58 protein-coding genes and 1 other annotated feature are annotated in these 57,671 nt (G+C 30.4%); of the genes, 7 read left to right on the forward strand and 51 right to left on the reverse strand.

The features are described from left to right. Positions 1-153: IS3 family transposase (locus IO99_RS11310; protein ID WP_035133477.1), on the forward strand; the 153-nt coding region annotated here is incomplete at its 5' end. Positions 154-266: 113 nt separating this feature from the next. On the opposite strand, the gene IO99_RS11315 is transcribed toward IO99_RS11310, so the two are convergent. From IO99_RS11315 to IO99_RS11325, 3 genes are all read right to left on the reverse strand, one after another. After that, a complete protein-coding gene (locus tag IO99_RS11315) occupies positions 267-1,097 on the reverse strand; it encodes a formamidopyrimidine-DNA glycosylase (protein WP_035133480.1) in 831 nt (276 codons plus the stop codon). Between the two features lie 151 nt (positions 1,098-1,248). After that, positions 1,249-2,271, reverse strand: coding sequence for a recombinase RecA (gene recA, locus IO99_RS11320; RefSeq protein WP_035133481.1), 1,023 nt, complete (start codon positions 2,269-2,271; stop codon positions 1,249-1,251). Positions 2,272-2,382: 111 nt separating this feature from the next. Further along, positions 2,383-2,886: a CarD family transcriptional regulator gene (locus IO99_RS11325; protein ID WP_035133482.1), complete on the reverse strand. Its 504-nt coding sequence runs from the start codon at positions 2,884-2,886 to the stop codon at positions 2,383-2,385. A 154-nt stretch (positions 2,887-3,040) separates the two neighbouring features. Here IO99_RS11325 and IO99_RS11330 point away from each other — a divergent pair, with 154 nt between their 5' ends. Next, entirely contained in the window at positions 3,041-3,469 is a 429-nt protein-coding gene (locus tag IO99_RS11330; protein WP_035133483.1) for a MarR family winged helix-turn-helix transcriptional regulator, read from the forward strand. Positions 3,470-3,566: 97 nt separating this feature from the next. Here IO99_RS11330 and IO99_RS11335 read toward each other — a convergent pair whose 3' ends face one another. The 13 genes from IO99_RS11335 to abc-f form a co-directional block, all read right to left on the reverse strand. Then, positions 3,567-3,917, reverse strand: coding sequence for a hypothetical protein (locus IO99_RS11335; RefSeq protein WP_035133484.1), 351 nt, complete (start codon positions 3,915-3,917; stop codon positions 3,567-3,569). 284 nt (positions 3,918-4,201) lie between these two features. Further along, positions 4,202-4,789 (reverse strand): HDIG domain-containing metalloprotein, encoded by a 588-nt coding sequence (locus IO99_RS11340; protein ID WP_035133485.1) that lies wholly within the window; start codon positions 4,787-4,789, stop codon positions 4,202-4,204. An 82-nt stretch (positions 4,790-4,871) separates the two neighbouring features. Continuing rightward, positions 4,872-6,539 carry a GH3 auxin-responsive promoter family protein gene (locus IO99_RS11345; protein ID WP_035133722.1) on the reverse strand — a complete coding sequence of 556 codons (1,668 nt, stop codon included), beginning with the start codon at positions 6,537-6,539 and terminating at the stop codon, positions 4,872-4,874. Between the two features lie 132 nt (positions 6,540-6,671). Next, positions 6,672-8,429, reverse strand: a complete 1,758-nt coding sequence (gene argS, locus IO99_RS11350; RefSeq protein WP_035133486.1) for an arginine--tRNA ligase — start codon at positions 8,427-8,429, stop codon at positions 6,672-6,674. 177 nt (positions 8,430-8,606) lie between these two features. Further along, positions 8,607-8,948 (reverse strand): hydrogenase maturation nickel metallochaperone HypA/HybF, encoded by a 342-nt coding sequence (locus tag IO99_RS11355; RefSeq protein ID WP_035133487.1) that lies wholly within the window; start codon positions 8,946-8,948, stop codon positions 8,607-8,609. 95 nt (positions 8,949-9,043) lie between these two features. Further along, on the reverse strand, positions 9,044-11,734 hold the full coding sequence (locus IO99_RS11360; protein ID WP_035133489.1) for an FAD-dependent oxidoreductase: 2,691 nt from the start codon (positions 11,732-11,734) through the stop codon (positions 9,044-9,046). Between the two features lie 32 nt (positions 11,735-11,766). Next, positions 11,767-12,438 (reverse strand): hydrogenase nickel incorporation protein HypB, encoded by a 672-nt coding sequence (hypB, locus tag IO99_RS11365; protein ID WP_035133491.1) that lies wholly within the window; start codon positions 12,436-12,438, stop codon positions 11,767-11,769. Positions 12,439-12,723: 285 nt separating this feature from the next. After that, on the reverse strand, positions 12,724-13,449 hold the full coding sequence (locus IO99_RS11370) for an MBL fold metallo-hydrolase (RefSeq protein ID WP_035133493.1): 726 nt from the start codon (positions 13,447-13,449) through the stop codon (positions 12,724-12,726). Positions 13,450-13,712: 263 nt separating this feature from the next. Beyond that, positions 13,713-14,048 carry a hypothetical protein gene (locus tag IO99_RS11375; RefSeq protein WP_035133495.1) on the reverse strand — a complete coding sequence of 112 codons (336 nt, stop codon included), beginning with the start codon at positions 14,046-14,048 and terminating at the stop codon, positions 13,713-13,715. A gap of 11 nt (positions 14,049-14,059) precedes the next feature. Next, complete coding sequence (locus IO99_RS11380) at positions 14,060-14,443, reverse strand: 4-fold beta flower protein (protein WP_035133497.1); 384 nt, start codon at positions 14,441-14,443, stop codon at positions 14,060-14,062. Continuing rightward, positions 14,433-14,792: a hypothetical protein gene (locus IO99_RS11385; protein WP_035133499.1), complete on the reverse strand. Its 360-nt coding sequence runs from the start codon at positions 14,790-14,792 to the stop codon at positions 14,433-14,435. The genes IO99_RS11380 and IO99_RS11385 overlap by 11 nt, the downstream gene beginning before the upstream one ends. A 242-nt stretch (positions 14,793-15,034) precedes the next feature. Beyond that, positions 15,035-16,942, reverse strand: coding sequence for a threonine--tRNA ligase (gene thrS, locus IO99_RS11390; protein ID WP_035133501.1), 1,908 nt, complete (start codon positions 16,940-16,942; stop codon positions 15,035-15,037). A 65-nt stretch (positions 16,943-17,007) separates the two neighbouring features. After that, positions 17,008-17,238, reverse strand: a binding site (T-box leader). 87 nt (positions 17,239-17,325) lie between these two features. Beyond that, positions 17,326-18,978: a ribosomal protection-like ABC-F family protein gene (abc-f, locus tag IO99_RS11395; protein ID WP_035133503.1), complete on the reverse strand. Its 1,653-nt coding sequence runs from the start codon at positions 18,976-18,978 to the stop codon at positions 17,326-17,328. 520 nt (positions 18,979-19,498) lie between these two features. Here abc-f and IO99_RS11400 point away from each other — a divergent pair. After that, the gene (locus IO99_RS11400; RefSeq protein ID WP_035133505.1) at positions 19,499-20,155 is read left to right on the forward strand and encodes an HAD family hydrolase; all 657 of its coding nucleotides are present in this window, start codon (positions 19,499-19,501) and stop codon (positions 20,153-20,155) included. Between the two features lie 273 nt (positions 20,156-20,428). Here IO99_RS11400 and IO99_RS11405 read toward each other — a convergent pair whose 3' ends face one another. After that, on the reverse strand, positions 20,429-21,151 hold the full coding sequence (locus IO99_RS11405) for a DUF434 domain-containing protein (protein ID WP_035133507.1): 723 nt from the start codon (positions 21,149-21,151) through the stop codon (positions 20,429-20,431). Positions 21,152-21,353: 202 nt separating this feature from the next. Here IO99_RS11405 and IO99_RS11410 point away from each other — a divergent pair, with 202 nt between their 5' ends. Continuing rightward, positions 21,354-22,466 (forward strand): DEAD/DEAH box helicase, encoded by a 1,113-nt coding sequence (locus tag IO99_RS11410; protein WP_035133510.1) that lies wholly within the window; start codon positions 21,354-21,356, stop codon positions 22,464-22,466. Positions 22,467-22,804: 338 nt separating this feature from the next. Here the strand turns inward: IO99_RS11410 and IO99_RS11415 are convergent, their stop codons facing one another. From IO99_RS11415 to IO99_RS19070, 8 genes are all read right to left on the reverse strand, one after another. Beyond that, entirely contained in the window at positions 22,805-23,149 is a 345-nt protein-coding gene (locus IO99_RS11415) for a DUF1801 domain-containing protein (RefSeq protein ID WP_035133512.1), read from the reverse strand. Between the two features lie 54 nt (positions 23,150-23,203). Continuing rightward, positions 23,204-23,731 (reverse strand): GNAT family N-acetyltransferase, encoded by a 528-nt coding sequence (locus IO99_RS11420; RefSeq protein WP_035133514.1) that lies wholly within the window; start codon positions 23,729-23,731, stop codon positions 23,204-23,206. 36 nt (positions 23,732-23,767) lie between these two features. Next, positions 23,768-24,331 carry a GNAT family N-acetyltransferase gene (locus tag IO99_RS11425; RefSeq protein ID WP_051824066.1) on the reverse strand — a complete coding sequence of 188 codons (564 nt, stop codon included), beginning with the start codon at positions 24,329-24,331 and terminating at the stop codon, positions 23,768-23,770. A gap of 33 nt (positions 24,332-24,364) precedes the next feature. Beyond that, positions 24,365-24,832: an HIT family protein gene (locus IO99_RS11430; RefSeq protein WP_035133516.1), complete on the reverse strand. Its 468-nt coding sequence runs from the start codon at positions 24,830-24,832 to the stop codon at positions 24,365-24,367. Between the two features lie 67 nt (positions 24,833-24,899). After that, the gene (locus IO99_RS11435) at positions 24,900-25,733 is read right to left on the reverse strand and encodes a GNAT family N-acetyltransferase (RefSeq protein ID WP_035133518.1); all 834 of its coding nucleotides are present in this window, start codon (positions 25,731-25,733) and stop codon (positions 24,900-24,902) included. Positions 25,734-26,059: 326 nt separating this feature from the next. Continuing rightward, positions 26,060-27,304, reverse strand: coding sequence for an SEC-C metal-binding domain-containing protein (locus IO99_RS11440; protein ID WP_035133520.1), 1,245 nt, complete (start codon positions 27,302-27,304; stop codon positions 26,060-26,062). Positions 27,305-27,459: 155 nt separating this feature from the next. Further along, on the reverse strand, positions 27,460-27,936 hold the full coding sequence (locus IO99_RS11445) for an NUDIX hydrolase (RefSeq protein ID WP_035133521.1): 477 nt from the start codon (positions 27,934-27,936) through the stop codon (positions 27,460-27,462). Between the two features lie 20 nt (positions 27,937-27,956). Beyond that, positions 27,957-28,130, reverse strand: coding sequence for a hypothetical protein (locus IO99_RS19070; protein WP_156964341.1), 174 nt, complete (start codon positions 28,128-28,130; stop codon positions 27,957-27,959). A 459-nt stretch (positions 28,131-28,589) separates the two neighbouring features. On the opposite strand from IO99_RS19070, the gene IO99_RS11450 reads away from it, so the two are divergent. Further along, positions 28,590-28,943 carry a hypothetical protein gene (locus tag IO99_RS11450; RefSeq protein ID WP_035133524.1) on the forward strand — a complete coding sequence of 118 codons (354 nt, stop codon included), beginning with the start codon at positions 28,590-28,592 and terminating at the stop codon, positions 28,941-28,943. A gap of 121 nt (positions 28,944-29,064) precedes the next feature. Here the strand turns inward: IO99_RS11450 and IO99_RS19075 are convergent, their stop codons facing one another. Further along, positions 29,065-29,217, reverse strand: coding sequence for a hypothetical protein (locus IO99_RS19075; protein ID WP_156964342.1), 153 nt, complete (start codon positions 29,215-29,217; stop codon positions 29,065-29,067). A 125-nt stretch (positions 29,218-29,342) separates the two neighbouring features. Between IO99_RS19075 and IO99_RS11455 the strand changes: the two genes are divergently transcribed. Continuing rightward, complete coding sequence (locus IO99_RS11455) at positions 29,343-29,810, forward strand: VOC family protein (protein WP_035133526.1); 468 nt, start codon at positions 29,343-29,345, stop codon at positions 29,808-29,810. Positions 29,811-29,993: 183 nt separating this feature from the next. Here the strand turns inward: IO99_RS11455 and IO99_RS11460 are convergent, their stop codons facing one another. From IO99_RS11460 to IO99_RS18440, 3 genes are all read right to left on the reverse strand, one after another. Then, positions 29,994-30,632 (reverse strand): NADPH-dependent FMN reductase family protein, encoded by a 639-nt coding sequence (locus IO99_RS11460; RefSeq protein ID WP_035133528.1) that lies wholly within the window; start codon positions 30,630-30,632, stop codon positions 29,994-29,996. Continuing rightward, entirely contained in the window at positions 30,629-31,132 is a 504-nt protein-coding gene (locus IO99_RS11465; protein ID WP_035133530.1) for a flavodoxin family protein, read from the reverse strand. The genes IO99_RS11460 and IO99_RS11465 overlap by 4 nt, the downstream gene beginning before the upstream one ends. A 102-nt stretch (positions 31,133-31,234) precedes the next feature. Then, positions 31,235-32,056, reverse strand: a complete 822-nt coding sequence (locus IO99_RS18440) for a GNAT family N-acetyltransferase (RefSeq protein ID WP_051824067.1) — start codon at positions 32,054-32,056, stop codon at positions 31,235-31,237. Positions 32,057-32,775: 719 nt separating this feature from the next. Here IO99_RS18440 and IO99_RS11475 point away from each other — a divergent pair. After that, positions 32,776-34,932, forward strand: coding sequence for a C25 family cysteine peptidase (locus IO99_RS11475; protein ID WP_051824068.1), 2,157 nt, complete (start codon positions 32,776-32,778; stop codon positions 34,930-34,932). A 121-nt stretch (positions 34,933-35,053) separates the two neighbouring features. Here IO99_RS11475 and IO99_RS11480 read toward each other — a convergent pair whose 3' ends face one another. The 22 genes from IO99_RS11480 to IO99_RS11585 form a co-directional block, all read right to left on the reverse strand. Continuing rightward, positions 35,054-35,404, reverse strand: a complete 351-nt coding sequence (locus tag IO99_RS11480; RefSeq protein WP_035133532.1) for a hypothetical protein — start codon at positions 35,402-35,404, stop codon at positions 35,054-35,056. Between the two features lie 159 nt (positions 35,405-35,563). Further along, positions 35,564-36,307, reverse strand: coding sequence for an NAD(P)H-dependent oxidoreductase (locus IO99_RS11485; protein ID WP_035133534.1), 744 nt, complete (start codon positions 36,305-36,307; stop codon positions 35,564-35,566). 152 nt (positions 36,308-36,459) lie between these two features. Continuing rightward, positions 36,460-36,870 (reverse strand): hypothetical protein, encoded by a 411-nt coding sequence (locus IO99_RS11490; RefSeq protein ID WP_035133536.1) that lies wholly within the window; start codon positions 36,868-36,870, stop codon positions 36,460-36,462. 117 nt (positions 36,871-36,987) lie between these two features. Further along, the gene (locus IO99_RS11495) at positions 36,988-38,427 is read right to left on the reverse strand and encodes a HAMP domain-containing sensor histidine kinase (protein WP_035133538.1); all 1,440 of its coding nucleotides are present in this window, start codon (positions 38,425-38,427) and stop codon (positions 36,988-36,990) included. Beyond that, a complete protein-coding gene (locus IO99_RS11500) occupies positions 38,427-39,083 on the reverse strand; it encodes a response regulator transcription factor (RefSeq protein ID WP_035133540.1) in 657 nt (218 codons plus the stop codon). Before IO99_RS11500 ends, IO99_RS11495 begins: the two co-directional genes overlap by 1 nt. 117 nt (positions 39,084-39,200) lie before the next feature. After that, positions 39,201-41,066, reverse strand: a complete 1,866-nt coding sequence (gene htpG / locus IO99_RS11505; protein WP_035133542.1) for a molecular chaperone HtpG — start codon at positions 41,064-41,066, stop codon at positions 39,201-39,203. Between the two features lie 117 nt (positions 41,067-41,183). Then, positions 41,184-41,606, reverse strand: a complete 423-nt coding sequence (locus IO99_RS11510; RefSeq protein ID WP_035133544.1) for a hypothetical protein — start codon at positions 41,604-41,606, stop codon at positions 41,184-41,186. Between the two features lie 229 nt (positions 41,607-41,835). Continuing rightward, positions 41,836-42,084, reverse strand: coding sequence for a (2Fe-2S) ferredoxin domain-containing protein (locus tag IO99_RS11515; RefSeq protein WP_035133546.1), 249 nt, complete (start codon positions 42,082-42,084; stop codon positions 41,836-41,838). A 5-nt stretch (positions 42,085-42,089) separates the two neighbouring features. Beyond that, the gene (locus IO99_RS11520) at positions 42,090-43,778 is read right to left on the reverse strand and encodes a [FeFe] hydrogenase, group A (RefSeq protein ID WP_035133548.1); all 1,689 of its coding nucleotides are present in this window, start codon (positions 43,776-43,778) and stop codon (positions 42,090-42,092) included. Positions 43,779-43,782: 4 nt separating this feature from the next. Beyond that, positions 43,783-45,657 carry an NADH-quinone oxidoreductase subunit NuoF gene (gene nuoF, locus IO99_RS11525; protein WP_035133550.1) on the reverse strand — a complete coding sequence of 625 codons (1,875 nt, stop codon included), beginning with the start codon at positions 45,655-45,657 and terminating at the stop codon, positions 43,783-43,785. A gap of 1 nt (position 45,658) precedes the next feature. Continuing rightward, on the reverse strand, positions 45,659-46,135 hold the full coding sequence (locus IO99_RS11530) for an NADH-quinone oxidoreductase subunit NuoE family protein (protein WP_035133552.1): 477 nt from the start codon (positions 46,133-46,135) through the stop codon (positions 45,659-45,661). Positions 46,136-46,449: 314 nt separating this feature from the next. Then, positions 46,450-47,829 carry a triphosphoribosyl-dephospho-CoA synthase CitG gene (gene citG / locus IO99_RS18730; protein ID WP_084178159.1) on the reverse strand — a complete coding sequence of 460 codons (1,380 nt, stop codon included), beginning with the start codon at positions 47,827-47,829 and terminating at the stop codon, positions 46,450-46,452. Positions 47,830-47,952: 123 nt separating this feature from the next. After that, positions 47,953-48,990 (reverse strand): [citrate (pro-3S)-lyase] ligase, encoded by a 1,038-nt coding sequence (gene citC, locus IO99_RS11540; RefSeq protein WP_035133555.1) that lies wholly within the window; start codon positions 48,988-48,990, stop codon positions 47,953-47,955. Positions 48,991-49,029: 39 nt separating this feature from the next. Further along, on the reverse strand, positions 49,030-49,233 hold the full coding sequence (locus IO99_RS11545; RefSeq protein ID WP_035133557.1) for a hypothetical protein: 204 nt from the start codon (positions 49,231-49,233) through the stop codon (positions 49,030-49,032). Positions 49,234-49,344: 111 nt separating this feature from the next. Continuing rightward, on the reverse strand, positions 49,345-50,691 hold the full coding sequence (gene citS / locus IO99_RS11550; RefSeq protein WP_035133559.1) for a citrate/sodium symporter CitS: 1,347 nt from the start codon (positions 50,689-50,691) through the stop codon (positions 49,345-49,347). A gap of 118 nt (positions 50,692-50,809) precedes the next feature. Continuing rightward, positions 50,810-52,360: a citrate lyase subunit alpha gene (citF, locus tag IO99_RS11555; protein WP_035133561.1), complete on the reverse strand. Its 1,551-nt coding sequence runs from the start codon at positions 52,358-52,360 to the stop codon at positions 50,810-50,812. Next, entirely contained in the window at positions 52,353-53,261 is a 909-nt protein-coding gene (locus IO99_RS11560) for an aldolase/citrate lyase family protein (RefSeq protein WP_035133563.1), read from the reverse strand. Before IO99_RS11560 ends, citF begins: the two co-directional genes overlap by 8 nt. 12 nt (positions 53,262-53,273) lie before the next feature. Continuing rightward, the gene (gene citD, locus IO99_RS11565; protein WP_035133566.1) at positions 53,274-53,558 is read right to left on the reverse strand and encodes a citrate lyase acyl carrier protein; all 285 of its coding nucleotides are present in this window, start codon (positions 53,556-53,558) and stop codon (positions 53,274-53,276) included. Between the two features lie 241 nt (positions 53,559-53,799). Continuing rightward, positions 53,800-54,471, reverse strand: coding sequence for a GntR family transcriptional regulator (locus IO99_RS11570; RefSeq protein ID WP_035133567.1), 672 nt, complete (start codon positions 54,469-54,471; stop codon positions 53,800-53,802). Between the two features lie 222 nt (positions 54,472-54,693). Beyond that, positions 54,694-55,497: a polysaccharide deacetylase family protein gene (locus IO99_RS11575; RefSeq protein ID WP_035133569.1), complete on the reverse strand. Its 804-nt coding sequence runs from the start codon at positions 55,495-55,497 to the stop codon at positions 54,694-54,696. 150 nt (positions 55,498-55,647) lie between these two features. After that, a complete protein-coding gene (locus tag IO99_RS11580; protein WP_035133572.1) occupies positions 55,648-56,418 on the reverse strand; it encodes a copper homeostasis protein CutC in 771 nt (256 codons plus the stop codon). Between the two features lie 111 nt (positions 56,419-56,529). Further along, the gene (locus IO99_RS11585; RefSeq protein ID WP_035133574.1) at positions 56,530-57,525 is read right to left on the reverse strand and encodes an asparaginase; all 996 of its coding nucleotides are present in this window, start codon (positions 57,523-57,525) and stop codon (positions 56,530-56,532) included. Positions 57,526-57,671: the final 146 nt, after the last annotated feature.

A 57,671-nucleotide genomic window follows, 5' to 3' on the forward strand; every position in this document is an offset into this window, starting at 1 on the left:
TTAAAAGATGAAACAAATCTAAAAAATTGTGAAACCTTTGAAGATCTATTATGTGAAATTGAGGATTACATAGATTATCATAATAAGTATAGATGCCAATGGAACTTAAAAAAGATGACTCCTGTTCAATACAGAAATCATCTTTTATCTTAGGGTCTTTTTATAAAATGTCCTTGACTTAGGGTACATTTTATTTTTATACTAGCCTTTATATACTTTTTCTATATCTAACTATAAAAGTACATTATTAATTTTACCCTTTTGAGTTAAAGTAATTGGCACTTCTCACAGTAATAAATACTGCCACCTAAATAATTTTCTTTTTTTATAATTTCACCACAAGAAACACAAGAAGAGCCTACACTATTTTTGCTCATCATAGTTTTATATCCACCATTGTTTCCATGCAGGTCCTTTTCTGTATCTCTTCCACCAAGTTCTGTCATTTTAGAAAGAACAGTTTTAATGGAACTATATAAAACTTCCTTATTCTCATCTTTTAATGTATTAATTTTTCGTTTTGGATGAATTTTAGCCTGCCATAATATATCCTGCAACACTCCATTTCCAAGGCCAGGTATTCGCTGTTCTGTAGCAAGAAATGCTTTTATACTTAGCTTCTGTAAATCCTGTGAAGATATCAGTTTATCAAAATAAGTTTCATTAAATTCATAAGAAAGTGGAGATGGTTTTTCCTTTGTAACCTGATAATAATTATTGGAAAACCCTTCTTTGGTATTAAAACACCATATTCCTCCATACATCTGAACCGATGCACTAACTTCAGATGAATCATTAAACACTAACAGAAGTTGATGTTTTGCCGGACGTTTTTCACTACTGTCACGATATCTAAACCCTACCCCATCACCAATTAATATTGATGTACTATCAGCACTAATTTCAACCATACCTCCGTAGGCAGTTGCCATATTAATAGTCTTTCCTACAAGTATTTCATGGTATTTTTGTGGATCTCCATGATACCATGCAAACTTATGTGGATTATGAGCAGCAACAACATTCACAATCTTCTTTCCACTAATTGTATTGTTAATCTGACCTGCAAGTGTTAAAGCTTCAGGTATCTCAATCATTGTTATCCCTCCAATTATTTAAAACATAGTTTATCTAAATTTAACTTTTCTAATTTTTTCTTATTATTCCATTATATACTTAGCGTAAAAAAAATAAAAGAAAGAGAATCTCCATAATATGATGATTCTCTTTCTTTAATATTTAAAACATTTATTCATTTTCCTTAGTCTGTTTTACTAATTTAAGATTATATTTTTCTCTTATTATATTTTCTATTTCAAGAGCTATTTCAGGATTTTCTTTTAGATATAACTTAGAATTTTCTCTTCCTTGACCAAGTCTAGTATCTTTATAAGAAAACCAAGCTCCACTTTTTTCAACTATATCTTCCTTAACTGCTATATCAATAAGTGCACCTTCCTTTGAAATTCCTTCATTGTACATTATATCGAATTCAGCTAGCTTAAAAGGCGGAGCAACCTTGTTTTTGGTTACTTTTATCCTTGTTCTACTTCCAAGAATATCTTCCCCTACTTTTATAATATCTATTTTCCTTATATCAAGCCTAACTGATGAATAAAACTTCAGCGCTCTTCCACCTGTTGTTGTTTCAGGATTACCAAACATAATACCTATTTTTTCTCTTAGTTGGTTTATAAATATAACAACACATTTAGATTTATTAATTGATCCAGTTAGTTTTCTTAAGGCTTGTGACATTAACCTTGCCTGCAATCCTATATGAGAATCCCCCATGTCACCTTCTATTTCAGCTCTTGGAACGAGGGCAGCAACAGAGTCAACCACAAGGACATCTAAAGCATTTGATCTTACAAGTGCTTCAGCTATTTCCAGGCCTTGTTCTCCAGTATCAGGTTGAGATATAATCAAATCATCAGTATTAACACCCAGTTTTTTTGCATAGGATGGATCCAAAGCATGTTCCGCATCGATATAAGCCGCAGCACCACCACTTTTTTGAGCTTCTGCCACTATATGTAGTGCTACTGTTGTTTTACCAGAAGATTCTGGTCCATATATCTCCACTATTCTACCCTTTGGAACTCCTCCAACGCCAAGGGCTATATCTAAAGCAAGACATCCTGTTGGGATAGCTTCTATATTCATTGTTGAGGTTCCTCCAAGCTTCATTACAGAACCTTTTCCAAATTGTTTTTCTATATGGTTCATAACTGTTTCTATAGCCATACTTCTATCATTACTTATATTCATTTTTATCAACTACCCTTTCAAAAGCCATTATAGCTTAAATTATGTCTCACCTTTTTAACTTCTACTGAGTAAAACAGCCCTCTTTAACATACACTTCTATTATGAGCATATTTAGTAGTCATTTTCATTAATTAATCTAGCAACTTTTCTATTTATTACTTCAAAAGTTGTGTTTAATTTGAATGCCAATTCTGTAAACAATATACTTTGAACATAAGATAAAAGTTTGATATCTTGCTGATGAAATTTCCTTCCTTCTGCTTCAATTTTAAGCTTTTTTCTCATTAAAGTACTTATTACCTTAGAGATTTCTTTACGATCTCCATTCTTTACAACCTTAGAATATACTTGATTTCTTTCAGTGTTAGCTTCTATCCACTCTACACCTGGCTCCCTAAAGGATTCTAAAAGTTCTTCTGCCTCTTCTTTGTTTACAAGCTGTAACATGGCTACCTTATCACTCTCAACTGGGACACTTATACTTAATGAACTATCGTCCACTGGGTGCAATTTATAGTAATTTCTTTTTTTACCCCCTATTATTTGTTCAAATATGTCATCTACACGGCAAATTCCATGGGCCGAATAAATTATTAATTCTCCAATATTAAACATTTCAATTTCTCCCTTGTTGTACTTTGTCAACTAAGTTGACTAATTTCATTGTACATTAAATTTAACAAATTGTCAATTAAATTGACAATTCTTAATGAATTATGTATATTATTTGTATATTATTTTAGTAAAGATAACGATTGGAGTGAAGCCATTGAATTCTGAATTACAAAACTTACATTTAATTGATTTAATAAGTGAGCGTCACGTTCTACTTCGTAGAATATGTGAAAAATCATGGAATGATAGTAGTGATATACATATTTCAAACTCTGAATGGTATATCATGGCAAGAATATATAATAAAAAGACAACTCTATCTTACGTTACAAAACATGTTGATATCTCTAGACAGGCAACTCATAAATTTGTAAAAAATCTTGAAGCAAAGGGCTTAATTGAAATTACAAATTCAACAAACAATAATAGGGATAAATGTTTGCAGTTGACTCCCTTAGGTGAAGAATGTTATGAGATAAATTTATCTCAAAAGGCAGCCATAGAGCAAACACTATGTGAGAAAATTGGAACTGATAAGGTAGAAATACTTAAAGATATGTTAAAACTAGAATGGGACATATAGCTAATAAAATAGCCTTATGTCTCTGCTAATGTGTTTTTATTATATCTTTAGAATCATAAGGCTATGCAATGACTCTATATTTATCAAAAACTACTGATTATTTTACATCTTTTGCTTTTGCAAGTTTTGCTGCTCTCTTTTCTGCAAGTAATATTTTTTTCTCTTCCTTTGCAGCTTTTTCAAGTATTTCTTTTTCCTGTTTTTCTTCATTTCTTTTCTCTTCTAGTTCAGCTTTTGACTGCTCTTGCTTTATATGCAATTTTTCTAATATACTATTCTGAACTTCCTCATTTGCTGCTTCTAGAAACATTTTAAATGCTTCTGGATATGCGAAGGCTTTTACTCCAAGGTCATCTTGAAATTTCACTAATATCTTATCGCCCTCTACCCCCGTTATAACTCCTGATCCGAATTTAATATGATTAACTTGCTCATTTTTTATATTCATTCTTGACCGTCTCCTCTCTAATTTCAAACTAGTGTTTTAATAATTTTCACTTTCAGCCATTCTTCTTTCATGCTATTTTTCTTTTATAATATCATTACTTATAGCATAAACCAACGACTCATAGCTTTGTAAGAAACCTTATTATAAAAAAACTCAAAACCACCTTCAGATGGTCTTGAGTTTTCATACACACTGACAATATAATAATATCATTTTTACTTTTACTTGTCAAATTGACTTACCCATATGGTTACATAAGTATAAAAATTATCCAATATAATCTACTAATTGTTATATAATCCCATTTCCTTATTGATGAAATCCTCACAAGAACGCATAGCTAGAATTGTTTCTTCAAATAATTTCTCTAACTCCCAGCCAAGGATTTCTGCTCCTTGTCTGATTACATCCCTTGAACATCCTGCAGCGAATTTCTTGTCTTTGAACTTTTTCTTAAGACTTGAAAGTTCCATATCCATAACACTCTTAGATGGACGCATTCTTGCAGCTGCACCAATCAAACCAGTAAGTTCATCTACCGCAAATAATACTTTTTCCATCTCATGTTCTGGTTTCGGTTGTTCTTCTGCACAAAGTCCATATCCATGGCTAGCTACTGCTCTTATTAATCTTTCATCAAGACCACGTTGTCTCATTATTTCTTGAGTTTTGCTACAATGTTGTTCTGGATATATTTCAAAATCTAAATCATGAAGCAATCCAACTCTAGACCAAAACTCTGCTTCATCTCCATATCCAAGTTTCTTTGCAAAGTAATTCATAACACCTTCTACTGTTAATGCATGCTGAATATGAAATCCTTCTTTATTGTATTCGGTAAGTAGTTCCAACGCTTCCTCTCTTGTTATCATCATAATATCCTCCTATAAAAACTTTATTAATAATATTATATTTTAAGAATATTACAAATACAAATAATATTAAAGAAGTATATCATATCTTATTTCTATTAATAATATTTAATATACTCCTATTATTTGAAATAACCCTTGGAATTTTAATTTGATTTTTTGATATTCCCTTCTTATATAAAGATTCCTTAATTGTATTGAAGGTATTTGGTTGTAAAAGTATTACTTTTACCATAGATAAATTCTTGTTATTTCTAGCTCTATCATAGGCTAAGTTAGAACTTCTAATCTCCTTATCCAAGGTTTCCTCTAATAATTTAATCTTATAATTATATATACTATTTTTAAATTCAAAGTAAAATGCATATCTTCCAGGTGTAACCGAGTTATCAGGCATTGTAGTATAATCTACTAAGTTTAAATTTAATTTTTTTATTGTACTTTTTATAGAATTAGTTAAATGTTCTTCATTAGTTTTTTCAGATACCATATTCAACACTTGATTCTTCCTATATAAAAACTCCACTTCAGGACAATTATTATAAAATCCAACTACCTGAATAACATCACCCATTCTATATCTATAGAGACCTGCATAATTAGTAATAACTATTTCATACTTTGTCCCTATTTCTAGCTCTTCTAAACAAAGGGTGTGCTGACTATCTTCTTTCCCTTCCTTTTGTGGAATAAATTCATAAAAGGCAGTGTCAGGGATAATTACATATCTTATCTTATTTCCATAAGGATTAATTCCAATCATAGCTTCAGTAGCAGCATAGGCTGGTGAATAAATTGGCAATGAATCAGTATAATAATTTACTTTTTCATCATATATAGAAAAGTTTGCTCCAGTTACTGTGGCAATATATGATAAATTAGGCCATACTCTTCTACTTATACCCTTCAATCCTTTTTCAAATTCATACTCTAATTTATCAGCTCTACTAGCATCAGGAGAAAGAAGTGAATTTAACTTTTTTCTAGTGTTTTCATCAATATTCAAATTATTTCTTATACACCCTCTCCTTATATCTCTAACTAAATCTTGATGTTTACTTTCTAATATTCTAAATAAATCCAATATATTAGATATAAAAACTCCACTAATATATAAAAGATTAGTTTCTTTTAAGGCAAATAACAGATGAAGATAAAGGGAGGATTCCTTATCTTTTATTTTCATAACTTCTATTGGTGAAGTATATAAGTATGGTAATATAAACCTTATACCATTCATCCCTCCAGAAGTAGCAGAACATATTGGTACTCCTCCTTGGGTATAAGTTGTCATTACTATATCAGCTATCATTAAGCCTCTTCCATAATTCCAATTTTCTCTAAAGTTATCATAAGAAAATTTATTGGTAAGTAAGGCCATATATTTTGAAGCAAGTTTTCTACTTGTTTTAGTAGATGGAATTAACTTTTGCTTTCCTGTGGTTCCTGATGTATGACCAAAGTATTCCACACCTTCACTTATTAAAATATTCTTTTCTCCATCTGACATTCGTCTTATATAGTTTTCGTAATAATCATATTGGGTTAATGGAACATGTTCTTTAAAATCATCTATGGAGTTGATATCTCGAAAATTAAACTTAATTCCGATTTCACTTTTGCAATTTTCTCTTAATATTTTGAATAACACTTCTTCATTGACTTTTTTGCAATTTCTAGTTTCTTTATCAAACTTCTTTTTAACTAATCCCCCACCTTCAATGGTGATTTTGTACAAGGCTTTGCTTATAAAGCTCGTGATAACACACTTCCTAAGTATTTGTATATATCTAATGTATGAAAAAATATAAAATGATGTTACACCTTGATGGAGACGAATTGCTTTAAATCCCATCCATGACTAAAAAAGGACTGCAGTATATTACATTTTTTCAACACTTTCCATGCCTAATAAATCTAAGCATTGTTCTAATACATCTTTAACCAAAGTAATAAGAACTAACCAAGAAATTTTTTTATTTTCATCTTCTTCATATAATATTCTTGTATCATTATAGAATTTATTAAAGTTATTTGATAATTCATAAACGTATTCACATATCTTATGTGGTGCACGTTCTCTAAAGCTCAGCTCAATTACTTCATTAAATTTAATTAATTGTAACATTAGGTTTCTTTCTGTATCACTTTGTGGTTCTAATACATTTTCCGTTAACTCAGATGTGTTAGCTTTATTTAAAATAGATTTAATTCTTACTATTGTATATAAAATATATGGTCCTGTATTTCCCTCAAAGGAAGCAAATCTATCTATATCAAATATATAATCCTTTGAAGCTTGATTTGATAAATCACCATATTTTAAAGCTGCTAAACCTACCTTTGATGAGATTTCTTCAACATCTCCTGCTGATATATTTTTATTACCTTTAAGCTTTTCTTTACCCGCTTCTTTAATTAAATTTATTAAATCTGCAAGCCTCATTACTCCACCTTCACGAGTTTTAAATGGTTTTCCATCTTTTCCATTCATTGTTCCAAAGCCTATAAAATCTAATTCTACATTCTCACCTGCAATTCCAGATTTTTTAGCTGCTCTAAAGAATTGCTCATAGTGAAGTCCTTGTCTTTTATCAGCTAAGTATATTATTTCATCAGCCTTATAGTTTCTAACTCTCTCTACAACTGTAGCCAAATCAGTTGTTCCATATAATGATGCTCCATCTGATTTCAGTAATAGTAATGGTGGAAGTGCACTCTTATCCTCTTCCTTACTTACATCAATAACTAAAGCACCTTCACTTTCATAACAATACCTATTATCCTTTAAATATTTTATCATGTCTGGGATAAACTTTTGTGCATCGCTTTCACCATTCCATAATTCAAAGTCAACATTTAATGCACCATAATTTTTCTTTAAATCATTAACAGAAACATTTAATATGTGTTTCCATAATGCTAGATATCCTTCTCTACCTTGTTGAAGCTCAAGGGTAGCTTGTTTTGCTGCATTCATAACTTTTTCATCATTTTTAGCAAGGCTACTAGCATAAGGATATATTTCTTCTAATTCATCTATTGTGAATGGGGCTTCTTTTGGATACTCTCCAGTAAAACCTTCATTAAAATAAGGTAAATTTGGATTACGTCTTTCAACTTCAGAGATAACCATCCCCATTTGAAGACCCCAATCACCTAAGTGAACATCTCCAATTACATCATGGCCTATAAACTTAGCAATTCTTTTTATACTTTCTCCAATTATTGCTGATCTCAAATGACCTATATGTAAGGGCTTTGCAACATTTGCTCCACCATAATCTACAAATATTTTTTTAACTTTTGTAGCAGATGAAGTTCCAAACTTTTCATCATTATTCATCTTATTTACATAGTCAATTATTAATTTATCATTAACCGTTATATTAATAAACCCAGGTCCTGCAATTTCTAATTTAGAGAAAAATTTATTTTCCTTTAACTTTTCAACAATTTCTTGAGCTATGACACTGGGTGCCTTTTTGTATCTCTTAGCATTAGCTAAAGCACCATTGCATTGATACTGACATAAATCTGGTCTATTAGATACAGTTACCTTTCCTGATTCTTTATCATATCCAAGCTCTTCAAAAGTACTTTTTACTACATCACTTATTTCATCAATAAATATCTTCACACCATACCTCCTATTTTCTTGCTAAATATAAATCTATGCATCATAAACATTTAAAACATTTTCATTTATAATAAATTGTGGTATCCTCATTAAATATTAATCGCTTGTCCATATTATGCCCCTAGTAAAATTTTTTATACGTATTTCTATCTCACCTTTTATCTTTTAAGTCTTACTTTAACAAGCAACTATTTCCTTTATCATAAACTCTTTTCCACATAATAACTCCCATTCTTCACTTGTACAGCTTGGACACTTACTACTATTCTCAATGATATTAAAAACTTTTCTACATTTTTTACAGATTGCATTACCTGGTAATATTTCAATCTTTAATTTTGTGTCCTGTAATCTTGTACCATCTACTGCTACCGGATAACAAGATTCAATATATTTAGGAATCATTGAAGAGAGTTCTCCAATTTGTAAAACTATTGTATCTATTTTCTTTAATCCATTCTTTTCTGCGAAATTTTCAACAGTTTTAACCACTTCAATTACTACACCTAATTCATGCATTAAAATCACCCTTCTTATCTAGGTAAAAAGGTAGAGGGTAACTATATGTTCCCTCACCTTTTCTCCTGTAATATGTCAATTATTTTGTTTTATTTTTAAGAATCTTTTGTGAATAACTTTTTAATCTTTCTAGCTGTGATTACACCTTTACGCTTAATTATACTTTTAACAATTATTGGTTTAAGCTTTTCAAGTGGTACACTTTGCGCATCATATTTTCTAAAAAGTGTAATAGCATCAAACTTACATCTGGTTGTACATGCACCACAGCCTATACATTGATATTCATCTGTAATTGTAGCACCACAGCCAAGGCAACGTTCTGTTTCCTTCATCACTTGCTCTTCAGTAAATGTAGGGCGTAAATCCTTAAAGGTTTCTTTTGATTTCTTTCCATCTACATGGTCTACTTTCTGCCTTGGTATGCGATCATATCCTTGTAATGTTAAGTTTTCTTTATCAAGTGCAGAGTACTGTCTTCTGTCTCTTCCAAGAACTAAGCTCTGTCCAGGTTGAACATAGCGATGAATTGAAATTGCACCTTCTTTACCCAAAGCAATTGCATCAATAGCAAACTTAGGACCTGTTAATACATCCCCACCAGCAAATACATCTGGCTCCCCTGTCTGTAGAGTGAAGGAATCTGCTTTCACTGTCTTGTTTGGATTCAATTTTATTTTGCTGTCTTCTAGCAATCTACCCCAATCCATTCCTTGACCTACTGAAATTAGAACATGATTTGCCCTCACAATCTTAGTGATCTCTTCATCAAATACAGGACTAAATTTTCCACTATCATCAAAAACTGAAAGACATTTTTTAAATTCTATGCCTATAACTTTCCCATTTTCTTCGAGAATTCGCTTTGGACCCCAAGAGTTATTGACTTCAATACTTTCTGATAATGCTTCTTCAATTTCTTCTTCAAGAGCTGGCATTTCCTCTCGACTTTCAAGACAGAACATGTTAACCTTTGAAGCTCCAACTCTTGTAGCTGTTCTTGCAACATCAATAGCAACGTTACCGCCACCAATTACAACCACGTCTCCTTCAAGGTTTACCTCATTACCCAAGTTTACATTACGTAAGAAATCAACCCCTGTAATAACCCCTTCTGAATCTTCACCCTGGATACCAAGTTTTCTGCCTAACTGGGCACCGATTGCAAGATAGAATGCTTCATATCCTTGACCTCTTAAGTATTTAAGACTTATGTCTTTACCTACTTCAATACCAGTTTTAAATTCTACTCCTAGTTCTCTTAAAATATCTATTTCTGCATTTATAACTTCTTTTTCTAATCTATAAGAAGGAATACCAAGGGTAAGCATACCACCAAGTACCTTTTGCTTTTCAAACACCGTTACCTTATAGCCATCAAGAGCTAAATAAAAAGCACAAGAGAGACCTGAAGGACCAGCGCCTATAACAGCAATTTTATTACCATATTCATGTCTTAATTTTGGTACATAACGAGTATCCATTTTTAAATCTTGTTCAGCAATAAATTTTTTGATTTCATCTATAGCGACTGGTTCATCAATATCTCCTCTAGTACAAGCAGATTCGCATTTTCTTGGACAAATACGCCCGCATACAGCCGGAAACGGATTTTCATTCTTAATAAGTTCAAGCGCTTCTTTGTATCTTCCTTGAGATGCTAGCTTAACATAACCTTGAACAGAAATATGTGCTGGACATTGTGTTTTACAAGGACTTGTACCTGTATCAACAACATTTTTCTTGTTGATACGATGATCAACATTCCATTTATCTGGACCCCACTCTGTATTGTGGGCAAAGTCAACTCTCTTCTTCTCAACAATTGGTGTTTTAGCACATAATTTTTGACCTAATTTCAATGCATTAACTGGACAAACTTGAACACACTCTCCACAACCAACACATTTGTCTTTATCAACTCTTGATACATAATTTGAACGCACCATATCATTATTTAAGAACATTCCTGCAATTCTCGTAGCGTAACATGAACAGCCGCAACAGTTACAAATGGCATGAGTTTTTCCTGGACCATCTGCATTTGGCATTTGGTGCATTAAACCATTTTCTTCGGCTCTTTTAATGATTTCAAAAGCTTCTTCGCGGGTAATTGCTCTGCCTCTTCCTGTTCGGATATAGTATTCAGCAGCATGACCAAGCTGAATACACATATCTTCCTTCAAGTGGCCGCAACCTTCTCCCATAGCTTCTCTTGATGTACGACAAGAACAATCCGAAACGGAGAAAACAGTATTTTCATTGAGATATTTAGAAACTTCCTCATAGGATGCTCTTTTTGTTTCACCTTGAATTGATGTTTCTATAGGAATAACACGCATAGGACCTGTTCCAACTGGAAAAATGCCTGCTGTTATAGGTGCTTTTTTTCTTCCATAGGCCTCAAAAGCCTCGGCAATTTGCTTATAATTCTCAACACTTTCCTTATGCGGGTGGTTAACTATCATTTCCATGTGTCCTGGAACCCAAATCTCAAACCAATACTTATCAATGCCATCTTCTTTACCAACGAAGCAAACACCAGCAAGGGCTAGTTCCCATAGAATTCTCTTTGTTTCCTCTAAAGATTTTCCACATAAAGCAGCAACTTCTTCTGCGCTCTTTGGTTTACGGAATTCAACGCAAAGTCCTACTTCTGCCATTTCTTCTGTAACAACTGGCTCCAAAATTTTATATTCTGGATCTTTAGGCTTTATCTCATTTTTTGAACCAGGTTTTATCTTACTTATATGGTTGGCAAGCTCTAATACTTTTACTTTTACCACGCATATTCCCCCAATAACTTTTTAATATAATCCTATTTTCCATTCCAATCTTTTACTTCATTACGTATCCAGTTAACCCAGTCATCAATTCCCTCACCAGTTCTAGCAGAGATTGGGATAACCTTGATATTGGAATTCAATTTTTTCACACGCTCTTTCACTGCTTCTAAATCAAAGTCAAAATAATCTATTGCATCTATCTTGTTAATTAATAAAACATCAACAATGGAAAACATTAAAGGATATTTTAAGGGCTTGTCATCTCCCTCTGGTATACTTAATATCATGGCATTTTTTGATGCACCAGTGTCAAATTCTGCTGGACATACTAAGTTTCCTACATTTTCTAATATTACAAAATCAACATCTTCTGTTCCCAATCCATTTAGTCCTTGTTTGGTCATATCTGCATCCAGATGGCACATGCCACCGGTATGCAATTGTATTACCTTTGCACCAGTCTTTGAAACAGTATTAGCATCCACATCTGAGTCAATATCAGCTTCTAAGACCCCCATACTCATTTCATCTTTTAAAGCTTCAATTGTTCTTAAAACAGTTGTTGTTTTCCCTGAACCTGGTGATGACATTAAATTTAACAAAAAAGTCTTATCTTTTTTTAAATCTTCTCTAAGTAGTTCTGCTTGTTTATCATTGTTTTCGAAAACATTTTGCTTAATCTCGATAACTTTATACATATCCATACTATTTTACACCCCCCATTTAATTTTTCTTTTTTACATTAAAACATAAAAAATATTACTTACAATAAAATTGTATCATGTAATCCATATTAATGAAATATATTCCCATATATGCTTTAATATGATATATCTTACTATATACTATCTGTTACTTTCTCTTTGATTATTTAAAAATTTTGTAGCATGATTGCTACCAAGACTTTGAACAATATATTCAATTTCAACTCACTACTTAAACTAACAAAAAATCGCACCTACTTATGGTACGATTCCTCTCTTTATGTCTCAACTTAACGTTTTTAATTCTTCCATTAAATATGAAATTGCCTCTTCCTTTGTTTCAGGTTTATCATGTCCCAGAACATAAGTATTAAAATCAATTTCTTTAATTAGCTCAATAAAACACCCTAACTTATCCTTATCATATTGGCCATTATTATCATAGTGATCTTCACAATCTGCATCGCCAATAAACATCACTTTTTCTTCGGGTACATAAATCAATACCGAATCTTCTGAATGAGGTGCTTCAATTTCAGTTATCTCGCAATAAATACCACCCAAATCAATTTTTAAACTTCCGCTAAATTCTATATCTGCAGAAGCTACTTTTATATCTTGTCTGTTTGAATACTCCAATTTAATACATTTGTCACACATTTCAATATCTTTACCTGTTTCAAGTCTACTTTTCATATCATCATCAGACCATTGCCATGTTGCAACTTCTTTCAATTTATTATTTGTCAAATGTCCAGCAATTGTCTTTCCTACTACTGAATGCATGCCAAATGTATGATCCCAATGCCAATGGGTAATCACTGTATAATCTGGTAATTTCAAACCTGCATTATTTAATTCACAATAAAATTTTTCTACATGTTTAGATGAATTACCTGCATCGATAGCCAATGAATATTTATCTCCTTTGATATATCCAATAACTGGTCTATCAGTTTCTTCTTCTGCAGGTAAGTAATAAATTCTATTAGATATTTTTTTTAATTCCATAAACTAATTTCCTCTTCTTTCTTACTTATTCAAAAGTATTTTATATTTAGTTAGGTATAATAGCAGTTGAGGCATATCTACGTGTAATTAATATAAATAAACTTTAATTATCTTATTTGAAATTTATGATATACATACTTACATTTTATAGCATAATATCCACACGAACAATATTATTTATATGTTTATTTTCTTATCTCCTAAGCTTAAAACATACCTCAATATTTTATGTTCTATAAATAACAGCAGGTATAGTCTTATTATCAGTTGTCAATCACATCATCAAAGCTTGGAATAAGTAATTTATCGAAAGTGCATGTAAGAACCGTTGTGGTAGCTTTTTTTATCTTTAGTTCAATTTCATCAATTCCTCTGGCTCTAATAAATATAATAAGAACATCATCTTTATTTGTAGTTCTTACAGTAATATACCCTCTGTCACTTAAATAATAAAGAGCTGCAATTATCTCACACTTATTTCTACCTGAGATTTTGTATTCTTGTCTTGTAATATCTGCATAATTGCAAATACAAAACAATTTTTCATATAATTCAAGTAAAATTTGAACTCTAATTAAATCTTTTTCTATCTGAACCATAATTTAAACACCTACCTTTGGTTAAGCCACTGATTGAAGGTTAGTTTGGACCATTCACCTGCTGGCTCAGGAACATATCCAGGATTTAATGGAACCTCATGAATAATTGGTCCAATTGGCATAATTGGAGGCCCAATATTAATTGGCCCTTCTACGAAACCAAGACTCCCCACCACAGGTCCACTAGTACTCCAAGCCACAATCCTCCCATCTCTATCTAAAAGATTGGTACCTCTTAATTCGCCAATCCATACTCTAGTCTTCGTTGCCCAAATATAATTGTAATAAGCATATGCTACCCATTTTAAATCTTTATCAAATACATTACTATGTTCTACTAACCACCCAACAAAATTAGCCTTTTTATCATATAATGGATCCATCTTAAGACTCATTAACTGTACCTCCAGTCTTTTCTTTTTTATCAATAACAGGTATTAGCAAATCCTCAAATATGTTTGAAGCTACTAATTTACCAGTTTCAATAAGATAATTTTCCACTTCTTCCATGCCACGCCCTAAAACATAAGCAGAAACTGTTTTGTCTCTTGCTATGTTAAAAAAAATCCATCTTCTATAGAATAAGAAATAAAGAGCTGCAATTATTTCAATTCTACAATCATTTGGAATCTCATAATTAATTCTATTGCATACTTCATAGCCATAGGTAAAGAAGTCCCTATATAATTGAAATAGTAAGCTATATCTAAGCAATCTACGTTCTTCAAGTATTAATAAATCCATAAAACACCTCATACAATTTATATTTCTTTGAAGCGGATTTATATATAATATGCATCATATATAATTTATTGCACTAAATCCAACATGTAATTATTAATACATCATAAATCAATAATTATCCATAAATTTACTTTGCCTATAATTACTTTAACCGAATCTTTACTATCAAGCCTATTTTATTTTTGCTAAAAACACAAAATAACATCCATTTTCAGGATGTTATTTTATATATTTACCTTATTTTATAATTCTTTATTCCTTATTTCATTACTGATTCTTTCTATTAAAAATTCTAATTTAAAAGTTCCTTCATCTCCATTTTTTCTACTACGTAGTGAAATTGTATTTTCTTTTTCTTCCTTTTCTCCTACAACAATAATATAAGGTATTCTTTCATTTCTAGCTTCTCTTATTTTATAGCCTATCTTTTCATCTCTATAGTCCATTTCAACTCTTATTCCATTTTCACTTAGCTTCTTTTTAATACTCTCTGAATACTCATTGAATTTATTTGATATAGGCAGTACCTTTACTTGAACCGGAGCAAGCCATGTTGGAAACTTTCCTGCAAAGTGTTCAATTAATATACCTAAAAATCTTTCTATACTTCCATATATTACTCTATGAATAACTATTGGTCTACGTTTCTCATTATCACTTCCAATATACTCTAATTCAAACCTTTGAGGTAATTGAAAATCTAATTGAATTGTTCCACATTGCCATGTTCTTCCTATACTATCCTCAAGATGAAAATCTATCTTAGGACCATAAAATGCTCCATCACCTTCATTTATTTTATAGTCTAAACTTAATTCATCTAAAGCCCCTTTTAAGGAGTCTTCTGCTAATTCCCAGTCTTCATCACTTCCCATGGAATTATCTGGTCTTGTAGAAAGCTCAAGATTATACTTAAATCCAAATTTCGAATAAACTTTATCAATGAGCTCTATTACCCCTTTAATTTCTGATTTTATTTGATTTGGTAACATAAATATATGAGCATCATCCTGTGTAAAAGCTCTTACTCTCATAAGTCCATGTAATGCTCCTGAAAGTTCATGTCTATGAACTCTACCAAGTTCACCTACTCTCATTGGAAAATCTCTATAGGAATGAGCTTCAGATTTATATACTAACATTCCTCCTGGACAATTCATTGGCTTTAATGCAAATTCCTCATCATCAATAATTGAAGTATACATATTCTCTTTATAATGATCCCAGTGCCCAGAAACTTCCCATAATCTTTTATTAAGCATTATTGGAGTCTCGATCTCAACATAACCTGCTTCTGCATGCAAAGTCCTCCAAAAATCAATTAAAGTGTTTTTAAGAACTACTCCTTTAGGTAAGAAAAATGGAAATCCTACGCCTTCATCAACAAAGTTAAATAATTTTAGTTCTTTGCCTAATTTTCTGTGATCCCTTTTTTTAGCCTCCTCTACATTATGCAAATGAGTTTCAAGTAATGTATTATTTGCAAAGGCAACACCATATATTCTCTGTAGCATCTTATTTTTTTCATTGCCTCTCCAATATGCTCCAGCTACACTTGTTAGTTTAAAAGCTTTTACATACTTTGTAGATGGTATATGAGGTCCTCTACAAAGATCAATAAACTCTCCCTGCTTATATAGGGAAATTTTCTCTCCTTCTGGTAAGTCTCTTATAAGTTCAACTTTATAAGTTTCCCCTTTTTCCTCCATTAGCTTAATTGCGTCTTCTGTAGAAACATCTATTCTCTCAAATTTTAAATTTTCTTTAATTATGTTATTCATTTCTATTTCAATCTTATCTATATCTTCAGCAGATAAGGGACTTTCAATATCAAAATCATAATAATAACCATTTTTTATGGAAGGTCCTATAGCAAGTTTCGAATTAATATTAATTCTTTTTACTGCTTGAGCCATAATATGTGCAGTTGAATGTCTAATTACCTCAACAGCATTTTCATCATCATAGGTTAAAATATTTACCTGGTCATTATCTTTTAATTTACAACTTAAATCAACCAAGGTTCCATTTACTTCACCTACTATTGCTGATTTAGCTAAATTTTTACTAATTGAACTTGCAAGATCATAAACATTAGAATCATCACAAATTTCTTTTATTGAACCATCTTTAAGTTTTATACTTATCACACTTATCCCCTCCTTAACAAAATTTATTGAATTAGTTATTATACGACAAAAAAGCATCCGTCCCACCTTGGGACGAATGCATAACATCCATGGTTCCACCCAAATTGAATTAAAATAACTCAATTCATCTCAAATTTTATAACGGTATTTACCGATGGCATTTTACTAATATTAGCTAATCAGCCATAACTCTAGGGTTAGTTTTCTTATAGTCATATTTAGGAATGCTTACAGTCGGTGACACTCCCTCTCTATAAATTGTACTCTATAATACTCGTCCCTTTCATTGTTCATTTTATTTTTAATTTTAAAGAGCTCTGTGCACTTCCTCTTATTGAAAACAATACTATCACTTTTGCAATATGTTGTAAAGAGTTTTCTTACTATTTTGATAAATTTGTTTTTAATTCCTTTAACCTTAGTAACAATTCATTATATTCTTCATCCAGTGCTACTACATCATCCTTTTTTGATGGCATGGATAACCTTCCAATAACTTCTGAAAGACGATTTTGCAATATGAAAATTTCATTTTCAATTTCTTCTTTATCATTATACTTATATTTATTTTTGCTTTCTAAATACTCATTATAATTACCTTTAAACATCTTAATTTTATGATTTTCTATAGTCATTATATTGTCTGCAATAGATTCTACAAATCTTCTATCGTGGGATACAAACAATAAAGTGCTATAATAATCTTTAAGTACATTTTCTACAACCTCAAGAGAGTTTATATCCATATAATTAGTGGGCTCATCTAATATAAGAAGATTTATATTTTGTAATAGCATTTTTGCAAAGGATACTTTAACTCGTTCTCCTCCACTTAATACACTTACTTTTTTATAAATATCTTCTCTTTTAAATAATAATCTTGCTAGTAGTATCCTAGCGAAAGTTTCATCATGTATACTACTTTCCATTACATTTTCTATAATAGTATAATTTTCTTTTAAAATGTCTATAGCTTGACTAAAGTACCCTATATTTGCTCCTTTAGCAATTCTAATGGATTTATCATTGTCCATTATCATCTTTATTAAAGTACTTTTTCCACATCCATTAGGACCAATGAGTGCTACCTTTGAGGTGTTATATATGCTAAATTCAGCATTATCTAGTATCATCTTCTTGTCAAATGCCTTAGTTATATTTTTACCCTCTATAACTATTTTACTATGGAGCTTATTTGAATCCTCAATGTCTAGCTTTATGGTAACTTGTTCTTTAGGTTTTTCTTTAACTTCAAGGTGTTCTATTCTCTTTTCAATATTTTTAACCGCTCTTTCAATGTTCGCCTTGGCCTTTTGTCCTCCCATCTTGTGAAGCCTAGCCTCGGAATTTCCCATTCGTTTAGGAGCCGTTTTTATACTTTCTACCTTTTGTTTTGCATCACTAATTACACTTTTGAGTCGCTTCTTTTCCTTTATATACTCCTCATATTCAAACTCATCTCTTTCTCTCTCCTTGACTTTCTGAGCAGCATAATCACTATAATTACCGTTATAAATTTTTATTCTGCCATACTCTATTTCTAAAATCTTATTGCATAATCCATCTAAGAAGTTTCTATCATGAGATATAAGGACTAATGCTCCCTTATATTTTTTAAAACTTTTTTCCATAAGCTCAATGCCATCTATATCCATATTGCTAGTAGGCTCATCTGCAAATATCAACATACTATTCTGGCTTAGGGCGTGAGCAAGTTTAAATCTAGTCTTTTCTCCTCCACTCATGCTCTCATTCCAAATACTTTCTACATTAAATCTAGAAGCCATTTCATTGGTTATTGATGTACTTTCTGGTCCTTCTAACTGTGATATATATGAGTATGTTCCATATAACTTAACATTGCCTTCATCTGACTGCAATCTTTGGCACAATATATTAATTAATGTAGTTTTACCTACTCCATTTATACCTACAATACCTATTATATCCTGAGAATAAACTTTTAAACTTTCTATATCCAAGATGGATCTATCACCAAAACTTTTTTTAATATTACTACATTCAACTAATAACATAAAATCCCCTCCTTAATAACCTGGAGAGGATAGCATCGCAACTAATAATAATCTTTAACATACACTGAATAAACCCTTAAAATATATACAAAAATATTAGTATATATTAGGATTAAAAGCATCATTAAGATTAAAAAACATTATATTGACAAAATATCAACAGTTACAAAAATACTATCCACTCACAAAATCAAATAAAATGCATAACAACAAAGCCTTTCTTTAGGCCTCATTCTAATTTTGATTTCTCATAAATAAAAGTGAATTATATTCTCATGTCTGCAAATACCTTGCCTTTCTTAAAATTGAGTTTTAAACTACTCAATGATAATTATATAAATAACTCATGTGTATGTCAATTTATTTAACTCCAAACCTATCTCTACAATCTATATGAAAATATCTCCAAAATATATTTATATTCATGTATAATATATATTAGTTAATATATATTTGTATTTATAGTACTAACAAATTAAAAATTAAATCTCAAAACATAAAAATATAAAAGGAGTCAGCTATGTTAAAATATAAATGTTTAGTCCTTGATCATGACGATACCGTTGTTAGAAGTACACCTGAAATACATTTTCCAGTGTTCAAAAATACATTGTCTAAACTTCGTCCAAATACAGAAATAACTCTCGATGAATTTATGATGTACTGCTTTGATCCTGGCTTTAATTCTTTATGCTTTGATATTCTGAAGTTTACATCTGAGGAAATGGAATATCAACTTACTACATGGAATGAGTATGTACAATATAACATACCAGCCTTCTATACTGGATTCGAAAGAATTATTCAAAGACAAAAAGAAGAAGGTGGACTAGTTTGCGTTGTCTCTCATTCTTACAGTGAAAATATAAATCGTGATTATTTAGAGAATTGTAGTCTCGCTCCAGACATGATTTTCGGATGGGAACGCTGTGAAGAAGAGCGTAAGCCTAATCCATATCCTCTTCAGGAAATTATGCGTAAATATAACCTTAAACCTAACGAACTTATAATGATTGATGATTTGAAGCCAGGCTTTGATATGGCAAAAAGATGTAATGTAGATTTTGCTAGTGCTGGATGGTCACACACAAATAGCTTAATTATAGAATTTATGAAAAAAAACTGTGATTATTATTTTAATAAGGTTGAGGAACTTGAAAAGTTTTTATTTGAATAACATTAATCCAAAAGTCAATGAATAGATATCTCTTTCCAGAAGGTGTACATGGAACTTTTTTTCAATAATGTATTATAATAAAATAATAAATATCTCTGCCAAATAACTATGGCAGAAGTATTTATTTTGCTACTATCTAAGTAGAATTTTACTCACTCCCTCAACAGCTTTTTATGCGTCTTTTTACTACGTTTGGTTCCAAAATTGCTTGCCTTCTTTTACCTGTTGATTTATACAAAACAGTAATGTTTTTACTTATGCGTTCATACATCCTTACAAAAAATAAAATTTACTAAAATCCACACAATTAACCCCTAACTTCTTATCCTCAATAATATTATTATTCATATTTATCCAACTCTTACATTTATCAATGATAATTGCATCACTAGATACTACATTTTCTTTTGTTTCTAATATACTATCCACATTGTTAATAATCTCTACATCCACTTTAAATTGTAAATTTTCTAGTAATTCTAAGATTCTCATTTTCAGTCTCCCTGAATTTGAAACTGGTTTATCTAAATAGAATATAGCTTTATTAACTTTATATTGTCCTAATCTTTCACCTAGTAGTTTAATTGCTATATCTGTTTTATCTATAACTGAATATGTACCCCGAAGTCCTGCTAAATCTCTTATTGTACCATCCATTGACTTTATAATTAGTGAATTAGAAAGTGCAACTTCTAGAGTTATTATTGTATTAAAGCCATCTATGTTTATTGTTTTCCCAGATAAAGAATCAGTAACTTCTTTAGATTTTCTATTTGTAACATCTTCACTTTTAGAAATTCCCCTCACTAATGCAAGCCTCTGCCTTTCAGATAAAAGATAGTGATTTCCTATAAAAGTTGATGCTCCCTTTATGTTATATCCCCTATTTAATAGAAACAAAAGCTCTTCTCCTGCCTTTTGTAATTTACATCTGTATTCATCTCCAAATTCCTTTTCATCCCTTGGGACATATCCTCTTCTAGTAGTTTTACTCAATATCTTCACCTTACTTTCAACAGTAATATATTTCGTGTTATTACCTTGCAATGGCCTTTTCTACTACCTTTCTTTTTCACCATTCATTATGCTCCACATTATAAGGATTATTCATCTCATTTGTATGGAATCTATTAAATTGATAAATACTTTAATATGTGTTACTATTAGGCGTTGAATAAAGGATGAAAGGTATGAGTAAATGAATTTTAAAGAATTAGGAATTAGTACAAATATAATAGATATATTAAATAAGTCTGGGATAAAAGATCCAACTGATATTCAAAGAGAAAGTATTCCATATATTAAAGATGGAAAAGACCTTATAGCTGAAGCTCAAACTGGCACAGGTAAAACTTTAGCATTTCTATTGCCCATTTTTGAAAATATTAATCCGAACCTTGATGCTACACAAGTGTTAATACTGACTCCAACCCGTGAGTTAGCCATTCAAATTACTAACGAGGCCTCTAAATTAGCTGAGAGCGTAAACATAAATATTTTAGCTGCTTATGGTGGAAAAGATATAGGTTCCCAATTAAATAAGCTTAAGGGAAGCATTCACTTAATAATAGCTACCCCTGGAAGACTTCTTGACCATCTTGAGAGAAAATCAATCAATTTATCTAAGCTTAAAACCTTTGTTCTTGATGAGGCAGATCAAATGCTACTTATGGGTTTTAAAAATGAAGTAGAAAATATAATTAAGCATACCCCTAAAAACCATCAAACATTATGTTTTTCTGCTACTATGGATTCTTCTGTTAAAAAACTTGCTTATAGATATATGAAAGATCCTATTGTGGTGTCTGTAAAAAAAGAAAGCATAACTCTTTCTACTATAAATCAAGAAATCGTTGAAACTACCGATCGATTAAAGCAAGATTCCCTCTTCAAAGCTCTTGAAGAAGATAACCCATTTATGGCAATAATCTTCTGCAGAACTAAAAGAAGAGCCGATGCTCTTGAAATGGCTATGGGTAAAAGAAAATTTAATTGCGAGAAAATTCATAGCGATGTTCCTCAAAATAAAAGAGAAAGAATCATGAAGTCCTTTAGAAATGCGGATATTCAATATCTAATTGCAACGGATGTAGCTGCAAGAGGTATTGATATTTCTGGTATTACTCACATATATAACTATGACATTCCAGAATCTCCAGAAAGCTATATTCATAGAATTGGTAGAACAGCTAGAGCTGGTGAAAGTGGCTATACTTGCTGTTTTATGGATCCCAAAGATACCTATTTACTTGAAAAAATTGAAGAAAAAATAGGATTTAAAATTTCTAGAAGAAATATAGATTTAGTGTAACTTGAAGTTTAACATGATATAAAATAATAAGGTACTAGGGGATTTATTTCCCTCAGTACCTAGTTTAAATATAAAATCCTTATTTTAAAGTCTTACTTCTAAGTATTACTTCATCATATATTTGTCCAATTTCCTTCCTTTGCTTTATTGCCTCTAAAAAATATCCTTCATCATACAGTTGTTTTCCCAGCAAAACACCTTCTCTACAATAGGTTCTCCATTAGTTCAATACTTCTTCTAATCTCTTATGATTTCTTGAATACTCATAAGCAGATTGTAGACAAATATGCTGACAAGCCAAACAATCATATAAGGTGTGATGGGCAGTTATAGGAATCCTAATACACACTTGTGAAACAAGCCCTAAATATCTTTGATAAAGTTTCAAATGGTATTACCTGGTTATCAAATACTTGTAGTGCGCCTTTTGGTGTAATTTTATATTCTAATAACTCATCTTTATATTGAAATACTTCATCCACAAAAATATTTATATGATCATTGAATACGCGAATAACAATAGTTGTTCTATCTATATAGAAACATGGAACTTTAGTCCACATTTTTTCCTTTATATCAGGAACTATATCATGAATTATATTTCTAATAGACTCCAATCGTTTTTCTTTTTCCACTCCATAACTTGCAAAATAATCTGAAACTTCTTTACATTTAATCCCCATAATTTCCTCCCACTTTTATACTTAATAATTTAACTATAGAGTATACTCACACTGTCAAAGTAATTTTTCATATAATCTAAACCAATTCAACCCATAGTTTCCAAGCCCTAAATCAACAGTATCAATATATTTAAAACCACATTTTTCATATAGCTTAATTGCAGGTATATTACCTTCATAGACATCCAATCTAATTGATTTAACCTGTGACTTAATACTATGCTCAATAGCAAAATCCATTAACGCTTTACCTACACCACATTTGAAAAACTTTGGGTGTACTACAAATGTATATACTACAAAAACATCTGAATAATCAGACTTAAATCCCCATTCTGCATTATAATATGCAGGTTCAGGCTCATGGCTTAAAATAATAGAACCAACTATTTTATTATTATGCTTTGCTACATAAAGATTTCCATGTTTAACTCCATCAATTGCATTTTGCCGTACAGGATATATCCCTTTTTTCCATCCAGGATAGTTTACTCCTTCTGCTAAATGGTCATTTAAATCGTTATAAAGCTGTTCTAACTCATCAAAATCATCAGCTTGTCCTATTTCAAAAACTATATCCATATATGTACCCCTCCAATTAACTTAAATTTATCTTCATTAGTCACTATATCCAATTAACCATTCTTCTCTCAAAATTGCATAATGAACAACATCATATAAAATACCTTTTACTTTTACTTCCTGTATGCCAGTTCCTTCATATCTCATACCACATTTTTGCATAACACGACCAGAGCCCTCATTTCCTATGTAGTGCGTAGCTTCAACACGATTCAATTCTAGTTTTGAAAAAGAAAAGTCTAATATTAGATTTAAAGCCTCTGACATATAACCCTTATTCCAATAACCTCTATTCAAAACATAACCAAAACTCGCTTTATTATCTTCAATATATGGTCTTAAATCAATGCATCCAATACATTTTTCTTCTTCTTCTAATTCAATTGCAAAAACTCCACTTTTATCAATATAGTATGTTTTCACAACGTCCTCTATTTCTGATATATCCTTATATGAAGGCCATGTTAAATATTTTGTTACAACATCATCACTGGCATATAAAAAAACATCATCTATATCATCCATAGTGAATGGTCTTAAAATTAACCTCTTTGATTTTAAGAATAAATTTTCTCTTAAAATTTCATTGTAATCAACCACGTTCTACACCTCACTTAAATATTCTTCCTACATCTAGTAATCAATCTCCTTCATTAATTTCAACAAATTCTCTGTTATATTTGTTTTTAAATCACCATATTTTTCATCTGAATATTCATACTGACTACCATATCTTTGTTCCTTTGGATAAAAATAAGATGGTCTGCACTTATTCTCTTCAGGTTCCCAATCATAACGAGCTTCAATATGCGCATGTAAATAGTGATCTAAATTCATCAAAATAGAGTAATTAATTCTTAATGGATTACATGCTTTTATAATGGCGTCTCCTATTAATGTCATATCAGTTAAATATTGAGTTCTTTCTTCTAGAGATAATTCATTTAATGAACTCGCTCTCGGATATCCAAGAAGAACACAATATCCAGGCAGAAATTGATTATCTCCTATAACAGCAAAGCCGCTTTTCATTTTTACCATTACTGTAGGATTTTCATCTCTTTCTGCAGAACCAATTCTATCACTTTTCCAACTATTCATAATATATTTCCTCCATATGTTATAAATAAAAATTATTTACTCTATAAACTTTTATTTGTAACCTTTTCTACTTTATACCTTTAACAACAAACTCATGTTCACGTTCTTTTATAAAACCTACCTTTTCATATAAAAACCTTGCTGAATTTCCTTCAACTACCCAAAGTGCCACTGTTGTATATCCTTTATCTAACAATCTATTAACAGCATAGCTTAACAATGCTTTTCCATACCCTTTATGCTGATGCTCTACTCCTACTGCAAGTGAATCTATTTCATTAGCTTCAAGTCTAACAGCTGCTACTATTTCATCATTTTTACGTAACAGAAATATATTTTCTGCATTTTCTTTATACTGATTTCTCTCTTCCTCACTTGGTAGGCTCAATGTAGAATCTAAACCCACAGATAAACGCATTTTATGAAATGATTCACTGAAAATTTTTTGACATTCATGATAATACTTATCTTCATAATTTATAATTTCATCATTATCTACCGCCAATTTACTGCCATTATAAGTCATAAAATTAGATGTAAACCAATAGTTATACCCATTTTTATACAAAAATGTTTTTTCAACATCACTAACTCTAAAATCACAAACTATTTCCTCAACTCCAACATTTCTCATTGTATCCTCTAAGTGCTTTAACAAGGCAGTTCCAATACCTTTTTTTCTTTTTGCTGGTTTCACATAAAAAGTCATACTAGTCTTTTTACTTGCTTCAGTAAATATACCTACACCAACCACTTCAGATGCAACTATAACAATGCTCCCATACTGAGGCCATCTATTTAAGCAGTTAATTACATCATTTCTTACAAAATCATCATCTGAAATAAGTTTATTTACTTCATCTTTATATTCATACTTATACTCTTTAATACATAAGTTCATAATTAAATATATCCTCCAAATCATTTATCATAAAGATATTGCTACTATATACCCATTTCTATTCTGCTATTCTTCATTTAAATCCCAATAATTCCTTTATTTTAATAGAACATTTTTACCATCCTTTATATATACGCTAAAAACTTTAATATTCCTCTTTTTATAAAGTTATACTTTATTTTACATGGATATCTATTTATCTTATGAGCAAATCAAACAAATTTAAACAAAAATAAACTTCAGAAGAGCACTATCTCCTCTGAAGTTTATTTACTTATGTTTACTATTAAATTAAACTTTATAAAACTAAGACTTTCCTAACCAAGTTATAATCCCTTAGATTCACAGCATTTTTTATACTTTTTACCACTACCACATGGGCAAGGATCGTTTCTTCCAACTCTTACCTTTTCTATGTTAACTCTATTAGAATTATTTTTCTCTGCTTCTGTATACCCATTATATTTCCAAGCTGGGATTTTCCTACAAACATCATCTATTGCATTAATTATTTCACTTTCCAAAAATTCTGGTACAGATAGATGATCAAGAGCCTTCTTAATTAGTTCTTCTTTACCTTCTAATTGATATGTTTCATATGTAAACTCCAGTAATTGTTCTATACCATCTCCTGGTATATCATAGTTATCCTTAATAACTTTTATAAATTTTTTATAGTTATTTTTATCACCTATGTAATCTCTTCTACTAGCCTTAAGCAACTCTGTTTTTGTAAGTTGTTTGTAGTCATCTGTTAATCCTTGTAATTTTAGAGCTTCCAACTCCTGTATATCGCATAAAAAACCATTTAACCCAAAACTATCTTCATAGATATACTCAGCACAAGTTTTTTCTCCCATAGCTAAAATTTTCTCTACTTCTTCTAATGGTAAATCTATCTTTACATCCTCAGGTAATCTTTCCATAAATTCTTTTGCAGAAATCCCACCATAATAGTAAAGCATACCTCTAAATAACTTTATTATTTCATCATTCTTCTCTATAGACTTCTTGTCTATTTGCGGTATAACTTTAAGAAACTGCTCTGGTGCACAAAGATATAATTTATCATCACTTTCAGCAATATATAACATTCCCATTTCTTGCATAAATATAGAGTTTTCGGACTCATCCATATGTCCACTTATAGGAATAATTCCATTATTTTTTAGTACTTTTTGTAAAGAAATATAACAATCACTATCTACATATTTCAATACTTTTAAGATTGCATCTTCATAATTAATGGCAATTTTATCAATCAAATCATCTTTTTTATCAGCTGACTTATATTCAATGTTTAATTCATTCATTATCTCTTTTAAAGTATCCTTGGTTTCCACTTTTAGAAGTTCCTTTAAATCTTTAGAACACTCTCTTTTCAATGCACTCTTAGCTGTCCTTTGAATTCTTTTAAGGATAATTTCATCTACTAACCCTGCAATTTCAGTATCTACATCTTCTAAATATTTTTCATTCTTTAAGTCATTAGCTTCATGTTCTAGGATGTTTGTTTCATTAGTAGTTTCATCCGTAACTTTTTTTTCACAGAAATAAGATTTTTCTTTCATTGTTCCCTCCTGATTTATCTTTATGTTTCAAAAACTATTGTACTATAATTATTTATTAATTTCTATTGAAGTAAAATAGTTAATTCCTTATTTAATAAATTATAACATAAGACAATGATACTTTTAATATCATTGTCTTATGTTATAATATTAAATTAAATGCTCTCATATGTGACAATATGTTCAACAGTATCACTAATACATGTTAGTTTCTCTGCAAAGAAGCTAGGAAAAGCTAAATAATCCCTCAATTTTTCAATAGGTAGCCAATGCATATATTCACGACCACCCAGGGAATAACTATTGCTATTGAGTTCTTGACTTCCTCTTGGCTTCATTAAAAAGTAAAAGGCTATTTCATGACATTTTAACCCTTCTAATGATCCAGTACCATGAAAAAAGTTCTCATGAATAAAAACTAATCTTTCAATCTCGTATTCTACGCCTGTTTCTTCAAAAACCTCTCTTCTTACTGCATCTTCTGCCTTTTCTCCAAGATGTACACCTCCCCCAACGGAGTAATAATAATCATCTACTTCATTTTTAGCAAAAAGTACTTGTCCATTTTCTATTATAATCGCTGCTGCTCTATATCTAAACCATCCATCTTCTTTTTCAAATCCACAATCCATTTTAAACCTCCAATTAAAATTTATTTATCTTTTCCATCTAATTTCGTTTTTATATCATTAAGTTTTTCTATAATAATCATTGAACATACTATTATTATTGCAGCTAATATCCCTATTCCAGAATCTCCACCAAATAGCACTGTAACAAAATAGTATACTAATAATCCTATAAAACCATAGACTATATATAGCATGTTTATCCTCCTTTATATACTAGATAATACATTATAACCCACAAATTAATCATAAACCAATAAAAGTAAAGATAAAATAAAAAATTCTTACTTCGTTAATTCTTCCTACTAAAACATGAAAACCTCCCAAACCCGCATGAATAAAGCAACTATTTAAATAGTTATATATTTTAATAGTTTCCTATATACCTATGTAAATAGTTTTCTATATACCTATTTTCCTATTTTAATGAAAATCCAAATACATTCTTTAGTTTTATATATTATATTGCAGAAATTATTTTATAGCATAAGTGTTTATATAGCTAATAATAAATAAATGTTGAAAAATGAATTACAATAGCTTGGTATTTAAAGCTTAATAGAACTGTATTGGAAAATATGTTATACTATGTATATTAGTTAAACAGAATCAATAAATAATTCTAATGCATTCTGAGTGAATAGGAGTAATTTAAAATGAATTCATGGAAAAAATACAAGCACCTTATCATCGTATTGGGTATACTTTTATGGATTTTAGCTAAACTTATTGGAATTCAGCAATGGGATAGTGCCATATTAATGATAACCATTCTATTGTATAGTATTGATGATATTATTGGATATGCAAAAAAAAATGGCATTAAAAAATTTGCTATTTTGATTGGTGTATTTATAATTATATGCTTATTAACATCACTGATATTTATTAAAATATCCCTTAGCTTTCATTTATCACTAATTTCAAAAACAGCTATTATAGTTTTAGGATTAGTCATTGATTTATTTATCATAGGTTATACAATGAAGAAATTAGGAACAGCTATCTAATTTTTTAGAAAATTGAGCTAATGAAAACAACTAGCACTTAGCCATTAAACAATAAGAGCTGTCAGGGATGACAGCTCAATATAAATTTATACACATTTCTATTTACACTTGGTTAGTTTAGCTAGAAGCTCCAAGAAAATGATGGTTGTTTTGGGTATTGCTGTGATTTAACAATTCTTGCAATACCTATATATTCATGTGTATAACACTGACATTTATATTTATAACTAGAATTTTTACAATTATTCTTATTGTACGTTTTTTCCTTAAACATGATAATCCCCCCCTTTCATTAATGATCAAATTTTCTTGCCAATTACACAATATGAAAAATATGTTAAAAAGTTACTATAATAATTAAAGTAAATAATAATTGTCACTTATATGAGGAGGAATATAATGAAATTTTCGAGTCCATTAATAGTGGTTTCTGATATAGAAAAATCAAAGTTGTTTTATTATGAAGTGCTTGGATTAAAGGTTGTTGAGGATTTTGGTGAAAATGTGACTTTAACAGGAGGCATTGCATTACAAACAAAAGATTCGTGGTGTACTTTTATTCATAAAAAAGATAATGAAATTGTATTTGGAGGAAATGACACAGAATTATACTTTGAAGAAGATAATTTTGATTGCTTTATTCAAAGGCTTAATAACATGACAGATATTAATTATGTACATTCCATAGTAGAACATTCTTGGGGGCAGCGTGTTGTTCGTTTTTACGACCCTGACAATCATATTATTGAAGTTGGTGAAAATATGATCATTGTTGTCAGAAGATTCTTGAATAATGGCTTATCAATTAAGGAAATTGCTATTAGAATGGATGTACCAGTTGATTATGTAAACTTTTGCCTAAAGTAGATTATGCCTATAGTAAGTTGATTTTAAGCTTTTTTCAAAGGCTCTTCAATAAATAAAAATGCCGTATTATTCATAATGAATAAGCGGTATTCTTATTTCCAAATTTAAATAATTCAGTATTAATATTTTCTTTCATATCATTTAGAATTTCATTATTTCTGTTCCAAATAAGTAAAAAAACTATTATTTTCTTAAAAATAAGTCTTTCCTCTTTAACCCATTTCCTTTAATAGATTGCCTCCATCCCATTTCTGCAGCAAACTTATAGGCAACCCTTGGAAAATTTGCTGTTATAAATATATTATCTTCTGAGGTGGATTTTAAAATATTGTTTGCAATTTGGTTTATAGCTTTTTTTAAGTTTTTCTTAGGTCCATTACCAATAGGTACATTTTTTAAGGATGGGAGCATGCCGCCTGCACCAATTCCAAGCCCTTGTCCCCACTGAAGTCCTGCTTTTATACACCAATTTTCCATAATTTCAATTGCTAATTTATTCTGATGACCTTCATAAAATCCACAATTCACCAAAGAATAAACTTTAATCTCTTTTTCATTTACAGCTTGAAAATAATTTTCTAATTTTGTAAGGCAATTTAGCAAATGAGATGGAATTCCATCTACATATAGAGGAAACGCAAATACTAAATCATCACATTCTACTAGATTCTCCATTTCCTTTATACTCAATTGTGGCTTTCTAAAGTGATATTCTATAATCGTATTATCTTGCTTACTTAAAAAAACTTTCAACTCTTGTAAGATGCAATCAGAGGCACTATCTTTAATTTTAGGGCTTCCATTAATAAGAGCTATTTTCATAGTATCTCATCCTCCATTTTCTCAATGCTGTTAACAAATGAAATACTACTAACATGACAATCCAAATTAATAGAATTTGCTTTCACCAATTTTTCACTAGTTTGTTTTTCTTTTTTAGTTATATTCTCACCATAAAACCAAACCCTCATATCCATACGATTTTTATATCTTCTTCGATGATGCATTTCTCCATTTCTTATTACAAAATAGGGATGGATATAAGAAATGCTTCGGTCTAATACATTTTTTACGAAGGGACTAAATCCACCATAACAACATTTACTAATAAGAATGACCTCTTGACACTTTGACCAATACTCTCCCATATCACCATATTTATCTCGTATTACACAAGCTGCTGGTGTCTTTATCCAGCACCCAAAACATCCAATACAATGATGTATAGTTCCATCATCTGAAATAACCATTGTATCATCTAATTGATTAGGAAATATCTTTTTAAAATCCTTACTTTCTAAATCATGTATCAATAACTTCATTTTACAATGTTCCTTTCTTATAGTTTATAATATAACTTTCAATTATTGTATCCCCATATAAATAATCATCATTACAAGTTAAGTATTTCATATAAAATAGCATTAAAGAGACATCCCAATTGATGATTCTGTCTCTTCGTGAAACTTATATCCTACACTATTATAAACTGACAATGCTCTTTTGTTTGCACTCCAGACTTCTAGTCTTGATTCCTTGATATTTAAATCCTTTAACCCTTGAAAGGCTCTTATAATCAGATTTTTTCCAACACCTTGCTTTCTCCATTCTTTTGAAACAAATAAATCATCCACCCAACCATATTTATTGTTTAATCCATCTTCCTTTACGATAATAATAATATTACCTACAATTTCTCCCCTATGTTTAGCTGCTATACTGAACCATTGATTTTCCCTTCTTAATTCCTTTATATCCTCAATGGAATAGCCTCTAACAAATACTTCGTTTTGCTTTTCTACTAACTGTTTTATCTCATCCTCGTCTATAAATTCAAGAGTAGCAAAGTCTATACCCTCAATATCTGTAATCTGGAAACGCTCCTCAGTTATTTTTTTCTTTATAATATGCATTCCTTCATCATGGTTAAAACCTTTTTTAGAAGAATAATATGCTATATTCTCTTTATTGTCTGAAAAACAACAATGATAGATTCTTACATCAAGCTCCTTATTTTCTTGTCTTATTACTTGTGATTTCTTCATTATTTCATCAAAGATTTGATCTTTTAACTCACTTTTATCTATAACATCTTTTACTTTAATATCAATGTAGATATTTAATCTAGGCCTTTCATATAAATCAGATTCCATAAAAGGTGAAATTATACCTTCCCCTACTAAGTTATTGTCTTGGTCATAAGCTTCTATCATATGTTTTTTTTTACTATCTTTAATTTTATACATCATAGTTCCCCCACTTTTTAAATTTAATTTTCACTTAAATGTTTTATTATATAAACTATGCTCTTACTACTAGATGAACTTATTACTTTTTCTTCAAGTGATTATCTTTAATAAGAAAATTATAACATATTATACTAATAAAGTATTATTCAAATTTATAGTTATCTCATTTTATCTAACAATTATTCATCACACAATAAAGTTACATCTTACCCATGCAAATTTCCGTATATTGCATGTCATATACACTATTTTAAATTTAAGCTTTTGTTATTTATTTCCATTTAATTAACTTTTTAAAGAAATTTCACATTTCATATTTACAATTATGTAAATTTGTTCTAATATATAAATAACATAAATTTTTCATTTAATTATTACATATAATTATGCATAAAATCTTTATGCATTCTTTCATAAAAGTGATGAACTACTTTTATAAACATCTTCAAAAATTATTCATCCAATTTTATATAATATAATTTATCTATTATCACATAATTAATTTTCAAACCCCATGTTAAAATTACAATTTTCCATAATATTATATTTGAGATAACCAACTTTAATAATTTCATATTTTAGTTGTTATCTATATAGACAAAACACACTTCATATCATAAGTTACAATTATAATAATTTAAAAGGAGGGATGTACTATTTAGATAATTTTCTATTTATTTTATCTCTATTAAATTCTAATTTTTAGGAGGGAATGTATGAAAAAATTGTTTAAATCAAAACTATCAGTATTTTTATTTCTACTGACATTTTTAGTTACTCAATGTTTCTTCGTATTTAATACTAGAACCACTTCTAGCCTTGACAATGATGGTAACTCAAATAGCACTGATGATGTTAGTGTTACTGTGTTAGAGTCTGATTCTCACCATACAGTTGTAAAATTTGATATTAATAATTTTAGTACGGACTTAGTAAACATTAACAATAAATCTTACTATAATATTAATTGTGAGGGTACTAGCTTACCTCTTGAAGAAGGGGCTCCTGAACTTCCTCGCATATGCAGAAATATAGTTATACCAAATGATGCCGACGTTAAGTTAACCGTTATATCATCAGAGTATAAAGACTATAAAAAACTCCCTATAGCTCCTTCAAAAGGTTCTATAACAAGGGATAAAAATCCTGAAGATATACCTTATAAATTAGGTAAGGAATATAAAAATAAAAACTTTTATCCTTCAGAATTAGTTTCTTTTAGTGAACCTTTTATAATGAGAGAATTGAGAGGGACAACTATTACATTAAATGCATTTCAATATAAACCTAAAAATGAAACTTTAAGAGTTTATAAATCCGTAACTGTAGAAATAATAACAGATGGTAAATCATCATTAAATTCACTTACCACTTCAAGATCTAATAAAATCACTTCTGATTTCGAACCTGCTTATTCAAACACATTTATTAACTACAGTAATGTAAAAACTCCTACTCATCGTTTAATGAATAATCCTTCAGAAACAGGCTCTATGCTTATCATATCTTATGATCAGTTTAGTAGTGCTATGAATTCCTTTATTAATTGGAAAAACTCCAGAGGAATAAACACTACATTAGTAAATATGTCTACAGTATCATCATCTAATAATCCAACTGAAATAAAAAATTATATACAAAACTATTACAATCAACACCCTGAATTAACTTATGTACTTCTTGTGGGTGACTATGCACATGTATCCTCTCCTACTTACTCTACAGGGGTTTCTGATCCTACTTATACAAAGGTTGCAGGTTCAGATGATTATCCTGACATATATGTAGGCCGTTTTTCTGCAGAAAGTATTGCAGATGTTGAAACTCAAGTACAAAGATCTATTGAGTTTGAACAAAATGGTTATAATACAGCTGCATGGTTTAAAAAAGGTGTTGGTATAGCATCAGACGAAGGTTCTGGAGAAACAGATATACAACAAATGGATAGTATAAAGAGTAGACTTCTAAATGCAGGTTATACTCAAGTGGATAGTATATACGATCCAGGTGCATCAGCTTCTTCTGTTACCAATAGTCTAAACCAAGGCAGAGGTATAATAAATTATTGTGGACACGGTGCTGAAAATTACTGGGTAACAACAGGCTTCAGTAATACCAATATAAAAAATCTTCAAAACCCAGGACAACTTCCTTTTATTATAAGTGTTTCTTGTGTAAGTGGTAAATTCCAAAGCGGTACTTGTTTTGCAGAAACTTGGCTTCGCTCAAAGAATAGTAACGGAAACCCAATAGGTGCAATAGGAACATTAATGTCAACAGTAAATCAACCTTGGATACCTCCTATGAATGGTCAAGACGGAATAATTGACTTACTTTGCAATAACAGTAGGGTATCACTAGGCGGCTTGTGTTACTCTGGCGAAACTAGAATGCTAGATAACGGTACAAGCAGTGATTTGTTAACCTTCAACACTTGGACATTATTCGGTGACCCATCTATACAAATCCTACCAGACTCTACAAATCCAACGGATCCTACAAATCCAGAAGAACCAGCAGACCCATATGAACCAAACGATTCTACTTCCCAAGCATATACTATAAATAGTGGTATAGATTATAGTTCATATATATATTCAAATACAGACGTTGATTATTATAAAGTAACAACTAACAAATCTGGTGTTATATCTGCAACATTAACAAATCTACCATATGACTATGACTTATATCTCTATAACTCATCAGGAAAAAGAGTAGCCTCTTCTACTAAAAGCTCAACATCAAATGAATCCATTTCTTATTCAGCACGTACACTAGGCACATACTATCTTAAAGTTGTTGGATATAATGGTGCTCATAGTACTTCTACTAAATATAACCTAAATGCAAGTTATCCTATAGCTAACTAAATCTATAATATATAAAGGGGTGCTTGTAGCACCCCCTTAGTATTTAATCTATATTTTAGCCATAAAAAATAACTATCTTAAATTAATAAAATGGTTATTAATGAAGTCATTAAATTTTTATCTATACCGGTCTTCGTTTTAGTATGTTAATATCTACTTCATGTCTACCTGTCATATCTTTTAATACTTCTATGCTTTCTTTTACTTCTTTAACATTTTTAGAAATGTTTTTTATTGATTTCTCAATTAAGTTTGTCTTCTCTTCTATTATTAAATCTGTGCTTTTAAATGAACTTTCATTTTGTTCCCTATGTGAACTTTGTACTTCTACAATCATATCTATATTTTTTTCTATAGCTTCAATTTTTATTGAATTCTTCTTTATCTCACTTTTAACACCATTAATTTCTGTCTCAAGTCTTGTTTGACCTTCTAACAGCTTTACAAGTATATCTTCAATTTCTATATCCAAAACCATCACCCCAACCGCAGATTTTTTATTTAATAACTATAATATGAATACATTATTAAATAATGTATTCATATTATAGTACTTATCATGTTATAGTTCAAGCTAAATTCTTATATCTTGCATATATTATTTACCATCTTTTATATATTTATACATACCTTATTTATTCATTAGCCCATAAATAATTGTTCCCATTAATTTTTTTAATATACCAATAGGAACTTGAGGTGAGAATACACCTTTACTCATATCTTCACTATGCCAGTAGTCATAGTCTGCACTTCCTTCTTCATATTTCTCCTTTGACATGGCTTTCCAAAGATTAAACATAACTACTGATTTTAAGGATGGTTTATGAATCTTTTTAGATTTTAATTCCTCACTAAATTTTTTTCCACCCTCTAATACCTTTATTTTATTTTTCTCTGTAAGTTCCCTACTTCTATAAGCAATTGGTAAAGTTTGAACATGATTAAATCCCCAGTAGTTTAAAACACTTCTCACATAGTTTGCAGCATCCTTATGACCTGCGCCAGCTGTGGTGGTTATTATTAAAGCCTTCTTTGTAAATAAACTTGGTCTATGGAAATTGTAAGACATATGATCTATAAAGTTTTTTAGTAATCCACTTATTTGCATAGAGTATACGGGAGAAGTAATTATTAGTGCTTCTGCTTCTTTAATTTCTTTCACAATTTCACTCATAATATCTTTGTGGGGGCATTTATCTTCGCCCTTATAAATGCAATTAAAACATCCTATACATATGGGAAGATTTTCTTTTCTTAGCTCAATATCAATAAACTCTATGTCTAAATTTTTTCTTATTTCTTCCTTTATTAAGGTTAATACATTCCATGTATTTCCTCTTCTTGGACTACCATGAATAACTACACATTTCATATTATTATCTCCTCATAGTCATAGTATATATACAATATTTTACCATAATTAGCCTAACTAATGTAAAGAAATACTATAAAAAAGAGGAAGGTAGATATACTTATATAAATATATCTATCCTTCCTATAATATTATCTATCTAAATAATAAATTTAGTTATTTATACAATTTCCTCTACCAGCACCTTTTCCTTGGCCAGCTCCTCTACCTTGACCTACACCATTATCTAAGCCTTGATTAAGTCCATAGCCTTCCTTGTTTTCTCTATTCATGCCAGTCCCATCACAAGTAGCACTATTTTCAGCCATTTCAGCTTTAATTTCTTCTCCTCTTTCTGCAGTTATTGTTCCTCTTTCTACCGCTGCATCTACTCTTTCATATTTCTCTTGTAGCATAATTTCCTTTGCATCTTCTAAAGTCTTTCCTTCTTCTACTAAGCTTTGAACCTGAGTGGCTCCACCATTTCTAAAAGCTCCTCCTAAATTTTCCTCCGCAAAGGCCATAGTTGCTCCCGAAGCGGTAATTACTCCTACTAGTGCTAAGGCTATCATTGATTTTTTCATATTAAATCCTTCCCTTCATTAATTATTTTTTATTTTCTTTACATCTTTATAATAACAAGGGAATGTTACATTAATGTTACAACAATCTAATAGTTAGATTAAAATAAGTATACATTTTTATAACCTTAAGCTTATCCAAAATTCCACACCATATTTTCTATTCTTTACCCCATAGGTACCCTCATGAAGATTTACTATTTGTTTCACTATGGCTAAACCTAAACCTAGACGTTTTTCTTTATAGTTTCTTACCTTATCTACCCTTATAAACCCTTCCCAAATCCTAGTAAGGTTATCATCTTCAATGTTACTGCCACTATTATACACAGAGATTACTACATTATCTTCAATTACTTTTAGATTAATATCTATTATTTTATTTTCATCTACATGGCTAAGGGCATTATTAATATAATTTTGTACTGCTTGCTCTAATCTAACTTCATCCACTATAATAGTAATATTTTTACCTTCCGTAAAGTTAAGATTTATGTTCATTTCTTCGAATCTAAATTTATTTTTCTCTAGAGTTTTTTTCATTAAACTATTTATATTTACTTCTTTTTTATTTAATTTAAAGGTATTTGATTCTAGTTTATATAAGTCTAAAAGATCATTAACTATGATTCCTAATCTTTCTGTTTCTTCACCTATTACATCTAAATAATATTTTCTATCCTCTTCTGAAGATATAAACCCTTCTTGTAGTGCTTGAATATAACCTGAAATAACAGTTATTGGACTTTTTAATTCATGAGATACGGAGGACACAAATTCCCTTCTGGCTAATTGATTTTTCTTTTCATTATTCATCATAGTCTCTAACTCTAAATTCTTTTCTTTTAGATTTTTTAAGGTTTCTTCTATTTTATGGGATAAATTATTAACACTTTTAGCTAGTGTTCCTATTTCATCAATACTCTTTATATTTAAATCCTTACAAAAGCTTAGTTCTTCTATTTTTCTAGTTTTTTTAGTTATTTCTATTACTGGTTTAGTAAATTGTCTTGAAAATAATGCTGTAATAAAAAGTGCTATAAATCCAACAGGTATCATTATCATAAATAAAAGCTTCATAGATTTATTTACTGCATCATCAATAATAGTAATTGGTGTTTTAACACTTATCTCGTAAGTATATACATTTTTCCCCACGGCAGTTAAGAACTCTACACCTGTATATCTATCAAGGGTTATGGTTTCACTTATTCCCTCTTTTTCACCTATAAATTCTATAACTTCAAACCTCTGCTGCCCATTCATCATATTATTTTTACCCATTTTATGGCTAGAAAATATACTTTCTGATGTCAGTACATCTTTAATATCTATTTGAACACTATACTTCTCTGAAAGTCCTTCTAACTTCCCATCCACTCTATTATCATAGTCTTTATCTATATAGTTTTTAATCTCTTCAATTACATCATTCATTTCCTTTAACTTTTCTCTCTGAAAAAAGTCTTTATATGTGACTCCATAGGTTGCAATCCCTAAAATAAAAATACTAAATATGAGAACTATACCAGAAAATAGCTTTAATTTAATTGATTTCATCATACTTCTCCAAACTTATATCCGAAACCTCTTATGGTCTTTAGATACTTATTATAATCTTCCAATTTATTTCTCAACCGACTTATATGAGTATCTACAGTTCTAGTATCACCAAAGTAATCTTCATCCCATATAACTCTTAGTAGTGTTTCTCTGCTTATTACTTTATTTACATTTTTTATAAAGTAAATTAATAGTTCATATTCTTTCGGATTTAGTTCTTTCTCCTTACCATCTATTTTTACCATGTGACTTTCTTCATCTACTTCAATTCCTTTAAATACAATACTCCCCGCCTTAATAATTTTACTTTTTAAAAGTCTATTAACTCTAGCAAGTAATAGGGCTATGTTAAATGGTTTAGATACATAGTCATCCACTCCTATATCAAAGGCAAAAAGTTCATCTAAATCACTATCTTTAGCCGTTAATATAATTATAGGTACTTCTGATATCTTTCTAATCTCTTTACATACAATCCATCCATCATAAATAGGCATCATAACATCTAAAATTACTAAATCAATGGTATCATCAAAGTTCTCTAAAGCAAGCTTACCATCCTTTGCAGTAATTACTTCAAATTTATTAAAAGTTAAATAATCAGCAATAAGTCTTAAAATTCTCTCATCATCATCAGCAACTAAAATTTTCATAGGAACCTCCTAATATAATATATCATCTTTATTTTATACCATTATAGTATAAAATAAAGTGTATGTCCCCAAATTATTTTAGGACATACACTTCATGGTTCAAATTATTCAATACCTCTAGTTAATTAATCTTCCAAGTAAATCATTGCTTCTTTTAATGAAATCAGACATCTCATCAGCACCTAATTGTCCATGACTTATCATAGCTAAGTCATAAACATGGTTACAAATATCATTAACCAAGTCTTTTTTATTTTCATCTTTAGATAAATTAAATAGTTTTTTAATTAATGGATTTGAACTATTTACAACTAAAGTCTCTTCTTTAGGGAACATTGACATATCCCCTCCTCCAAACATCACACTCATCTCAGCCATTCTTCTAGATTGTTCTGATAGAGTAATCATAGCAGGGACTTCTTCTGTTTTAATAGGCTCTATAGAGATTTTTAGTTGTTCCTTATTTATAGAATTCTTAAATATCTCTTCTATAGCCTTGTTCTCTTCGGGACTTTCATCTATTGCATCAGCCTTTAATATTTCTGTTAAGTCAGAGTCAATTCTACTAAATTGTACTCCTTCCTCTTTACTCTCCATTAAAGTAATAAAATGACTGTCTAGTGTGGTATTTAAAATCACAGCTTCTAAGTTATTGTCTTTTAGCATTTTAATATATTGAGACTGTTGCTTTTCATCATTAACATAAATAACTTTTTTATCATGATTTTCCTTATTGTTTTCTAGATATTGTTTTAATGTTACATGGTCTCCATTAGTAGTTTTGAAAATCAGTATATCTTTAACCTTGTCATAGAATTTTTCATCTCTTAGACAACCATATTTAATAAAGATATTTATATCTTTCCAAAAGTCATTGTACTCATCTCTATGATTTTTAAATAGAGATGTAAGTTTATCAGCTACCTTATTTACAATGTGTCTAGAAACCTTTGATACATTACTGTCCTTTTGTAGAAAACTTCTTGATACATTTAAAGGAATGTCTTCGCAATCAATAACACCTTTTAATAAAAGTAAAAACTCAGGAATAACTTCTTTTATGTTATCTGCCACAAAAACTTGTTTATTATAAAGTTTCACTTCTCCTTCTGTAGCTTCAAATTCATGTTTTAATTTAGGGAAGTACAATATACCTTTTAAATTAAATGGATAGTCTACATTCATATGAATCCAAAATAGCGGATCATTATATTCATTGAAGACTTTTCGATAGAACTCTTTATACTCTTCATCTGTACAATCCTTTGGAGCCTTCATCCATAATGGTTTTGTATCATTTAAAGGAGTTTTTTCTATATCCTTCTCTGAATCCTTATCATCTTTTTTCTCATTCTCATCTATTAGATAAATCTCAACAGGGAAGAAGTTACAATGTTTTTTTATAATTTGCCTTAATTTATAATAATCTAAGAATTCATTACTATCTTCACTTATATAAAGAGTAACAGTTGTTCCTCTAGAAGTTCTTTCAGAAGATTCAATTTCATATTCTGTACCGCCTTCACAAATCCACTTAACAGCTTCTTCGCCTTCCTTATAAGATAAAGTATCAATTTCAACTTTTTCTGATACCATAAAAGCTGAATAAAACCCTAATCCGAAATGGCCAATTATGCCTTTTCCTTCATCAATTTTATCTTTGTATTTAGATAAAAATTCCTCAGCTCCTGAGAAAGCTACTTGATTAATATATTTTTTCACTTCCCCTGAAGTCATTCCTATACCGTTATCTATAAACTTTATAGTTTTTTCATCTTTATTTAAGGATACAGTAACTTCGTATTTAGACTCCTCCACAGTTGCTTCTCCAAAGGTCACTAATCTTTCTAATTTATTAATAGCGTCGCAACCATTACTGATAAGTTCCCTTATAAATATATCCTTATCAGAGTATAGCCATTTTTTTATAATCGGCATTATATTTTCAGTGTGAATTGAAATGTTTCCATTCTCTTTAAGCATATATATCTCCTCCAAACAAAAATAATAAAATTTTATACTGAACCGTATAAAATATTTTATACCTAATTCTATATAAAATAAAGAATATATTGTGAATTTTTTGTAAAAATATCACATTTACTCTGCTTGAGTTAGTAATCTTTTCATTATATCTCTCAATTTTCTTTCTTCTAATTGGTCATTTCCAATGATAACAATAACTTTTATATCTTTATCTGATTGATCCCATTTATAAGCCTTTGCATCGATAATAGCTTCCTCTGGAATAAACTCTTCCATATCTAAGGCCATCTCTTCTGCTAAACTGAGATATTCATCAAAAACATCGTCCTCTTCCATTTCACTTAAATTAAAATCATCATATTCTTCTTCTATAATCTCATTTAAGATTGAGATTTTCACACTTAAGCAAAAGGCATGAACGTCTTCTCTTTTAGTTCCCTTTGTCATATCCTTAATTACTTTAAAATCAGTTTTACTTTCTATTATTTCTTTCATCTCATCATTATGAATTACATTTTCACCAAATAATACATACATTTATATCAGCTCCTGTTAATTAATTCTTAAGTTTTACATGCACATCATTATATCACATATATAGATTTTAATTAACAACTGTATAGATTTTTTAGAAGTTCTACTTATTTACTATGAGTAAAAAGAGCTTCTTCTCAAAAATAGCTCACTAAAACTTACAAAATATTGAACCTACACTTTATTATAAGTGTAGGCTCAATATTAATTTAACATTTAGCTTGTTTTGACCTTATTTTACTCTTGGTAATACTTCTTTTTTAAAGAAACTCTTTGCCGTTAAGCCTGATACACTGAATACTTCTCCGTCATCAATTTTTACAGATACAGCATCAGAACAATGACCTAAACAAAATACTGCCTTTAAGTCTACTTTATCAGAAAGATTATATTCTTCAATGCTCTGTTGAAAAGCATTTATAACATTATAAGATCCCTTTACATGACAGGCGCTACCTATACAAACACTTAAGTTTACCACAGCGTTTACTCCCCTCTATTATAATTCACATGTAATAACTTATGAACTTTTCCCTTTAATAATCCTGAATAAAGAGACATCATTACTGGATTTTCTTCTGAACGTTTAAGGCTACTCATCTTATCTGCTGCATATAAACCTTCTCCACGTTTTTGCTTTCCTTCGAACATAGTAAATGGTTGTCCTGCTCCACCTACACATCCACCTGGGCAAGCCATTACTTCAATAAAATCATAATGTGTTTCTCCTGATTTTATCTTTTTCACAAGGTCATCAGCGTTTTTAAGACCACTAACTACAGCAATTTTTAAATCCTTGTCATTTACTGTAATACTAGTTTCCTTTACTCCAGACATTCCCCTTACTCCATTAAATGCTATAGTTCTTAGTGTAGATACAGATTTATCATCTAAAACTCTTCTTAAAACAGCCTCTGTAACTCCACCTGTAACTCCAAATATAACTCCCGCTCCACTACTAACACCAAATGGCATGTCTACAGCTTCTGGTTCTATCTCTGAAAATACAATTCCGGCTTCCTTTATCATAGCTATAAGCTCTTGAGTAGTTATAACATAATCTACATCATTAACTCCATCAACTTTAAATTCATCTCTATCAGCTTCAAATTTCTTAGCTGTACAAGGCATTATTGCTACATTAACTATTCTTTTACTAGAATGACTATAGTGCTCCTTTAAAACGGAACCAAACATCTGCATAGGAGATTTACATGTTGAGATATTACTCATCATCTCTGGGTAAGTTCTTTCTACATAGTTAACCCAAGCTGGACAACAAGAAGTAAATAAAGGAAGCCTTTCATTATTTTCTAATCTTGAAATAAATTCTCCTGTTTCTTCTAGTACTGTAAGATCAGCTCCAGTAGATGTATCGAATACTTCATCAAAGCCCATTCTCTTTAAAGCTCCAACGATTTTACCCATTACATTTTCTCCATCTTTTTGTCCAAGCTCCTCACTTATTCCAACTCTTACTGCTGGAGCTATTTGCACTACTACCTTAGTATTTTTATCACTTAAATCTTTCCATAATTTTTGTGTATCATCTTTTACTACAATAGCTCCTGTAGGACATACTGCTGCACACTGACCACAACCTACACAGTTTGATTCTGCTATAGGTTTGTCAAAAACAGTACCTACACTCATCTCTGCTCCTCTTTTTATAAAGTCAATGGCACCTACATTTTGAATTTCATTACACATTCTTACACAGTCACCACAAAGTATGCATTTACTCTTATCTCTTACTATACATAAAGATGATGTATCTAATTCGCTTTTTTCTGCTGTATTGTCAAATCTTACTTGTCTTATTCCAAAGCGATGTGCTAATTCCTGTAGTTTACAATGTCCATTTTTCTCACAGGTAGTACAATCTCTACAGTGATTTGAAAGTAATAATTCTAATATATTCTTTCTGTATTTTCTTAATCTAGGTGTATTAGTATATATCTCCATACCAGCTTTTGGTGGTGTAGAACATGCAGCTTCAATTCCACCCCACTTATTTTCTACCATACACATACGGCAAGCTCCATATACAGAAAGCTCTGAGTAATAGCATAAAGTTGGTAAATCTATTCCTGCTTTTCTAATAACCTCTAAAATATTTTTTTCTCCCTTTATCTCCACTGGGATATCATCTATAATCATAAATTGTTCATTCATTCTATTAATCCTCCTTTATAGCTTTAAAGGCACAAGCTTCAATACAGGCACCACATTTAATACATTTATTTTTATCAATTACAAAAGGTTCTTTAACCTTACCTGAAATGGCACCTACTGGACAAATTCTTGAACATTTTGAACAACCCTTGCAAAGGTCTGCATCTATATAGATAGTCTTAAGTTTTTGACATGTCTTGGTTGGACATTTCTTATCAATAATATGAGCTTCATACTCACTACGGAAATTCTTTATTGTACTTACTACTGGGAATGCTGCAGTTTTTCCTAATCCACATAAAGCTGTAGAAGATATTGTATCTGCAAGTTCTAGTAATAAATCAATATCTTCAATTTCACCTTTACCTGCTACAATTCTCTCTAATATTTCAAGCATTCTCTTAGTACCTTCACGGCATGGTATACACTTACCACAAGACTCATTTTGAGTAAAGTTCATAAAGAATCTAGCTACTTCTACCATACAAGTATTTTCATCCATTACAACTAGCCCACCAGAACCTATCATAGCTCCAGCTTTCTTTAAAGAATCAAAATCTAGTGGTAAATCTAAATGTTCTTTTGTTAAACAACCACCTGAAGGACCTCCAATTTGAACAGCTTTAAACTCTGCTCCTCCTCTTATTCCTCCACCGATATCAAATATTATTTCTCTTAAGGTTGTACCCATTGGAACTTCAATAAGTCCTGTATTTTCGATGTTTCCTGTTAATGCAAAAGCTTTTGTTCCATTATTCTTTTCTGGACCCATGGTTTTATACCAATCTGCTCCCTTTTCAATTACTATAGGTACATTAGCAAAAGTTTCTACGTTATTAAGTACTGTTGGTTTTCCAAACAATCCTTGTTCTACAGTTCTTGGTGGCTTAACTCTAGGCATACCTCTTTTTCCTTCAATAGAAGCTGTTAGTGCACTTCCTTCTCCACATACAAAAGCACCTGCTCCTTTATTGATTTTTATATCCATACTAAAACCTGTACCAAGAATGTTCTCACCTAATATTCCATACTTTTTAGCTTCTTCTATAGCATTCTTTAATCTGCTAACAGCAAGCGGATATTCTGCACGTACATATATATATCCTTCCTGTGCTCCACAGGCTACTGCTGCAATCATCATTCCCTCTATAACTCTATGTGGGTCTCCTTCCATTATGCTTCTATCCATAAAGGCACCTGGATCTCCCTCATCACCATTACATACAATGTACTTCTCACCCTCAGGTTGACGTTTTACTTGACCCCACTTACGTCCAGTTGGGAAACCACCGCCGCCACGGCCTCTTAAATTAGAATCATCGATTTCTTTTATAATTTCATCTGAAGTCATATCAAATAGTACTTTTTCTAAAGCAGAATATCCACCTATAGCAAAATATTCTTCTATAGATGTAGAATCAATATGACCACAATGTTCTAATGCCAATCTAGTTTGTTTTTTATAGAAAGGTATTTCATCTTGGGTTCTGTAAACCTTACCATCTTTTTCATAAGCCAATCTATCTACACATTGACCTAAAACAATAGTCTTATCTATAATTTCTTCACAATCCTGTGGCTTAACCTTTATGTATAAATATCCCCATGGTTCAATTCTTACTAGAGGTCCCATCTCACAGAATCCATGGCAACCACTTTTTTTAATTCCAACAGATTTTTCATGAGATTCTTTTTCTAATTTAACCTCGCATCTTATATCTTTTTCCTTCATTAGTCTTACAAACTCATCGTATATTTCTAATGAACCACCTGCTATACAACCAGTACCTCCACATACAAGGATTTTTACCTTTTCGTTGTGAAAGCTTTCTTTATAGGTATTTCTTATATTAATTAAATCCTCTCTATTAAGAAGCATATTATTTGTCCTCCTTAAGCATATTTAAAAGTTCTATTGCCTTCTCAGGAGTCATAGCCCCATAAACCTTGTCATTAACAGTTAGTGCTGGTGCTAAACCACAGGCTCCAAGACATGAAACCGTTTCCACAGTAAACATTAAATCATCTGTAGTAACTTTGTTTTCTGAAAGATTCAATTCGCTTCTTAGCTTCTCTAATATTGGTATAGATTTTCTTACGTGACATGCTGTTCCATCACATATTTTTATTACATATTTCCCTTTAGGTTCTAAAGAAAAGTTTTCATAGAATGTAGCTACGCTGTAAATTTTTGCTTCACTAACACCTAATTTTTTAGAGAAATATGGAAATATTTCCTCTGGAAGATATCTATATATCTCCTGAGTATCTTGTAATATAGCAATTATATTACTAGGGTTATATCCATGATTTTTTAATATAACATCTAGTTCTTCATAATTAAAGGATGTATTCATTGTTTTCCCCCCTACAATGCTTGTTAAATTATTATCACTATTACATTTTATACTGAATTTTCAAATATTTCAATACAAAATAATAATTATTTTTTTAATTAATTTCTATATATTATATTAGCTATGTAAACTATTATTCCTGCATTTTTTATATTTACTTTAATTTTACATTAATTTCTATATATGATTTTTATATATTCTCTATATTCCATGGGTATTTTTGGAAGATTTATAAAATAAAGTAGATATACTTAACATCCTGTGTTAATTAAATATATCTACTTTAAAAATTTACATCTTTAACGAGTTAAAGTTTATGAAAAGAACCTTTCAGACTCTGTCAAAAATATAACTAATGCCAATAAGTCCGCTGCTCCTCCCGGACTCACATTTTCGTCTATACACTGCTTTTCAAAGTCATGGGCTGCTTTAATTCCTTCTTCGCTATTGAAGCCCCCCAAGTTTAAAATTTCATAGGCACGTCTTTGAACTTCACGAAGTTTTTCTATATTTTGTCTATGTACAATGGTACTATCTTCTACTTTACTAATCAACATAAGCAATGTTTCAGAATACAAATCATTTCCTTTGAGATTAGAACTTTTATGTTTGGGTATTATTTCCTGGAAAATATTTTCAAGACCGTTTTTTATTTCTCCCCTAATTCCAACAAAACCATATTTTAAATATAAAGTCTCTCCATGTGTTAATTCTTTCTTTTTATGCAAATCTTTAAAATCATCCAATATATTTTCACACATATCCTTTAGTATAATTTGAACTTTATTAAAGGATACTTTCTCATAAAGAGCTTTACCTAGCGCAGTAGCCACTACTCCTATTAAAAATATCATTCCTTTATGGGTATTTACTCCTTTAGTAACTTTAAACATAGTCTCTTCGCATTTTATTCCAATAATTCTAATAGCTTTAAAAATATTTTTTGGAGTTTCATAGCTATATCCCGCTTCTACCATTTCCTTTATAAAGGGTGCTATGGCAAAACTACTCTCTAAAAATGTATAGTAATCCATATCTTTATGAGACCCCTTTGTAACAGGTGAAACTAATCCATAAGAAGGCATAGTTGATACCTCTGTAATCATTGATTTAAGGGCTAATTGAGATATCTCATAGGACAATCTATCTCTTTTATATACATAACACGTATATTCTTCATACTTACTAATAAAATACTCTTTTATCCTCTCTATACTATGCTTTTGACTTCTAGAACATATTCTGGCTTCTTCTTCACATAAAAAACATTTTCTAGGTTCTAGGCCTATGTCACTTCTAGATACTCCACGCAAGGACGGCATCAATGGATCACTATCATCAAGATAATATACATCTATGTCTACACATCTACCTAATATATGATTTTCTTCCATATATATAAGTTGCTTTTTTACTTCAATGTTATCAGTATTAAAAATGAAATGACCTATAACTCCTTCTTTATTCTTATAGATTTCTTTACAAATTATATTTTTATTATGAAATAAATATATATCCTCACAAACTATCTTGGCAATTCTATCTGTAATATAATTAGATTTTTTTATACCAGGATAGTTTACTCTTACAGTGGCAAGAGTAACTCCACCAGATGTATTTCTCAGAAGTTGTTCTTGATATAATACTCTCTTTTCTCTATGATTTAAAAATTCATCTATTTCTGTATAGTCCATATTAATGTAAGGATAGGCAATAATTATCCTATCTCTTTTCCCCTTCCTTACTATGATAAAATTAAATGTTTATATTGTATATTAATTAGCCTTCAATTTTTGTCATAGGAAATATTTATTATTTTAATGAGGCAAATCTCTAAGTTTAAGCTTCTCTATAATATCTTTCCCTAGGCTGCTTGTTAAAAATTCATAGGTAGTTAATGGGACTAACTCCCTTACTTCTTCTAGTCTATCTTCTTTAAGTAATTCTCTAACTCTAGACGCACTTATAGCTTTATTTTCTATCTCGCATCTCTCTATAATTTCAACTTTCACACCGTACTTAGGCAATACTTCTCTTAAAGTTTCATTATAAGTATTGGTAACATTGCAGTAAGGTTCACTTCCTACATATCTTTTAGTTATATTTAGTTCCTTACAAAAATATTTTCCAAAGACGTTTCCATCTATTTTAGTATATTCTTTTAGAATGTCGTCATCTTTTCTTAAAAAATAATTTGGAAAAGTAGCTGATGATATAATATAATTCCCACCAGGTATTACAGTTACATTATTAAATTCCTTAACTCCATCTTTTATTAGTTGAAATCTAACTTGGAATGGAAATGAGGACTTCTCTTCTTCTACCACAAAAATTATAACATTTTTATTATCCATAGCTGCTTTCTTAACTATATATTTATGTCCTAATGTAAAAGGATTACAGTTCATAATTAACGCAGCATATTGCTCTTCATCCTTTAATTCATAACTCTTCTTTATATTTTTCAACTCGCTATGGATATTTTTATTCCCTGCTTCCAATAAACTAACTTTATCCGTATCAACAATTACCTTATATCCAAGTCCTTGAAACAGAAAATTATTCGAAGGCTTTGTAAAAATAAAGTTATGGTATATGCCTTCTTCAAAGAGTTTATTAGTGATATCAGTAATAAGTATATTTGATATACCTTGACCTTGATGATCCTCACTTACGGCAAAACATTTAACGATATTATTTTTCTTAGAACAGGTAGCTATTATTTCTCCCTCTTCCTCTATTATTAAAGTATAATCTACATCTTCATATTTAAGGGCAAATCCCCTTAAAAATTCCTCAACCCTATTTACTTCTATTTTAGAATTAAGATTTATTTTTTGAGTGTTATAATACATTTCTTCACCTCATTTAATAAATTACATCCTATCTTAATTTTATAAGTTAAAGTATTTTCTTACAAAGGATATTATTAGTAATGCAATAATTACAATAATTACTGAAAACACAGCATCAAATCCACTTTTAAATTCATATTTCTTTTTTCCTTTAGATATTTCTTCTGCTTCACTAAACATTCCTTCTGCATGAGCTTCTTGTAAAATTTCTTTATTTGTTTTTCTATTTTTCTTTTTACTCATATCTTTCACTCCATTATAAGTTTATAACTATTAGGATACTTACATTGTATCATAATATAAAAAGAGTGTTGACAGCAACACTCTTTTTATATTTATTTTCAAAATCTGATTTTAGAAGAACATACCAAAGGCTATACTTGCTAATATCAGCATTATTCCTCCACCAAGACGAGAAGAAATTTGTGCAAAGGACATTAAATCCATACGTTTTGCTGCTGTAAGAACCGCAACGTCTCCTGAACCTCCACGGTTTGCCATACATAATCCAGCTGAAATTGCTGTCTCTATTGGGTAGAATCCTACTAACCACCCTACAATTCCTGATCCAAGAATTGCTCCTAAAACTATTAGGCCTGCTATAACAACGTTAGCTATACTAAATGCTGCTATAAGTTCTCCCAGATTTGTCATAGCTATACCAACTCCAACCATTACTACTAGTAAGAATTGTTTAGAGAAAAATCCTTGAAGCTTTTTAGCTCCTTCTTTTAATTCTAATGGAATTATATTAGCTACATTAGCTATAGCTACTAAAATAACCATCCACGCAAATCTATGAATATCAATTTTAACATTGATTCCCATTAACGTAAATTCCGGTATAATTAAAGTTTTTGATAAAATATTTCCAAGTACATAAAATGCACACGCAAGAATTAGTCCTGCTGCAACTTCTCTAGCTGTAACTTTAACTACTCTAGTTTCTTCTAATTTAGATATATCTTCTGCATTTCTTATTAATTCACCATGTCCATTAAATTTAGCTCCAGCTTTAGTTTCACCCAATTTATTTAATACTGACGCTGCTATTATAGCTATAATATTAGCTATTGTAAGAATTGATAGAGCAAAGGATAACCATGCTGCTGGATCCCCACCAGTAACACTTGAGTAAATTTCACTCATTGGAATTGCTCCTGCTCCAGTACCACCACCCATTATTGGAAGTACATACTTAGTAGCTATTTCTGACATAGGAATACCAAATATAGCTCCACCTAAAGCTCCTAATACAAATGCTGCAATTACTCCACCCAATATTGCTGGAATATATCCAAGGAAAGCTTTCATAAGTAGTTTCCTATTAACTGATAATATTGATCCTGTTATAAGTACTGCTATAAATAAGTCTAAGAAATCTGCGGTATCCATGAATATTTTTACAGCTTCAACACTTGCTTCTGGTATTATCCCATAGTAAACTAACGCTGCAGATCCTAGGAAAGCAAGGATTGGCCCTCCTCCAACATACTCTTTCCATATTGGAATTCTATCTCCAATCATAGCAAATAATATACCTACTGAGTATAATAGTGCAAAGGCACCTACAGAGTTTTTAGGTAAAAAACCTTTGATTGCTGCAAAGAAAACTACTACTGCAACTCCTGCAAAAATGTACCACGGCATGCCGTATACTTTAAATGGACCTTTTTTTTCTTCAATAAGATTTTCTGGCATAATTAATCCTCCTAAAATTAAATTGTATAATTTCATTACTAGGCCTTACTTTTAGTAAGTCCTAATAGGGTTAACAAGTTATTTGTTTAAACCTTTCAAATCAAAGATAATATCTAGCTTACTTTTTAAGCTTTTTAACTACGTCTATAATACTTCCATCTCTGTATTCAATTACTGCTACTACTTCATCAGAGAACTCTAATTCCTTAGGAACTCCTATTAGCTTAACAGCAATTTTTCTTAATTCTTCCATAGTTATTAATGGAAGGCCTGCCTTCTTAAACTTGTTGATTAAATCTTGTCTTCTTGGATTTACAGTTACACCATAATCTGTAACAACTACATCTACTGTACTACCTGGAGTAACAATAGTAGTTACTTTTTCAATTATAGTTGCAATTCTTCCTCTTGTAAGAGGTGCTACTAAAATTGATATTTCAGCATTAGCTGCTGTGTCACTATGTCCACCTGATGCTGCTCTAATAACTCCATCAGAGCCAGAAATAACATTAACATTAAAATCAGTATCTATTTCTAATGCACTTAGGACAACAAAATCTAATTTGTTAACTGCAGCTGATTTATTAAATGGATTAGCATAAAAATCTGCACTAACTTCTATATGTTTTTCATTTTTTCCAATGGACTCTGCAGCCTTTAAATCAAAGCATTGGACATCGAATAGTGTATCACAAAGTCCCTCTTCTAAAAGATCTACCATAGGTCCTGTAATTCCACCTAGGGCATAACTTAATTTAATATCTCTTTTCTTTAATTCTTCTTTAACAAAACGAGTAACTGCTAGAGATGCTCCACCACTACCTGTTTGCATAGAAAATCCATCCACAAATCTTCCAGATGCAAGCATTACATCAAGTACTCTTTTTGCCATTAAAAGCTCTTTAGGATTTGATGTAAATCTAGTTGCTCCAGACATTATCCCCTTTGAATCACCAATTTCATCAACTACAACTACATAGTCAACTTTAGTTTGTGGAATGCTCTGTGGGAAGTTGGGATAATCAACTAAAGTATCTGTTACTACAACTACCTTATTAGCATACTCTGCATCTACCTTTGCATAACCCAAAGATCCACATATGGATTTTCCTTTTACACCGTTGGCATTTCCCATGCAGTCAGCAGATGGAGCTGCTATAAATGCTACATCTATTTTCAAATCTCCTTCTACAATAGCCCTAGCTCTTCCACCATGAGAACGAATAACTGCTGGATGCTTACCTAAAATTCCTTCAGATATTGCAGCTGCAAGTTTTCCTCTAAGACCACTGCTTTCAATTCTATTTACAACACCATTTTCTATATGTGCTACAAGTCCATCATGAGCACTTGTTAAAGAACTTGATGCTACTCTTAAATTTTTAATACCCATTTCTGCCAATGTATCTACTACCATCATTAAAAGCTTATCTCCAGCTCTATAGTGATGATGGAAAGAAATAGTCATCCCATCTTTAATTTCACATTTTTCTATAGCAACTCTTATAGATTCTACTACTTTAGTTCTCTTTACTTGCTCTTTTAAATTTTCACTATCACTTTCAACCATAGTTCCCTTTGGTTGATTAATAAAGGGAGTTTCATAAACCTTTCTATTCTCATATCCCGGTATGCTATTTAATAATTCTTTGCTTACTCTATTACTCATTATCTTCACCTCCAACTAAAACCCCCGCTGCTTTAGCAAGTTCTAAAACTCTTTGAGCTCTCTCTATAATTGGTTTATCTACCATTTTACCGTCTACAGTAAATACTCCCTTATTTTCACGTAAAGCTTCTGCTGTAGCATCGACTATCTTTTTAGCTTTAACTATTTCTTTTTCACTAGGAGTATATACACTGTGTATAAGCTCCACTTGTCTTGGGTGAATTAATGACTTACCGCCAAATCCCATTCTCTTAATAAGATTAGCTTCTTTTAGGAATCCTTCATCGTTATTTACATCTGAATAAACGGTATCTAACACTTCAAGTCCACAAGCTCTTCCTGCCATAGCAATCATTCCTCTTGCCACATAAAGCTCATCTCCCTCTGGAGTTCTTGTTGTCTTCATACTAGTTACAAAATCCTCACCACTTAAAGCCATACCTATTAACCTTTTAGTTGGAGATTTTGCTATTTCAAAGGCATGCATAACTCCTAAAGCCGATTCAATAGCTACCATTATCTTTGTTGAACCAATTTCTCTTCCACAAACCTTCTCTATTTTTTCTATTTCTCTATCTACAGTCATAACATCTTCTACAGTTTCAGTTTTAGGAATTCTTACAACTTCAACTCCACCTGTAACTATTGCTGCTAAATCTTCTTGCCAAAATTCTGTATCTAAACCATTGATACGAACCACCGTTTCTATACCTAGTTCTTTATAGTAATCTCCTAGATTTTTTAACATATTGTGAACTAAAAATCTTGCAGAATCCTTTTCTGATATAGCAATTGCATCTTCTAAGTCAAACATTACTGAATCAGGTTTGTATATGTGTACATCTCTTATGATTCCTGGATTATTTCCAGGAACAAATAGCATCGAACGTCTTAGTTTCATCTTAATCTCCCCTTACATCCATTTATATTCCTTGTTTTCAGCTGATCTATGAACTGCAGTCTGAACTCTACTTTTTATTACAGGGTTGATTGCACCTTTATCATTAGCAAACACCTTTGCACTTTCTACCCCCAAGGATTTAAGAGTTTCTTTGATAACTGCTTCTATTTCTTCTCCAAATTGTGCTTTAACAGTACTTTCTAGAGTAATTTCTATTCCAGCAGTTGAGGGTTCAATTATAATTTGAATATCACTGGATTCCAATGTGCCAGCACTAGCTACTGTTTTAAGTTCCATATTTACGCCTCCTGATTAAAAATATTCAATAGTTTTGTATCCCTTTTCATACTTTAAATACTCTTTGTATACATCTTGTTTATAGTGTATACAATTCATTTGTAAAAATCAATAGAAAATTGAATATTTTTTAAAAAATTTTCGTAATTTTAAACTTGCTATAAAGCATAAAAAAAGAATTGTTAATACAATTTTAGTATTAACAATTCTTTATGTTTTATAGTTAATCGTTTATAAACTACTATTTAACCACTGCATTTTGAAAAGATTTTTTAGCACATGTAACATGAGCTCTTGCTCTTTCTTCAGCAAGTTGCTCATCTCCAACTTCTATAGCATCTACAATTTCTATATGCTCTTTAAGTGCATCTAATTTCCTTTCTTTTGTCATTAAACTAATCTTTCTTAGGCTCTGTAAGTATTCATATATATATTCCATTTGTGATATTAGCCTTTTATTATTACAAGCATCTAAAATTATTTTATTAAATCTATTGTGAACTTCTACATATTCCTTTTCTTCATTAGTATCAATAAGTTTTTTCATATTTTCTATGATTTCTCTCAATTCTCTTATTTCAATTCGAGAAATATGCATACATGCTCCCCTTACTGCAAGGCCCTCTAAAACTTCCCGAATATCATATATCTCTATAGCATCCTCAATACAAATCCCCTTGACTATAGTGCCTTTTCTAGGGATATTCACAGCTAAGCCTTCACTTTCTAACTGTCTTAGTGCCTCTCTAACTGGGGTTCTACTGACACCCATAGCTGTAGCAATATTATTTTCTATTAATCTATCTCCCGGGTTTATATCTCCTGTAAATATAGCTGTTCGAAGCTCTTTAAGAACTATTTCTCTTATAGATTTTTCTTTTCCATCATCTAAATTCTTTAAAATACTACTCATAAATATCTACATCCTTAATAAAATAATTTGTGACTATACTACACATACTTTATTTTAATTATAAATTTTCATTACAAATAAAATCATTCCAATTAATATTTTAACTATACAAAAATATTAATTATATACATAAATATTACATACCTTTAACCCTTTGTCAAATTAAATCAAGTGTAATACTTATGCATATAAAGTAATTATTATTTTTAAAGGATTAGATTCTTAATTTGAAGCATCCGTTTGCTTTGGTTGATTATATTTATTAATCTGTCTTTGATTCAAAAGGTGAGATAATTCTTCCTCAGATATATCTCCAAAATTTTTAAATTCGTAGTCATTATCCTTAAAATATTTTATTATAGAAGGAAGCGCCTTAGGTGTAGTAGAATTTGAGGCACCATCATGCATGAGTACTATAGCAGTATTGGGATCTATAAAAGTTTTTTTAAGCTCCTTTTTAAAGGTAGATAAAAGTTTTTCTACAGGTACATTTGTAGAAAGAGCATCCTCAATAGATATATTCCAATCCACATAGTACAATCCCTCATCACATAATTCATTTCTAATAGCTCTAACAGTTCCCTTATCTCCAATGGTAGTGCTAGACCCTCCAGGCATTCTCATGAATTTTGAAGGTTCATGACCAAGGACATCTGTGATAGCTTTATTAGCTTTATTATAATCTTCCCAATATTCTTCCTTACTTGAATAGATGCAGTTCTTATGATTATAAGTATGTATACATATTTCATGTCCTTGTCCTTCAACTTGCTTTAATATATCAGAATTTTCTTTAGCTAGTTCTCCTATAACAAAAAATGTAGCTTTAACATTTTCTTCTTCTAAAATCTTCAGTATCTTTAAAGTATTATTGGTAGGTCCATCATCAAAAGTTAGATATACTATTTTTTTTGAGTATTCCTTGTCAGTACATTTCTTATTGTCTTCAGCTAAAGCTAAATTGAAAGTACAAAATATACATATAAGTATAAGTACAACCACAGAAGAATATTTTAATTTTTTCATTACTAATCCTCCTTATATAAATAGTTAATTATCTTAATATATATTGTGCTCTTATTTATAAAGGTATACTATTATTTTAAAGGTTAAATTAACAAAAAGAGGTTGTCTCAAATTTATTATGAAACAACCTTTGTTAAAAATAATTTTTATCTATTTTATACAATTAGCTTTAGTAATAGTTTTTATATTCTCACACATTTCTTTTAAATATTCGTAGTTAGCTATATCATAGTCAATCTCTTTTGGATTTAGAGGACTTCCAAAGTAAACTTCTGGATTGCATTGTGTTGAATGATCTTTTCTTCTAGTAAAAGAGGCTACATGAAGCTGATTAAACTTCAAAGTTTCGATCATCCATTTTACATTATGAGGTCTTACCCCCCCTGGAAGTATTTCAATTTTTCCCTTACTATACTTTATCAACTCTTTTAAAAGTTCTGCTCCATCTTCTACTGTGTTTTTTTGTCCCTTAGTAAGAATTCTTTTTACACCTAAATCAACTAAAGTATCCAATACTTTAAAGGGGTCTTTCACTACATCAAAGGCACGATGGAATACAGCTTCTCTATCTCCTATAATATCCATAAATCTTTTGCACAATTCTACATCAAGAGTACCATCTTCCCGTAATGCTCCAAATACTATACCATCAGCACCAGCTTTAATTGCTGCTTTCATATCTCGTTCCATGGTTTTAATTTCATATTCAGAATAACAAAATCCAGCTCCTCTCGGTCTTATCATTACCATAATAGGAATATCTACTGACTTTTTTGCTTCTTCAATATTACCTATTGATGGTGTTATCCCCCCCAAAAACATATTTGAATTTAACTCTACCCTATGAGCTCCAGCTTTTTTAGCTATTATAACATCTTCTAGTGAACCACAACATATCTCAACTAAAACCTTTTCTTTCATTATCAATTACCCCCATACTAACCTTTTAATATGTAATCTACTTCCTAAATATAATTACATATTAATATATAACTATCTAAGTAAACTTAATATTAAAAATAGGTCGATCTGCTATAACTTAAATCTTACAATACTTTCTCCTACTTCTTTATTATTATCATTAACAATAACCCTTGGAAATACCCTTTTTAGTCTATCTATAGTATCTTTATTTTTATAATTAATCTGCTCTAATATAGACGCTACAATTAGCGGCCATTCCTCTTCTGATCCATCTATTATCTTAATTGAAAATCCAAGTCTTTCATCTCTAAGTCCAAAACAATATACTCCTTTTGCTCCACCCTTTGCCACTATATTATTATCCATTAATAGTAATGAGCATATTAAATCAGTACCGGAAACCATCTCATAATTTTCATTCATTAATTTAGTAAGCTTTATTACTGCATCTCGTGTTAACCCATCCACAATAGTGTCAGGACATGCCATCTTCATATAAGCCATAGCTAAATTTTTCATAGGCATTGCAAATACAGGAACTCCACATCCATCTGTACCAACTTTTATCTGTTCTCTTGGATATCCAGATATCATTGAAATGTGGGAAAGAATTTCCTGCTGAGCTGGGCTATTAATGTTCCAATATTCCCTTTTATCACAGTTCATATCAGTACATAAAGTCAAAATTCCCATATGTTTTCCTGAACAGTTGTGATAAATTCGTCTCTTTTCTCCACCATTTCTTAGTATTTCTTCTTTAGCATTCATTGATAATGGATATGTAGGTAAACATATAAGTTCATCTTCATCTATCTTGACTTTATCCATTATAGATTCTAATGCCGTAACATGAAATGGTTCTGCCCTATGAGAGCCTGTCATAACTGTAATTTCTTTATCACTAAGATTATACTTTGTATCAATGCCTCTCTTTATTAATGGAATAGCTTGTATTGGTTTTGCTGATGATCTCATAAAAGTTACAAATCCAGGATCACCTATAGAGTAAACAACCTGTCCATCTTCATTTACACAACATATATATCCTCTATGTACACATTCTAAAAGTTCTCCCCTATATTCTTCAACTAAAATCTCATCCATAATAACATTCATTCCTTTCGCTGTGCTCAATGCACAAAATTTTATGAAAGTGATTAACTTCTAAAACACTATCAATAATATATACAAGTATAAAACAATACTATATATTAAATACACATAGGATATTATTTATCCCATGTGTATAT

The sequence above is a fragment of the Clostridium sulfidigenes genome (assembly GCF_000732635.1).
GTDB lineage: Bacteria > Bacillota > Clostridia > Clostridiales > Clostridiaceae > Clostridium_J > Clostridium_J sulfidigenes.

Bases quoted from the DNA above. Each gene is read 5' to 3' on its own strand.
- htpG (WP_035133542.1), bottom strand. From the start codon at position 41,066: ATGCTTAAAGAGAATGGAAACATTTCAATTCACACTGAAAATATAATG.
- IO99_RS11475 (WP_051824068.1), top strand. From the start codon at position 32,776: ATGAAAAAATTGTTTAAATCAAAACTATCAGTATTTTTATTTCTACTG.
- IO99_RS11455 (WP_035133526.1), top strand. From the start codon at position 29,343: ATGAAATTTTCGAGTCCATTAATAGTGGTTTCTGATATAGAAAAATCA.
- IO99_RS11510 (WP_035133544.1), bottom strand. From the start codon at position 41,606: ATGTATGTATTATTTGGTGAAAATGTAATTCATAATGATGAGATGAAA.
- IO99_RS11580 (WP_035133572.1), bottom strand. From the start codon at position 56,418: ATGAAAGAAAAGGTTTTAGTTGAGATATGTTGTGGTTCACTAGAAGAT.
- IO99_RS11570 (WP_035133567.1), bottom strand. From the start codon at position 54,471: ATGAGTAGTATTTTAAAGAATTTAGATGATGGAAAAGAAAAATCTATA.
- IO99_RS11370 (WP_035133493.1), bottom strand. From the start codon at position 13,449: ATGGAATTAAAAAAAATATCTAATAGAATTTATTACTTACCTGCAGAA.
- IO99_RS11465 (WP_035133530.1), bottom strand. From the start codon at position 31,132: ATGAAGTTATTGATACATGATTTAGAAAGTAAGGATTTTAAAAAGATA.
- recA (WP_035133481.1), bottom strand. From the start codon at position 2,271: ATGAATATAAGTAATGATAGAAGTATGGCTATAGAAACAGTTATGAAC.
- IO99_RS11355 (WP_035133487.1), bottom strand. From the start codon at position 8,948: ATGCATGAATTAGGTGTAGTAATTGAAGTGGTTAAAACTGTTGAAAAT.
- IO99_RS11495 (WP_035133538.1), bottom strand. From the start codon at position 38,427: ATGAAATCAATTAAATTAAAGCTATTTTCTGGTATAGTTCTCATATTT.
- nuoF (WP_035133550.1), bottom strand. From the start codon at position 45,657: ATGCTTCTTAATAGAGAGGATTTAATTAATATAAGAAATACCTATAAA.
- citG (WP_084178159.1), bottom strand. From the start codon at position 47,829: ATGGACTATACAGAAATAGATGAATTTTTAAATCATAGAGAAAAGAGA.
- IO99_RS19070 (WP_156964341.1), bottom strand. From the start codon at position 28,130: ATGCTATATATAGTCTATGGTTTTATAGGATTATTAGTATACTATTTT.
- citS (WP_035133559.1), bottom strand. From the start codon at position 50,691: ATGCCAGAAAATCTTATTGAAGAAAAAAAAGGTCCATTTAAAGTATAC.
- IO99_RS11520 (WP_035133548.1), bottom strand. From the start codon at position 43,778: ATGAATGAACAATTTATGATTATAGATGATATCCCAGTGGAGATAAAG.
- IO99_RS11485 (WP_035133534.1), bottom strand. From the start codon at position 36,307: ATGAAATGTGTAGTTATTCATGGTAGTCCAAGAAGAGGAAATACATGG.
- IO99_RS19075 (WP_156964342.1), bottom strand. From the start codon at position 29,217: ATGTTTAAGGAAAAAACGTACAATAAGAATAATTGTAAAAATTCTAGT.
- citF (WP_035133561.1), bottom strand. From the start codon at position 52,360: ATGAGTAATAGAGTAAGCAAAGAATTATTAAATAGCATACCGGGATAT.
- IO99_RS11460 (WP_035133528.1), bottom strand. From the start codon at position 30,632: ATGAAAATAGCTCTTATTAATGGAAGCCCTAAAATTAAAGATAGTGCC.
- hypB (WP_035133491.1), bottom strand. From the start codon at position 12,438: ATGGATATGTATAAAGTTATCGAGATTAAGCAAAATGTTTTCGAAAAC.
- IO99_RS11325 (WP_035133482.1), bottom strand. From the start codon at position 2,886: ATGTTTAATATTGGAGAATTAATAATTTATTCGGCCCATGGAATTTGC.
- IO99_RS11385 (WP_035133499.1), bottom strand. From the start codon at position 14,792: ATGGATTTATTAATACTTGAAGAACGTAGATTGCTTAGATATAGCTTA.
- IO99_RS11585 (WP_035133574.1), bottom strand. From the start codon at position 57,525: ATGGATGAGATTTTAGTTGAAGAATATAGGGGAGAACTTTTAGAATGT.
- IO99_RS11435 (WP_035133518.1), bottom strand. From the start codon at position 25,733: ATGAACTTATGTATTAAAGAGTATAAGTATGAATATAAAGATGAAGTA.
- IO99_RS11400 (WP_035133505.1), top strand. From the start codon at position 19,499: ATGTTAAAATATAAATGTTTAGTCCTTGATCATGACGATACCGTTGTT.
- IO99_RS11575 (WP_035133569.1), bottom strand. From the start codon at position 55,497: ATGAAAAAATTAAAATATTCTTCTGTGGTTGTACTTATACTTATATGT.
- IO99_RS11445 (WP_035133521.1), bottom strand. From the start codon at position 27,936: ATGGATTGTGGATTTGAAAAAGAAGATGGATGGTTTAGATATAGAGCA.
- IO99_RS11375 (WP_035133495.1), bottom strand. From the start codon at position 14,048: ATGGTTCAGATAGAAAAAGATTTAATTAGAGTTCAAATTTTACTTGAA.
- IO99_RS11430 (WP_035133516.1), bottom strand. From the start codon at position 24,832: ATGAATAGTTGGAAAAGTGATAGAATTGGTTCTGCAGAAAGAGATGAA.
- IO99_RS11450 (WP_035133524.1), top strand. From the start codon at position 28,590: ATGAATTCATGGAAAAAATACAAGCACCTTATCATCGTATTGGGTATA.
- IO99_RS11500 (WP_035133540.1), bottom strand. From the start codon at position 39,083: ATGAAAATTTTAGTTGCTGATGATGATGAGAGAATTTTAAGACTTATT.
- IO99_RS11530 (WP_035133552.1), bottom strand. From the start codon at position 46,135: ATGAATACATCCTTTAATTATGAAGAACTAGATGTTATATTAAAAAAT.
- IO99_RS11335 (WP_035133484.1), bottom strand. From the start codon at position 3,917: ATGAATATAAAAAATGAGCAAGTTAATCATATTAAATTCGGATCAGGA.
- IO99_RS11545 (WP_035133557.1), bottom strand. From the start codon at position 49,233: ATGAGTAAAAAGAAAAATAGAAAAACAAATAAAGAAATTTTACAAGAA.
- IO99_RS11315 (WP_035133480.1), bottom strand. From the start codon at position 1,097: ATGATTGAGATACCTGAAGCTTTAACACTTGCAGGTCAGATTAACAAT.
- IO99_RS11410 (WP_035133510.1), top strand. From the start codon at position 21,354: ATGAATTTTAAAGAATTAGGAATTAGTACAAATATAATAGATATATTA.
- abc-f (WP_035133503.1), bottom strand. From the start codon at position 18,978: ATGTTATTAGTTGAATGTAGTAATATTAAAAAAAGTTTTGGTGATAGA.
- IO99_RS11340 (WP_035133485.1), bottom strand. From the start codon at position 4,789: ATGATAACAAGAGAGGAAGCGTTGGAACTACTTACCGAATACAATAAA.
- IO99_RS11560 (WP_035133563.1), bottom strand. From the start codon at position 53,261: ATGAAACTAAGACGTTCGATGCTATTTGTTCCTGGAAATAATCCAGGA.
- IO99_RS18440 (WP_051824067.1), bottom strand. From the start codon at position 32,056: ATGTATAAAATTAAAGATAGTAAAAAAAAACATATGATAGAAGCTTAT.
- IO99_RS11380 (WP_035133497.1), bottom strand. From the start codon at position 14,443: ATGAGTCTTAAGATGGATCCATTATATGATAAAAAGGCTAATTTTGTT.
- IO99_RS11415 (WP_035133512.1), bottom strand. From the start codon at position 23,149: ATGGGGATTAAATGTAAAGAAGTTTCAGATTATTTTGCAAGTTATGGA.
- citC (WP_035133555.1), bottom strand. From the start codon at position 48,990: ATGTATTATAACACTCAAAAAATAAATCTTAATTCTAAAATAGAAGTA.
- citD (WP_035133566.1), bottom strand. From the start codon at position 53,558: ATGGAACTTAAAACAGTAGCTAGTGCTGGCACATTGGAATCCAGTGAT.
- IO99_RS11490 (WP_035133536.1), bottom strand. From the start codon at position 36,870: ATGAAAAAATCAATGATAGCCTTAGCACTAGTAGGAGTAATTACCGCT.
- IO99_RS11420 (WP_035133514.1), bottom strand. From the start codon at position 23,731: ATGGATATAGTTTTTGAAATAGGACAAGCTGATGATTTTGATGAGTTA.
- IO99_RS11440 (WP_035133520.1), bottom strand. From the start codon at position 27,304: ATGAAAGAAAAATCTTATTTCTGTGAAAAAAAAGTTACGGATGAAACT.